General features: G+C 71.3%; 48 protein-coding genes and 6 pseudogenes (1 of these 54 cut by a window edge). 15 read left to right on the forward strand and 39 right to left on the reverse strand.

Annotation, left to right across the window (positions count from 1 at the left end; translation table 11 throughout):
* Positions 1-322, reverse strand: the 5' portion of a protein-coding gene (locus E6W39_RS17895) for a flavin monoamine oxidase family protein (protein WP_141634373.1). It extends 1,346 nt beyond the left edge of the window; the window shows 322 of its 1,668 coding nt (coding positions 1-322); its start codon is at positions 320-322; its stop codon lies off the left edge, out of view.
* A gap of 40 nt (positions 323-362) precedes the next feature.
* Positions 363-1,931 carry an APC family permease gene (locus tag E6W39_RS17900; protein ID WP_141634374.1) on the reverse strand — a complete coding sequence of 523 codons (1,569 nt, stop codon included), beginning with the start codon at positions 1,929-1,931 and terminating at the stop codon, positions 363-365.
* A 288-nt stretch (positions 1,932-2,219) separates the two neighbouring features.
* Here E6W39_RS17900 and E6W39_RS17905 point away from each other — a divergent pair, with 288 nt between their 5' ends.
* Positions 2,220-2,990 (forward strand): polyprenol monophosphomannose synthase, encoded by a 771-nt coding sequence (locus tag E6W39_RS17905; protein WP_228718202.1) that lies wholly within the window; start codon positions 2,220-2,222, stop codon positions 2,988-2,990.
* A 66-nt stretch (positions 2,991-3,056) separates the two neighbouring features.
* Here E6W39_RS17905 and E6W39_RS39430 read toward each other — a convergent pair whose 3' ends face one another.
* A complete protein-coding gene (locus E6W39_RS39430; protein WP_181799314.1) occupies positions 3,057-4,256 on the reverse strand; it encodes a D-alanyl-D-alanine carboxypeptidase in 1,200 nt (399 codons plus the stop codon).
* Positions 4,226-4,735 carry a hypothetical protein gene (locus E6W39_RS39435; protein WP_181799315.1) on the reverse strand — a complete coding sequence of 170 codons (510 nt, stop codon included), beginning with the start codon at positions 4,733-4,735 and terminating at the stop codon, positions 4,226-4,228. The genes E6W39_RS39430 and E6W39_RS39435 overlap by 31 nt, the downstream gene beginning before the upstream one ends.
* Positions 4,736-5,733: 998 nt before the next feature.
* On the opposite strand from E6W39_RS39435, the gene E6W39_RS17925 reads away from it, so the two are divergent.
* The 3 genes from E6W39_RS17925 to E6W39_RS17935 all read left to right on the forward strand — a co-directional run bounded on the left by E6W39_RS17925 (position 5,734) and on the right by E6W39_RS17935 (position 7,822).
* Entirely contained in the window at positions 5,734-6,474 is a 741-nt protein-coding gene (locus E6W39_RS17925; protein WP_141634375.1) for a GOLPH3/VPS74 family protein, read from the forward strand.
* Positions 6,475-6,756: 282 nt separating this feature from the next.
* Positions 6,757-7,635, forward strand: a complete 879-nt coding sequence (locus tag E6W39_RS17930) for a helix-turn-helix domain-containing protein (protein ID WP_141637806.1) — start codon at positions 6,757-6,759, stop codon at positions 7,633-7,635.
* Positions 7,610-7,822 (forward strand): DUF397 domain-containing protein, encoded by a 213-nt coding sequence (locus E6W39_RS17935; protein WP_141634376.1) that lies wholly within the window; start codon positions 7,610-7,612, stop codon positions 7,820-7,822. Before E6W39_RS17930 ends, E6W39_RS17935 begins: the two co-directional genes overlap by 26 nt.
* A 111-nt stretch (positions 7,823-7,933) precedes the next feature.
* Here E6W39_RS17935 and E6W39_RS17940 read toward each other — a convergent pair.
* From E6W39_RS17940 to E6W39_RS17960, 5 genes and pseudogenes are all read right to left on the reverse strand, one after another.
* Positions 7,934-9,042, reverse strand: a pseudogene (locus E6W39_RS17940) (ADP-ribosylglycohydrolase family protein).
* 185 nt (positions 9,043-9,227) lie between these two features.
* A complete protein-coding gene (aspS, locus tag E6W39_RS17945) occupies positions 9,228-10,553 on the reverse strand; it encodes an aspartate--tRNA(Asn) ligase (protein ID WP_141634377.1) in 1,326 nt (441 codons plus the stop codon).
* 286 nt (positions 10,554-10,839) lie between these two features.
* On the reverse strand, positions 10,840-11,166 hold the full coding sequence (gene trxA, locus E6W39_RS17950) for a thioredoxin (RefSeq protein WP_323809049.1): 327 nt from the start codon (positions 11,164-11,166) through the stop codon (positions 10,840-10,842).
* Entirely contained in the window at positions 11,159-11,572 is a 414-nt protein-coding gene (locus E6W39_RS17955; protein ID WP_141634378.1) for a MerR family transcriptional regulator, read from the reverse strand. The genes trxA and E6W39_RS17955 overlap by 8 nt, the downstream gene beginning before the upstream one ends.
* Positions 11,573-11,646: 74 nt before the next feature.
* Positions 11,647-14,223, reverse strand: coding sequence for a bifunctional FO biosynthesis protein CofGH (locus E6W39_RS17960; protein WP_141634379.1), 2,577 nt, complete (start codon positions 14,221-14,223; stop codon positions 11,647-11,649).
* A 186-nt stretch (positions 14,224-14,409) separates the two neighbouring features.
* Here E6W39_RS17960 and E6W39_RS17965 point away from each other — a divergent pair, with 186 nt between their 5' ends.
* From E6W39_RS17965 to E6W39_RS17975, 3 genes are read left to right on the forward strand one after another with little or no spacing between them, the layout of a single operon-like run.
* Positions 14,410-15,705, forward strand: a complete 1,296-nt coding sequence (locus E6W39_RS17965) for a LolA family protein (RefSeq protein ID WP_228718203.1) — start codon at positions 14,410-14,412, stop codon at positions 15,703-15,705.
* 17 nt (positions 15,706-15,722) lie between these two features.
* Complete coding sequence (locus E6W39_RS17970) at positions 15,723-16,727, forward strand: ABC transporter ATP-binding protein (protein WP_407658620.1); 1,005 nt, start codon at positions 15,723-15,725, stop codon at positions 16,725-16,727.
* Positions 16,714-17,607, forward strand: coding sequence for an ABC transporter permease (locus E6W39_RS17975; protein ID WP_141634381.1), 894 nt, complete (start codon positions 16,714-16,716; stop codon positions 17,605-17,607). The genes E6W39_RS17970 and E6W39_RS17975 overlap by 14 nt, the downstream gene beginning before the upstream one ends.
* Before the next feature lie 10 nt (positions 17,608-17,617).
* Here E6W39_RS17975 and E6W39_RS17980 read toward each other — a convergent pair whose 3' ends face one another.
* From E6W39_RS17980 to E6W39_RS18000, 5 genes and pseudogenes are all read right to left on the reverse strand, one after another.
* Positions 17,618-18,280 carry a hypothetical protein gene (locus E6W39_RS17980; RefSeq protein WP_141634382.1) on the reverse strand — a complete coding sequence of 221 codons (663 nt, stop codon included), beginning with the start codon at positions 18,278-18,280 and terminating at the stop codon, positions 17,618-17,620.
* Positions 18,217-18,654, reverse strand: coding sequence for a hypothetical protein (locus E6W39_RS17985; RefSeq protein WP_220140228.1), 438 nt, complete (start codon positions 18,652-18,654; stop codon positions 18,217-18,219). Before E6W39_RS17985 ends, E6W39_RS17980 begins: the two co-directional genes overlap by 64 nt.
* Before the next feature lie 22 nt (positions 18,655-18,676).
* Positions 18,677-19,630, reverse strand: a complete 954-nt coding sequence (gene rarD / locus E6W39_RS17990; RefSeq protein WP_141634384.1) for an EamA family transporter RarD — start codon at positions 19,628-19,630, stop codon at positions 18,677-18,679.
* Positions 19,631-19,747: 117 nt separating this feature from the next.
* Positions 19,748-20,656 carry an RNA polymerase sigma-70 factor gene (locus tag E6W39_RS17995; protein ID WP_141634385.1) on the reverse strand — a complete coding sequence of 303 codons (909 nt, stop codon included), beginning with the start codon at positions 20,654-20,656 and terminating at the stop codon, positions 19,748-19,750.
* 49 nt (positions 20,657-20,705) lie between these two features.
* Positions 20,706-21,373 (reverse strand): annotated as a pseudogene (locus tag E6W39_RS18000) (YdcF family protein).
* A gap of 83 nt (positions 21,374-21,456) precedes the next feature.
* Here E6W39_RS18000 and E6W39_RS18005 point away from each other — a divergent pair.
* From E6W39_RS18005 to E6W39_RS18015, 3 genes are all read left to right on the forward strand, one after another.
* Positions 21,457-22,284: a hypothetical protein gene (locus E6W39_RS18005; protein WP_181799316.1), complete on the forward strand. Its 828-nt coding sequence runs from the start codon at positions 21,457-21,459 to the stop codon at positions 22,282-22,284.
* 156 nt (positions 22,285-22,440) lie between these two features.
* Complete coding sequence (locus E6W39_RS18010; RefSeq protein WP_228718204.1) at positions 22,441-22,791, forward strand: hypothetical protein; 351 nt, start codon at positions 22,441-22,443, stop codon at positions 22,789-22,791.
* Positions 22,792-22,802: 11 nt separating this feature from the next.
* On the forward strand, positions 22,803-23,276 hold the full coding sequence (locus tag E6W39_RS18015) for a hypothetical protein (RefSeq protein WP_181799317.1): 474 nt from the start codon (positions 22,803-22,805) through the stop codon (positions 23,274-23,276).
* Between the two features lie 206 nt (positions 23,277-23,482).
* Here the strand turns inward: E6W39_RS18015 and E6W39_RS18020 are convergent, their stop codons facing one another.
* The 18 genes and pseudogenes from E6W39_RS18020 to E6W39_RS18105 form a co-directional block, all read right to left on the reverse strand.
* Positions 23,483-24,526 carry a 2-oxoacid:ferredoxin oxidoreductase subunit beta gene (locus E6W39_RS18020; protein ID WP_141634386.1) on the reverse strand — a complete coding sequence of 348 codons (1,044 nt, stop codon included), beginning with the start codon at positions 24,524-24,526 and terminating at the stop codon, positions 23,483-23,485.
* Complete coding sequence (locus E6W39_RS18025) at positions 24,523-26,370, reverse strand: 2-oxoacid:acceptor oxidoreductase subunit alpha (RefSeq protein WP_228718684.1); 1,848 nt, start codon at positions 26,368-26,370, stop codon at positions 24,523-24,525. Before E6W39_RS18025 ends, E6W39_RS18020 begins: the two co-directional genes overlap by 4 nt.
* Before the next feature lie 288 nt (positions 26,371-26,658).
* Positions 26,659-27,321 carry a response regulator transcription factor gene (locus E6W39_RS18030; RefSeq protein WP_141634388.1) on the reverse strand — a complete coding sequence of 221 codons (663 nt, stop codon included), beginning with the start codon at positions 27,319-27,321 and terminating at the stop codon, positions 26,659-26,661.
* A gap of 47 nt (positions 27,322-27,368) precedes the next feature.
* Complete coding sequence (locus tag E6W39_RS18035; RefSeq protein WP_141634389.1) at positions 27,369-28,382, reverse strand: polyprenyl synthetase family protein; 1,014 nt, start codon at positions 28,380-28,382, stop codon at positions 27,369-27,371.
* A gap of 224 nt (positions 28,383-28,606) precedes the next feature.
* Complete coding sequence (nuoN, locus tag E6W39_RS18040; RefSeq protein ID WP_141637811.1) at positions 28,607-30,229, reverse strand: NADH-quinone oxidoreductase subunit NuoN; 1,623 nt, start codon at positions 30,227-30,229, stop codon at positions 28,607-28,609.
* A gap of 5 nt (positions 30,230-30,234) precedes the next feature.
* Positions 30,235-31,866 carry an NADH-quinone oxidoreductase subunit M gene (locus E6W39_RS18045; protein ID WP_141634390.1) on the reverse strand — a complete coding sequence of 544 codons (1,632 nt, stop codon included), beginning with the start codon at positions 31,864-31,866 and terminating at the stop codon, positions 30,235-30,237.
* 135 nt (positions 31,867-32,001) lie between these two features.
* Complete coding sequence (nuoL, locus tag E6W39_RS18050; RefSeq protein ID WP_141634391.1) at positions 32,002-33,897, reverse strand: NADH-quinone oxidoreductase subunit L; 1,896 nt, start codon at positions 33,895-33,897, stop codon at positions 32,002-32,004.
* Positions 33,898-33,906: 9 nt separating this feature from the next.
* On the reverse strand, positions 33,907-34,206 hold the full coding sequence (nuoK, locus tag E6W39_RS18055; RefSeq protein WP_101381844.1) for an NADH-quinone oxidoreductase subunit NuoK: 300 nt from the start codon (positions 34,204-34,206) through the stop codon (positions 33,907-33,909).
* Positions 34,203-35,069, reverse strand: a complete 867-nt coding sequence (locus E6W39_RS18060; protein ID WP_141634392.1) for an NADH-quinone oxidoreductase subunit J — start codon at positions 35,067-35,069, stop codon at positions 34,203-34,205. The genes nuoK and E6W39_RS18060 overlap by 4 nt, the downstream gene beginning before the upstream one ends.
* Positions 35,066-35,656, reverse strand: coding sequence for an NADH-quinone oxidoreductase subunit NuoI (gene nuoI, locus E6W39_RS18065; protein WP_141634393.1), 591 nt, complete (start codon positions 35,654-35,656; stop codon positions 35,066-35,068). Before nuoI ends, E6W39_RS18060 begins: the two co-directional genes overlap by 4 nt.
* 6 nt (positions 35,657-35,662) lie before the next feature.
* Positions 35,663-37,027, reverse strand: coding sequence for an NADH-quinone oxidoreductase subunit NuoH (nuoH, locus tag E6W39_RS18070; RefSeq protein WP_141634394.1), 1,365 nt, complete (start codon positions 37,025-37,027; stop codon positions 35,663-35,665).
* Complete coding sequence (locus E6W39_RS18075) at positions 37,027-39,480, reverse strand: NADH-quinone oxidoreductase subunit G (protein ID WP_141634395.1); 2,454 nt, start codon at positions 39,478-39,480, stop codon at positions 37,027-37,029. Before E6W39_RS18075 ends, nuoH begins: the two co-directional genes overlap by 1 nt.
* Positions 39,477-40,840 (reverse strand): annotated as a pseudogene (gene nuoF, locus E6W39_RS18080) (NADH-quinone oxidoreductase subunit NuoF). Before nuoF ends, E6W39_RS18075 begins: the two are co-directional and overlap by 4 nt.
* Entirely contained in the window at positions 40,840-41,559 is a 720-nt protein-coding gene (nuoE, locus tag E6W39_RS18085; RefSeq protein ID WP_141637812.1) for an NADH-quinone oxidoreductase subunit NuoE, read from the reverse strand. The pseudogene nuoF and the gene nuoE overlap by 1 nt, the downstream one beginning before the upstream one ends.
* Positions 41,560-41,576: 17 nt before the next feature.
* A pseudogene (locus E6W39_RS18090) lies at positions 41,577-42,901 on the reverse strand (NADH-quinone oxidoreductase subunit D).
* Entirely contained in the window at positions 42,901-43,632 is a 732-nt protein-coding gene (locus E6W39_RS18095; RefSeq protein ID WP_141634397.1) for an NADH-quinone oxidoreductase subunit C, read from the reverse strand. Before E6W39_RS18095 ends, E6W39_RS18090 begins: the two are co-directional and overlap by 1 nt.
* Positions 43,629-44,183 carry a NuoB/complex I 20 kDa subunit family protein gene (locus E6W39_RS18100; protein WP_141634398.1) on the reverse strand — a complete coding sequence of 185 codons (555 nt, stop codon included), beginning with the start codon at positions 44,181-44,183 and terminating at the stop codon, positions 43,629-43,631. The genes E6W39_RS18095 and E6W39_RS18100 overlap by 4 nt, the downstream gene beginning before the upstream one ends.
* Positions 44,184-44,231: 48 nt before the next feature.
* A complete protein-coding gene (locus E6W39_RS18105) occupies positions 44,232-44,591 on the reverse strand; it encodes an NADH-quinone oxidoreductase subunit A (protein WP_101381835.1) in 360 nt (119 codons plus the stop codon).
* Between the two features lie 637 nt (positions 44,592-45,228).
* Here E6W39_RS18105 and E6W39_RS18110 point away from each other — a divergent pair.
* Positions 45,229-45,915 (forward strand): peptidylprolyl isomerase, encoded by a 687-nt coding sequence (locus E6W39_RS18110; protein ID WP_141634399.1) that lies wholly within the window; start codon positions 45,229-45,231, stop codon positions 45,913-45,915.
* 21 nt (positions 45,916-45,936) lie between these two features.
* Here E6W39_RS18110 and E6W39_RS18115 read toward each other — a convergent pair whose 3' ends face one another.
* Positions 45,937-46,923: a quinone oxidoreductase family protein gene (locus E6W39_RS18115; protein ID WP_228718205.1), complete on the reverse strand. Its 987-nt coding sequence runs from the start codon at positions 46,921-46,923 to the stop codon at positions 45,937-45,939.
* Here E6W39_RS18115 and E6W39_RS18120 point away from each other — a divergent pair.
* A complete protein-coding gene (locus E6W39_RS18120) occupies positions 46,881-47,402 on the forward strand; it encodes a hypothetical protein (protein WP_141634401.1) in 522 nt (173 codons plus the stop codon). The two genes, E6W39_RS18115 and E6W39_RS18120, sit on opposite strands and share 43 nt — an antisense overlap.
* Here E6W39_RS18120 and E6W39_RS18125 read toward each other — a convergent pair.
* Positions 47,399-48,043 (reverse strand): dihydrofolate reductase family protein, encoded by a 645-nt coding sequence (locus tag E6W39_RS18125; protein WP_141634402.1) that lies wholly within the window; start codon positions 48,041-48,043, stop codon positions 47,399-47,401. The two genes, E6W39_RS18120 and E6W39_RS18125, sit on opposite strands and share 4 nt — an antisense overlap.
* Positions 48,044-48,070: 27 nt before the next feature.
* Positions 48,071-49,054: an aldo/keto reductase gene (locus tag E6W39_RS18130; protein WP_323809051.1), complete on the reverse strand. Its 984-nt coding sequence runs from the start codon at positions 49,052-49,054 to the stop codon at positions 48,071-48,073.
* Between the two features lie 87 nt (positions 49,055-49,141).
* On the opposite strand from E6W39_RS18130, the gene E6W39_RS44185 reads away from it, so the two are divergent.
* Both E6W39_RS44185 and E6W39_RS18140 read left to right on the forward strand, forming a co-directional pair.
* Positions 49,142-49,897: an alpha/beta fold hydrolase gene (locus tag E6W39_RS44185; protein WP_407658396.1), complete on the forward strand. Its 756-nt coding sequence runs from the start codon at positions 49,142-49,144 to the stop codon at positions 49,895-49,897.
* Positions 49,898-49,975: 78 nt separating this feature from the next.
* Positions 49,976-50,440, forward strand: a pseudogene (locus tag E6W39_RS18140) (N-acetyltransferase family protein); the annotation flags it as partial.
* A gap of 86 nt (positions 50,441-50,526) precedes the next feature.
* Here E6W39_RS18140 and E6W39_RS18145 read toward each other — a convergent pair.
* Positions 50,527-51,399: an MBL fold metallo-hydrolase gene (locus tag E6W39_RS18145; protein WP_141634404.1), complete on the reverse strand. Its 873-nt coding sequence runs from the start codon at positions 51,397-51,399 to the stop codon at positions 50,527-50,529.
* 271 nt (positions 51,400-51,670) lie between these two features.
* On the opposite strand from E6W39_RS18145, the gene E6W39_RS18150 reads away from it, so the two are divergent.
* Positions 51,671-52,117 (forward strand): HAD family hydrolase, encoded by a 447-nt coding sequence (locus tag E6W39_RS18150; protein ID WP_141634405.1) that lies wholly within the window; start codon positions 51,671-51,673, stop codon positions 52,115-52,117.
* Positions 52,118-52,131: 14 nt separating this feature from the next.
* Here the strand turns inward: E6W39_RS18150 and E6W39_RS18155 are convergent.
* The 3 genes and pseudogenes from E6W39_RS18155 to E6W39_RS18165 form a co-directional block, all read right to left on the reverse strand.
* Positions 52,132-53,414 (reverse strand): annotated as a pseudogene (locus tag E6W39_RS18155) (geranylgeranyl reductase family protein).
* A gap of 71 nt (positions 53,415-53,485) precedes the next feature.
* Positions 53,486-55,114 carry an SCO2521 family protein gene (locus E6W39_RS39440; protein ID WP_181799318.1) on the reverse strand — a complete coding sequence of 543 codons (1,629 nt, stop codon included), beginning with the start codon at positions 55,112-55,114 and terminating at the stop codon, positions 53,486-53,488.
* Between the two features lie 50 nt (positions 55,115-55,164).
* Positions 55,165-56,118, reverse strand: coding sequence for an SCO2522 family protein (locus E6W39_RS18165; protein WP_141634406.1), 954 nt, complete (start codon positions 56,116-56,118; stop codon positions 55,165-55,167).
* Positions 56,119-56,123 lie beyond the last annotated feature (5 nt).

The following is a 56,123-nucleotide window of genomic DNA, read 5'->3' on the forward strand; positions in this document are numbered from 1 at the left end:
CACCGGCGTCGTGGAGTGTGAGGGCGGCGTTGAGGCCGGCTATGCCGGCGCCGACCACGGCGATCCGGGCGTCCTTGCGGACCGCCGGCAGGTCGGCCGCCCGGGCCCGGGGAGCGGCCGCCAGCCCGCTGCCCGCCGCGGCCACCGCCACCCCGGCCAGGGCGGCGGCGCGCAGCAGGTCCCGGCGGCCCGGGCCGCTCGGCTCGGCGGCGGCGTCCGAGCGCAGCTCGCGCAGTTCGCCGACCGGGAGCCGCAGCCGGTCGGCGGCGGCGTGCTCGCCGGCCAGCTTGCGCAGCGCGTGCAGGGGGTTGGTGCGGGGCATGAAGGGTCCTCTCGGCGGGGAGCGGGGGTCGTCTGAGGGGTCAGGAGCCGGTGGGCACCGGCTGGTCGGTGGCGCGCTCGGCGGAGTCCTCGAGGATGATCCGGCCCATCCGGGCGTAGCGCTCGGGGCTGCGGCGCTTCATGTAGACCGCCAGCCCGATGCCGCCGAGGAAGGTGCCGATCACCAGGTACGGGATCAGCTTGAAGAGCAGCGTGGACGCGGCCGGGCCGGCCGCGGTGCCCAGGTTCAGCACCAGCAGCGTCACCACGCCGGCCATCGCCACCCCGCCGACCAGCGGCGCGACCAGGGTGCGCAGCCAGTGCCGGGTCTCGGGGTGCCTGCCCTGCACGTGGAAGTAGCCGACCACCGCGAACGAGCAGAGCGTCTGCACGATCAGGATCGCCATGGTGCCGAGCAGCGCCAGCAGGCTGTAGAGGTGGACGTACGGGTCCTTGCCCGTCACCAGGAACGCGGTGACCAGGGCGAGCGCGATCACCGACTGGACGGCCGAGGCGACGAACGGCGAGCCGTGCCGGGGGTGGGTGCGGCCCAGCGCGCGGTGGATGAAGCCCTCGCGGCCGATCGCGTAGAGGTAGCGGGCGGCGCACTGGTGGAACGCCATCGCGCAGGCGAAGGAGCTGGTGACCACCAGCCACTGGAAGACGTTCACCGCCCAGGCGCCGAAGTGTGAACCCAGTGGATCGAAGAACAGGTTGTTGCCGTCCTTGCCGGGCACCAGGCCGGCCGCGATGTGGATCGCGTTGTCGACCCCGTTGGCGGAGATGATCATCCAGGAGACGAAGACGTAGAAGACGCCGACGCCGATCACCGCGATCAGGGTGGCCCGGGGCACCACCCGCTTGGGGTCGCGGGACTCCTCGCCGTACATCGCGGTGGATTCGAAGCCGACCCAGGACCAGAAGGCGAAGAACAGGCCGAGCCCGGCCGCCGCGGTGCCGCCCCCGTTCACCCCGTGGAAGGCGTTGACCGGGTTGACGGCGGCCAGCGGGATGCCGTCCGGGCCGCCGCCGCTGACCGCCACGGCCGCCGAGACCGCGGCCAGCACCGCGATCTCCAGCACCAGGGCGACGCCAAGCACCTTCGCGGTCAGGTGGATGTCGAAGAAGGCCATTCCCCCGATCGCCAGCAGCCCGAGGATCGCGTACCAGCCCCAGGCCAGGTGGAGACCGAGCTGGGAGGCGACCAGGCCCTGCAGCGAGTAGGAGAAGAAGCCGATGATCGAGGCCTCGAAGACGATGTAGGCGAGCACCGCGAGCAGCCCGGAGGCCATCCCGACCACCCGGCCCAGGCCGTGCGAGATGAAGCCGTAGAAGGCGCCGGCGGCGGTGATGTGCCGGGCCATCGCCACGTAGCCGACCGAGAACACGGTGAGCACCACGGTGGCGAAGATGTAGGCGGCGGGGGCGCCGACGCCGCTGCCGGAACCGACGATGATCGGCAGGTTGCCGGTCATCGAGGTGATCGGCGCGGCGGTGGCGACGGACATGAAGACCACGCCGACCAGGCCCACCGAGTTGGCCTTGAGCCGGTCCACTCCGCCCTCGACCGTGCCGCCCTCCGGCGTCCGCGCTCCGGTCCCAGCTGACATCCGCGCTCCTTCGGTGGGGCCCTGCCGGCCGACTCGTCACAGCCGATGGACCGTCAGGATCTTGTCCGGGTAACGCGGGTCACAACCAGCAAACAGTCAGGTGTTGCCCCCGTCACTTTGACGGAGTGTTGCCCGCGTCACACCCGCGTCACCGCTGGTAAGCAGCCCAGCCAGGGGCCGGTTTCGGGCTGGCTAACCAGCGCCCGTTTCGGGTCGCTACCATCGGCTCTTGGCAAGACACCCCGTGCTCCTCGGCTGGACGCGGGAGCAACCTTGAAAGGCTCTAGCGTGACTGCGCCCCTGGAGACCTCCTTCGCCGATCTCGGCAAGGTGCTGGTCATCATCCCCACCTACAACGAGATCGAGAACGTCGAGCGAATCGTCTCCCGGGTCCGCGCGGCCGTTCCCGAGGTGCACGTGCTGGTCGCCGACGACAACAGCCCGGACGGCACCGGTGAGGTCGCCGACAAGATGGCGGCGGTCGACGGCAACGTCCACGTGATGCACCGCAAGGGCAAGGAAGGCCTCGGCGCCGCCTACCTGGCGGGCTTCCGCTGGGGCATCGACAACGGCTACGACGTGCTGGTCGAGATGGACGCCGACGGCTCGCACCAGCCGGAGGAGCTCTACCGCCTGCTCGGCGGCCTGCGCGGCGCCGACCTGGTGCTGGGCTCGCGCTGGGTGCCCGGCGGCCGGGTGGTCAACTGGCCGAAGTCGCGCCTGCTGCTCTCCCGCGGCGGCTCGACCTACTCCCGCCTGATGCTGGGCGTGCCGATCCGGGACGTCACCGGCGGCTACCGGGCGTTCCGCAAGGAGACCCTGCTCGGCCTGGGCATGGACCAGGTCGCCTCGGCCGGCTACTGCTTCCAGGTCGACCTGGCGTTCCGCTCGGTGAGCAGCGGCTTCAAGGTCGCCGAGGTGCCGATCACCTTCGTCGAGCGCGAGCACGGCGCCTCCAAGATGAGCAAGAACATCGTGTTCGAGGCGCTCTGGCGGGTCACCGTCTGGGGCATGCAGTCCCGGTTCGCCAAGCTGACCGGCAAGAAGAAGCGCCGCTGACCCGGCGCGACAGCAGCGCGGCCCGCACACCCCGAGGTGTGCGGGCCGCGCTGCGTTCCGGGGGCGCTAGCCGAGCCGGGTGAGGCGGGACATGATCGACGGCGGGGCGAGGTCGCGCTGCAGGACGACCGGGACCTGCACCTGGCCCGGGCCGCTGCCGGCGGTCAGGACGCCGACCTGGGTGCCCGCGGCGGCGGTGTGGCCGAGGCTGCCGGAGGGCTGGTAGGCCACCGTGGTGGCGATGCCGGTGAAGCCCGGCACCACCAGGTCCTTGGCCGCCACCAGCGGCACCTGGCCGCCCAGGCCGTCCGAGACGGAGCCGACCTGCTCGCCCTGCTTGACCAGGGTCTTGCCGGTGACGGCGGACTGGCCCGCGGTGATGATCTTCGAACTGACGGTCTGGGCGGCCTTGATGATGTCGTCGGTGGCGGTCGTCGGCTGGCCCAGGGTCACCCCGAGGAGCAGCTGCTGGGTGCCGCCGACCTCCTTGGTCGCCGCCCACATCAGGCAGCTGAGGGACGGGTTGGAGGAGCCGGTCTTCACGCCGATCACCCCGGTCTTCGGGTCGATCAGCTCATTGGTGTTCTTTATGACGTTGTTCGCGATGATGGTCGACTTCTCGGAGACGATCTCCCGGAAGACCTCGTTCGCCATCACCTGCTCGCCGAGCTTCAGCTGGTCCTTGGCGGTGCTCTTGGTGCCGGTGAAGTTGTAGCCGGCGGGGTCCGCGTAGGTGGTGTCGGCCATGCCGAAGGCGGCGGCCTGCTGGTTCATCTGCTTGACGAAGTCCTGCTCGGAGCCGGCGGCGTCCCAACGGGCGAGCAGCCGGGCGATGTTGTTGGCGCTGGGCAGCATCAGCAGCTCCAACGCCTCGTACTCGCTGAGCTGCTGGCCCTCGACGACCTTGGCGCTGGACTGGTCGGGGTCGTTGGCCTCCTGGGCGGCGGCCTTGTCCACGGTGATCGTCGGACCGGACTCGCCGCGCTTCAGCGGGTGCTTCTGCAGCACCAGGTAGGCGGTCATCACCTTGGTCACGCTGGCGATCGGCACCGGGTGGTGGTCAGGACCCGAGCTGCCGAGCGGACCCAGGCCGATCACCTCGGCGGCCGCCTGGCCCTTGGTGGGCCAGGGCAGCGCGACCGGGGCGCCGGTGAAGGTGTAGGAAGTCGGGGCGCTCAGCTGGAGCTTGGGGGCGGGCAGCGGGCGCAGCAGCTGGGCGGCCACCAGGGCGCCGATCACCAGCACGGCGACCAGGCCCCAGAGCACGGCGCTGCGCAGGGCCCGGCGGACCGGGGGGATGCGCGGGGCGGCGGCGGGGGCGGGCTGGGGCTGGGGCTGGGCCGCCGGGGCGGGCTGGGGACGGGCTGCGGGGCGGGCTGGGGCTGGGCGGCGGGGGTCGCGGCAGCGGAGGGCGCCGGGGCCGGCTTGGGGGCGGGCTTGGCGGCCTTGGCGGCCGGAGACGGGGCTGGGGCCGGGGAGGACAGGACCGTGCGCTTGGTGTCCGGTGCGGCGGGCGCGGCCAGCATCATGGTGCGCTCGGCGTCGGGCTTGGCCTCGGGCTTGGCCTCGGGCTTGGCCTCGGGCTCGGGCTCGGGCTCGGGCTCGGGCTCGGGCTTGCGCTTGGTGTCGGGCTCGGCAGCAGGCTTGGCGGGCTTGGTGACGGGCGCGGCCAGCATCATGGTGCGCTCGGCGTCCGGCTTGGCGGCCGGCGGCTCCTCGTCAAGATCGGGAGCCGGACCGAACACTCCCTTGGGGGCGCCCGCGGTGGCGGGGGTGGCCAGCGGGGCCTGAGTTGACGTTGTATCACCCGACGGCGCGGCAATCTTCGGCGACTCGTCGTCGGCCTCGTCCTCGGACTCCTCGTCAGACTCCTGCGCGGATTCGCCCTCGGATTCGCCCTCGGACTTGCCCTCGGGCTCGTCCTCCGATTCGTCCCCTCGTCCGTTTCCTCCTCCGTGGACTCGTCCTTCGACGCGTCCACGGGCTCCTTCTCGGACTCCTCCTCAGCCGCCGGAGCGACCGGCTCCTCGGTCTCTTCCGACTCCTCGGCAGACTCGTCCGCCGCGTCGGACTCGGTCTCCGCCTCGGCCTCCGCCTTCGCCTCGTCGTCCGCCGCGTCAGCCTCGTCGTCCGTCTCGTCCGCGGCCGACTCGCCGTCCCGGATCGCGAGACGCGGATCAACCGCCTGCGCCTTCGACTCGGCCGGCTCCTCCGGTTCGGGCTCCGGCTCCGGTTCGGGCACCCGCAGGAAGGTGGTCGCGCTGTCCACATCACGGACGCGCAGATGAACGGTCGCGCCGCCGTCGGCCGCCGCGGCCGTCTCCGGCGGCACCGCCTCGGCGCCGCCTGCGGGCTGCTCCCGCTCCCCGTCCTTCACCTTCTCCGGGGCCTCGCCCACGTTTCCCGACCTCCTCGTTGGTCACATGCTTCGCATGCCGTGTCCACATGCCGCCGCGCGGTGCCACGGACTCGGCCGTCCGGTGCACCGCTACAGTCTCCGCCAGCCGTGAGCCGTCCGCTGCCCGCCACACCCCGTTCCACCGGCGGTTATTGCGCCCTTCTGACTCGGCATCGGCAAGGACATCCGCGCGCCGGGCGCCGGTTCCGCCTCATCGGGCAGTCCTGGCAGGGCCATTCAGGTATCGATGGCCAGTTCCCCGGGCAAGGTCACGATTCGGAGGCGTACTCGACAAGTCCGTGTGAGAGGCGTCACGCTGTCATTCATCCACGCGGGGAGGCTTGGATGGGCAAGAGTCGTAGAACAATTCCCGAGGAACTCCTGCTGCTCGCTCTGGACCCGACCACGGGTACCACGGCACAGCCGCAGACCCTCGACCTCGGACTCGCCGGGGCGCAGCTCGTCGAGCTGTCCCTGGCCGGACGGATCGTCCCGGACGGAGACCGGATCGCCGTGATCCTGGCCCGCCCGACCGGCGATCCGACCCTGGACCACGCGCTGGAGCTGCTGCGCCGCCGCGGCAGTCCGGTGCGTGCCGCGCACTGGATCGGCGGGCCCCGACTGGGGCTGCGGCAGACCTACCTGGCGCACCTGGAGCGGTGCGGCATGGTGGCCGCCGTGCCGGGGCAGGTGTGCGGCGTGCTGCCGACGACGCGCTACCAGGCGTCGGACGACTGCACCAACGCCGCCATCAAGCAGCGCCTCGACACCGCGATCCGCACCGGCGTGCCACCGGACCCCCGGACGGCAGCGCTGGCCGCACTGGCACACGCGGTGGGCCTGGGCAAGCACCTCTACCCGGGCAACGAGGGCAGGTCGTCGCGGTCACGGCTGCGCGACCTGATCCGCTACGACCCCCTCGGCGGCATGGTCGCGCACGCCGTGATGGACGTGCAGAACGGCCTGCCGGCCCAGCAGTCCCGCCCCAGCACCACGGGCAGGGCACCGGCGGCCCGCAACGGGTCCGTCGGGTCCCGTGGCGGATCGGTGGCGGCGGCGGGCAGGGTCGGCGCCCGCACGGCCTGACACCTACCGCATGACACCGGCCTCCGGGGCGGTCGCCCACGCAACTGCGGCGGGGCGGCCGCCCCGCCGTCGTTCCATCCCATTACCACTTCGACGCCCGACTCCGCCGGATTTTGGCAGAGTCCGGGGCTGCTGGGCGCATATCCCGGCGGCATTGCCATCGGGGATGCCATGCTGCTGAAAGCCGAGGGCGGGGCGGGCGACACACCGGCCGGCTCCGCCGCACCGGCCGTGCACCACCCCGCACCGCCATCCACCCCAGAGGTACTGCCGGAGGTCGATGTGTCCGCCAGCGTCAATCCCACAGTCCGCCGACGGAGGCTGGGCGCTGAGCTGCGCCGACTGCGCGAGCAGAAGGGCATGACGGCCGAGCAGGTCGCCGAGCGCCTGATCGTCTCGCAGTCGAAGATCAGCCGCCTGGAGAACGGCCGTCGCAGCATCAGCCCGCGCGACGTCCGCGACCTGTGCGACGTCTACGAGGTCACCGACGCCAAGCTGCGCAACAGCCTGATGGAGATGGCCAAGGAGTCCGAGCAGCGCGGCTGGTGGAACGACTTCGGCGACATCCCGTACAGCGTCTACATCGGCCTGGAGATGGAGGCGTACTCGATCCGCTCCTACGAGTCGTCCTTCGTGCCCGGGCTGCTGCAGACCCGCGAGTACGCGGAGGCCTCGGTGCTCGGCACCCAGCCGGACACCACCATGGAGGCGATGCGGCAGCGGGTGGAGGTCCGGCTCAAGCGGCAGGACCGGCTGTCCGGCGAGGACCAGCTGTCCAGCTTCTGGTCGGTCATAGACGAGGCGGTGCTGGCCCGGGAGGTCGGCGGGCCGGCGGTGATGGCCGGTCAGATGCGCAAGCTGCTGGATGTCAGCGAGCGCGCCAACGTCAACATCCAGGTGGTGCCCTTCCAGTACGGCGCCCACCCCGGAATGACCGGGACATTCTCCCTCCTGGAGTTCCCCGAGTCAGCCGATTCGACGGTCGTCTACTTCGAAGGTGTGACGAGCGACCTCTACCTGGAGAAGGACCAGGATGTCCGCCGCTATACCGGTCTCTACGACCACCTGCGCGCGGCCGCGTTCGGCGTCGCGGAATCCCGGTCGTTGATCAATACCTATGCGGAGGCATACGAGAATGCGATTCAAGGCCCAGAGCGCTGAACCGAGTTGGCGCAAGAGCAGCCACAGCGGTCCGAACGGGAACTGCGTGGAGGTCGCCGAACCGGCACCGGCCGTGGTGGCGGTCCGGGACTCCAAGGACGAGGCGGGCCCCCGGTTGCACTTCTCCCGGTCCGCCTGGCGGGCCTTCGCCGGCGCGGCGGCCGGCGGGCGGTTCGACGGCTGCTGACCCTGCGGCGTCGGCACGTTGAGCAAGACCTCGGCACCTTGAGCCGGACATCGGCACGTTGAGCAAGACCTCGGGCAAGTCCCGGATCCGGCCTGGCGGTTGCGCTGCCGCTCACCCCACGGGGTAGCGCTCCCGCCAGGCCGGCCCTGCGCCGGGCCCGTGCAACTCGGCCCCCTGGCTGAGCTCCAGCACCAGATCGTCGGCCAGTTGCAGGATGGTGCCCCGGCCCTCCAGTTCGGCCAGCCACTCCCCCGGCAGCGCGGTCTCCCCGTGCAGCGCGCCCAGCAGGCTCCCGCAGACCGTCCCGGTCGAGTCGCTGTCCCCCGAGTGGTTGACCGACAGCAGCAGCCCCGAGCGGACGTCCTCGGCCACCAGCGCGCAGTACACGCCGATCGCCAGCGCCTCCTCAGCCACCCAGCCCTCCCCCAGCTCGGCCACCCGGGCCGGCGACGGCTCACCGGCCCGCACCGCCGCCAGCGCCCGCGCAGCGCCCCCGCCGTCTCCTCGTGGCCCGGCCGCTCGGCCAGCAGCGCGAGCGCCAGCTCCACGCCCTCCTCCACGGTGCCGCCGCGCAGCACGGTGTGCACGATCACCGCCAGGGCGCCCGCCGACAGGTAGCCGGTGGGGTGGCCGTGGGTCAGCACCGAGCACTCGATGGCGAGTTGGCACACCAGCGCCGGGTCCCAGCCGATCAGCAGCCCGAACGGCGCGGCCCGCATCACCGTGCCGCAGCCCTTGGATTCGGGGTTCTTCGGCTGGTCCAGGGTGCCGAGCCGCTCGGCGTCCGGGCCGGTGAGCGCGGACAGGCAGGCCTGGCCGGGCGCCCGCCGGGCGTAGAGCCACTCCTCGCGGCCCAACCAGCCGAGGTCGGCGCGGCGCTCGTCCGGCCCCCAGTCGGCCTGGGTGGCGGCCCAGCGCAGATAGGCGTGCTGCACGTCGGTGGGCGGATGCCAGCCGCCGACGGCCTGCCGGACGTGGGCCCGGATGAGGCCGTCGACGGTGAACAGCGCCATCTGGGTGTCGTCGGTGACCGCCCCGCGCCGCCCGTAGGCGGGCGCGAACCCGGTGACACCGTCCGGGCCGTGGGCTGCGCGGATCGCCTCGATCGAGTCGAACTCGATGCCGGCGCCGAGCGCGTCGCCGAGCGCCCCGCCGAGCAGCACTCCGCGCACCCGGCTGCGGTAGTCCTGCTGCTGGGCGCGCGACCACAGAGGTATCACGGATGACGGCCTTTCACTGGGCGACGGGACGGCGCCCGGGGCCGACCGGGCGCCTCGCACTGTAGTTCGTCGAGGCGACCGATCGCGACGTGTCCGCTACAACAAGCTCGTCCGCCACAACAAGCCTGCCGCTACTACAAGCTCGCCCGCCACAGCAGCCGACAGTCCGTCACGGTGTCAGGGCGTCAGGGCGTCAGCCGGTTCGGCCCGCGGAACAGGAAGACCGCGTCCCGGATCGACCCCAGCCCGAGCAGCACCATCAGCATCCGGCTCAGGCCCATCCCGAACCCGCCGTGCGGCGGGCAGCCGTAGCGGAAGCAGTTGAGGTAGTCGGTGAGCGGCTCCAGCGACATGCCCTTCTCGGCGGCCTGGGCGGCGAGCACGTCGTAGCGGTGCTCGCGCTGCGCCCCGGTGGTGACCTCCAGGCCCTGCCAGAGCAGGTCGAAGCTGAGCGTCAGGTCCGGCCGGCCGGCCGGGCGGGCGTGGTAGAACGGCCGGATGCTCGCCGGATAGTGGGTGACGAAGACGAACTGGTGCCCGGTCCGCTCCCGCATCAGCGAGCCGAGCAGGCGCTCGCCCTCCGCGTCGAGGTCGGTCTTGCCGCCCTCCGGGTCCCAGCCCGCGCCGCGCAGCAACTCCTGTGCCTCGGCCATGGCCAGCCGCGGGAACGGGGTCTTCGGCACGGTCACCTCGACCCCGAACTCGGCCTGGATCTCCGCGCCGTGGCGCTCGGCCACCAGGGCGAGGGCGTGCGCGATCATGCCCTCCTCGAAGGCCTGCACCTCCTCCGCGTCGCGGGTCCAGCCGAGTTCCACGTCCACCCCGGTGAACTCGGTGGCGTGCCGGGAGGTGTACGAGGGCTCGGCGCGGAACACCGGGCCGACCTCGAAGACCCGGTCGATGCCGGAGGCGATCGCCATCTGCTTGTAGAACTGCGGGGATTGGGCGAGGTAGGCGCTGCGGCCGAAGTAGTCGACCCGGAAGACCTCGGCGCCGGACTCGGAGGCGGTGCCCATCAGCTTCGGGGTGTGCAGCTCGGTGCAGCCGTGCGCCTGGGCGTACTCGCGCAGGCCCTGCTCCAGGGTGGCGGCCACGGTGAAACCCAGTCGGGCGGCGGGCCGCCGTCGGATGTCCAGGAACCGCCAGTCCAGCCGGTGTTCGGGACCGGACTGCTCGTCGATCGGCAGCGGGGCGGTGGCCGGCGCCGGCACCTCGACCGCCTCCGGGACGATCTCCAGGCCGCCCAGCTTGACCACCGGGTTGTCGACCACCCGGCCGGTCACCCGGACCGCCGACTCGGTGGCCGCGCCGTCCAGCACGGCCTCCAACGCGCCGCCGTCCCGCCGGTGGGTCAGCTGCACGGTGCCGGTGTGGTCGCGGACCAGGACGAACTGCATCACGCTCTGCAGGCGTGAGGTCTGCACCCAGCCGCACACGGTGACGGTCTGCCCGATCCGCGAACGCAGTTGGGAGACCAGGGTGCGGGTGGTGCTCTCGGTGGGGTGGATCATCGTAGTCCTCCACGGACCTCGGCTGATCCCTTGGAAGCGCGGGCGAGAAGGGTGACTCGCGGTGCCACCGCGCTTTCGCCGCCGCCCGGGGGGCGACGGCCTCATTCGGTCCTGCCTGCCGACCCTCGGGAGTGTCTTCGCCACGGGATGCGAGGCCGCCTTCACAGCTGCCGGCGGCTCTCTCGGCTCGCATGGTCCCGCGACTACTCGTCTCCGTCGCCGCGTCGGGGCACCGAGCATAGGGACCGGCCCCCGGCTGCGGCAACGAGATTCGCGCGGCGCGCCGTCAGAGCACCTCGGACAGCTCACGCAGCAGGCGGGCCTTGGCGCGGGCGCCCACCATCGACTTCACCGGCTGCCCGCCCCGGAACACCATCAGGGTCGGCATCGACAGCACCCCGTAGGCCGCCTGGGTCTGCGGGTTGTGGTCCACGTCCAGTGCCACCACCTTGAGCCGGTGCGCCTCCTCGGATGCCACCGCGGCCAGCACCGGGGCGATCTGCCGGCACGGCGGGCACCAGTCGGCGGTGAAGTCCACCAGCACCGGGAGGTCGTTGGCCAGCACCTCGTCGGCGAAGGTCGCGTCGGTCACCTGGGTCAGTCCGTCAGCCATCGTCCCTGCTCCTCCACTCGTCGGTCAGTTCGCAGCGCGGCTCGGCGGCGGTCGCCGCCAGCTCGGCACGGGCCAGCTGGCCGGCGACCTGCTCGCGCACCTCGCCGAGCCGGGTTAGGCAGGCGTCCAGCTCGGCCAGCTTGCGCCGGTACACCTCCAGCGAGGCCGGGCAGGAGTCGCCCTCCGGGTGCCCGGCCTGCAGGCACTCCACGAACGGGCGGGTGTCCTCCAGCTCGAAGCCGAAGTCCTGCAGCAGCCGGATCTGCCGGACCAGCTGCAACTCCGCCTCGCCGTAGCTGCGGTAGCCGTTGCCGCTGCGGCGCGCGGTGAGCAGGCCGCGCGACTCGTAGTACCGCAGCGTCCGGGTGGTCGTTCCCGCCCGTGCCGCCAGCTCACCGATCCGCATCGCGCCCGCCTCCCCGCTCTTCCTCCTCGACGGTAGACCTTGACGCCGACGTCAACGCCAGCGTCTCGCCGCTCTCAGTCCAGCACCGGCAGCAGCTGCGGCAGATGGCCGTCCGAGGCGAGCGCGGCGGCCCGGCGCTCGGCCGGCACCTCGCCGTAGTCGGTGGTGCGCTGGCGGGCCGGACGGCCGGCGGCGGCGGCGATCGCCTCCAGCTCGCGGATCGACTTGTAGCTGCCGTAGGCGGAGCCGGCCATCCGGGAGATGGTCTCCTCCATCAGGGTGCCGCCCAGGTCGTTGGCGCCGCTGCGGAGCATCTCGGCGGCACCCTCCGCGCCCAGCTTCACCCAGCTGGTCTGGACGTTGCGGATGTGCGGGTGCAGCAGCAGCCGGGCCATCGCGACCACCGCCCGGTTGTCCCGGTGGGTCGGCCCGGGGCGGGCGATCCCGGCCAGGTAGACCGGCGCGTTGGTGTGGATGAACGGCAGCGTGACGAACTCGGTGAACCCGCCGGTCTGCTGCTGGATCCGGGCCAGCAGCCGCAGGTGGCCCAGCCAGTGCGCGGGCGTGTCCACATGCCCGTACATCATGGTGGACGACGAGCGCAGGCCCAACTCGTGCGCGGTGGTGACGACTTCCACCCACGTGGCGGCGGGCAGCTTGCCCTTGGTCAGTACCCAGCGCACCTCGTCGTCCAGGATCTCCGCCGCCGTGCCCGGGATGCTGTCCAGCCCGTGCTCCTTGGCCCGGCTCAGCCAGTCGCGGATCGAAAGCCCGGTCCGCGCCGAGCCGTTGACCACCTCCATCGGCGAGAAGGCGTGCACATGGATGCCCGGCACCCGCTCCTTCACCGCGCGGGCGATGTCGAAGTAGGCGGTGCCCGGCAGGTCGGGGTGGATGCCGCCCTGCATGCAGACCTCGGTGGCGCCCACCTCCCAGGCCTGCGCGGCCCGTTCGGCCACCTGCTCCAGCGACAGGGTGTAGGCGTCGGCGTCGGTGCGGCGCTGGGCGAAGGCGCAGAACCGGCAACCGGTGTAGCAGACGTTGGTGAAGTTGATGTTCCGGGTGACGCAGTACGTCACCTCGTCGCCGACCGCGTCGCGCCGCACCGCGTCGGCGATGGCGCAGAGCGCGTCCAGCGCCGGGCCGTCGGCCTGGAACAGGGCCAGCGCCTGATCGTCCGTCAGCATCGTGGGGTCGTCGGCGGCCACCGCGAGGGCGGCCCGGACGTCCCCGTCCAGCCTGGCGACCGGGATCTTCGCGACCTGCTCGCGCAGCGCCTCCCAGTCGCCGTAGACCTCCTCGAAGTCGGCCCGGCGGTCGTGGCTGCGGCCCTCGGTGTCGATGGTGCGGTGCAGGTCGGTGCGGCCGGAGGCGGTCGGCAGGTCCTCCGGCTCCTGCCAGGGGCGGCCGACCACCGGCGCGTCGGGGCGGGCCAGGCCGGTGGCCGGATCGGCCAGCGCGTCGACGTGCGGCCGCAGCCGCGGGTCCAGCCAGGGCTCGCCGCGCAGCACGTACTCCGGGTAGACGGTGAGCCGCTCCTGCATCGCGAAACCGGCGGCCGAGGTGCGGGCGGCCAGCTCCTCGATCGCGGGCCACGGCGCCTCCGGGCTGACGTGGTCCGGCGTCACCGGCGAGACCCCGCCCCAGTCGTCGATGCCGGCGTCGATCATCTGCTGGTACTGCCCGGCCACCAGGTTCGGCGGCGCCTGGATCCGGGCGGACGGGCCCATGACCACCCGGGTCACCGCGATCGCGGCGGCCAGCTCGGTCAGCTCGGCGTCGGGCCGGGCCTGCATCACGGTGTCCGGCTTGGCGCGGAAGTTCTGGATGATCACCTCCTGGATCCCGTGGTACTGCCGGGCCACCGAGCGGATCGCCAGGATCGACTCGGCCCGCTCCTCGAAGGTCTCGCCGATGCCGATCAGCAGCCCGGTGGTGAACGGGACGGCGCTGCGCCCGGCGTCCTCCAGGGCGCGCAGGCGGACCGCGGGCTCCTTGTCCGGCGAGCCGTAGTGGGGGTTGCCCGGCTCGGACCAGAGGCGCTCGGAGGTGGTCTCCAGCATCATCCCCATCGACGGGGCGACCGGCTTCAGCCGCTGGAAGTCGGTCCAGCTCAGCACGCCCGGGTTGAGGTGCGGCAGCAGGCCGGTCTCCTCCAGCACTCGTATCGCCATCGCCCGGACGTAGGCGATGGTGTCGTCGTAGCCGTGCGCGTCCAGCCACTCGCGGGCCTCGGGCCAGCGGTCCTCGGGGCGGTCGCCGAGCGTGAAGAGGGCCTCCTTGCAGCCCAGCGCGGCACCCTGGCGGGCGATCTCCAGCACCTCGTCCGGGGAGAGGTAGAGGCCGTGGCCGACCCGCCGCAGCTTGCCCGGGACGGTGGCGAAGGTGCAGTAGTGGCAGCGGTCCCGGCAGAGCCGGGTGAGCGGGATGAAGACGTTCTTGGAGTAGGTGATCACGCCAGGGCGGTCGGCCTCGGCCAGCCCGGCATCCCGGATCCGGCCCGCGACCGCGCACAGCGCCGCCAGGTCGGCGTCCCGGGCCTGGAGCAGCACGGCCGCCTCGGCGACGTCCAGCGCCACCCCGTCTCTGGCCCGACGCAGCGCCCGGCGCATCGCGGTCTCGGTCGGTTGCTTGTGGTCTCCCGCATCCATGGGCCGACCATACGTCAGAAGGACTACCCCGAGGTCGACAACCCTGAGGGATTCTCAGGGTTGACTAAATCCTGGGGTGTACTTTTCTTTGGCCCTGCTGGGCGATGCCCCGAACGCTGCGGCGGTCTCTAATGGATGACATCAAGCCACGTGGCACTGGCGGATACCTATGGAGGGGCTGAACCGATGACGCAGCACGCAGGATTCGAGGGACCGCCCGGCGCGGACGAGCCGGTCGGCGTCCCGTACCGGGCCCGCCGGCGCACCGCGCTGCGGATCATGGTGCCGGTGGCCGTCGCGGCCGTCGCCGCCACCGGCATCGCCGTGGTGCCGGCGCTGGCCAGCGACAGCGCCCCGGCGCTGCCGCAGGTGACGGCCGAGCAGCTGGTCACCAAGGTGCTCGATGGGGGCACCTCCCGGCCGGAGGCTGGGGGACAGACCCAGGCGCTCAGCGGCACCGTCCAGGTCAACACCGACCTGGGCGTCCCCGCCGAGCTGCTGGCGGTCGCGCAGCACGGCGGCGGCGCGGCGGGGGTGGCCGGCACGGCCGGTGCGGCCGGCGGCAGCGGGCAGGCCAAGACGCAGGGCGGCGCCGACCCGACCAGCCAGCTGTCCGCGCTGCTCGGCGGCAGCCACACGCTGCGGGTCGCGGCCGACGGCCCGGACAAGCAGCGGGTCGCCCTGGTGGAGGACCTGGCCGAGTACGACCTGATCCACAACGGCGACCAGGCCTGGGCCTGGGACAGCGGCAGCCAGCAGGCCCTGCACTACACCGGGCTGCGCCAGGGCCGGCCGGACGCTCCGGGGCAGCTGCCGGGTGACGTTCCCAGCACCCCGCAGCAGGCCGCCCAGCGGTTCCTCGCCGACAACGCGGCCAACTCCGACATCACGGTGGCCGGCACCGCCGGCGTGGCCGGGCGCAGCGCCTACCAGCTGAGCGTCAAGCCCAAGCAGTCCGGCTCGACGATCGGCGAGGTGAGGATCGCGATCGACTCGGCCACCGGCACCCCGCTGGCCGTGACCGCCACCGCCGCCGCGGGCGGCACCGTCTTCGACAGCCGGTTCTCGGACGTCTCGTTCGCCCACCCGGCCGCCTCCACCTGGCAGTTCACCCCGCCGAAGGGCGCCAAGGTGACCGAGCAGCCGGCCGGTGCGAAGCAGCGGGACGAGCGGAACAAGCCGGCCTCGAACGGCAAGGGCGACACCAAGGTGATCGGCCAGGACTGGACCACCGTGGTCTCGTTCCAGCTGCCGACCGGTACGGCGCAGGCGGCCGGCGGCACGGACCAGGGCCAGGGCAAGGGCAAGAGCCACAAGGGCTTCGGCGACCCGGCCGAGCTGGTCAAGTCGCTGGGCAAGCCGGTGGCCGGCGGCACGCTGATCAGCACCAAGGTGCTGAACGTGCTGGTCACCGATGACAACCGGGTCTACGCCGGTGCCGTCACGCTGCCGGTTCTGCAGGCTGCGGCCGGGGTGAAGTAGTGGCACAGTCTCCGAATCTGGAGACCGCGGTGCGGGGCCGGGGCGAGCACGCTCCGGCCCCGGTCGGCGGTGCACCGGTGATCCGCACCCAGGGGCTGACCAAGCGGTTCGGCCAGCAGCTCGCCGTGGACGGGCTGGACCTCACCGTGCCGCGCGGCAGCGTCTTCGGGTTCCTCGGGCCCAACGGCTCCGGCAAGACCACCACCATCCGGATGCTGATGGGCCTGATCGCGCCGAGCGCGGGGGTCGCCACGGTGCTCGGCGAGTCGATGCCGCAGTCGGCGGGCCGGGTGCTGCCCCGGGTCGGCGCGCTGATCGAGGGCCCGGCGCTCTACGGGTTCCTCACCGGGCGGGACAACCTGGTCCGGTTCGACGCCGCCGACCCCACCTCCGATCCGCGCACCCGGTCCGCCCGGGCCGCCGAGGCGCTGGAGCGGGTGGGCCTGTCGGCCGCCGCCGGCAAGAAGGCCCGGGCGTACTCGCTGGGCATGAAGCAGCGGCTCGGCCTGGCCTCGGCGCTGCTGCGGCCGCGCGAGCTTCTGGTGCTGGACGAGCCGACCAACGGCCTTGACCCGCAAGGCATGCGGGAGATCCGGGCGCTGATCCGCGAGGTCGCCGCCGAGGGCACCACCGTCTTCCTCTCCTCCCATCTGCTGGACGAGATCGAGCAGGTCTGCACCCATGCCGCCGTGATGTCCAAGGGCCGGCTGGTGGTGCAGGGCACGGTGGCCGAGCTGGCCGCCCGGGCGCAGGGACGGCTGGTGGTGCGGACCGCCGACACCGAGCAGGCGGCCGAGGTGCTGAAGGAGCACGGGGTGACGGCCGTTCAGGTGCTGGACGGGCAGGTCGAGGGCGACCCGAGCGGCGTCGCCTCGGTCGGCGCTCTGGATGAGTCGCTCCCCGAGCTTTGCGCGGCGCTGATCGCGGCCGGGGTGCGGGTGCGCGGCTTCGGGCTGGAGCGGGGCACCCTGGAGGACGCCTTCGTGGCGCTGACCGGAGAGGGATTCGATGTCGCTGGTTGAGGCTGGAGCTGCCGAGGCAGCTCCCCGGGTGGCCGCCGCTGCGGCCCGGGCGACGGTGTCCGGGTTCCTGGCCCTGTTCCGCAGCGAACTGCACCTGACCTTCCGCCGGGTGCGCACCATGGCGCTGCTCGGGGCGCTGGCCGCGGTGCCGGTGCTGATCGGCGTCGTCGTCAAGATCGAGACCGGCGGCATGCACGGCCGCGACGGCGGCCCGCCCTTCCTCGCCCAGGTCACCCAGAACGGGGTCTTCCTGACCTTCACCTCGCTGGCCGTCGCGCTGCCGATCTTCCTACCGATGACGGTGGGCGTGGTGGCCGGTGACGCGGTGGCCGGCGAGGCCACCTCCGGCACACTGCGCTACCTACTGGTGGCACCGGCCGGGCGGACCAGGCTGCTGGCCGCCAAGTTCACCGCCGCGCTGGCCTTCTGCGTGGCGGCCACCCTGGCGGTGGCGCTGACCGGGCTGATCACCGGCTCGATCCTGTTCCCGGTCGGCAAGGTGGCGCTGCTCTCCGGGGACACCATCTCGCTCGGCGAGTCGCTGCTGCGGCTGGTGCTGATCGCCGCCGTGGTGGCCGTCTCGCTCTCCGGGCTGGTGGCGATCGGGCTGTTCATCTCCACCCTGACCGGCAGCGGGATCGCCGCGATGGCCAGCACGGTGGGGCTGGTCGTGATCGTCCAAGTACTGGACACCTTCCAGCAGTTGGCCGCGATCCAGCCGTGGTTGTTCACGCACTACTGGCTGAGCTTCGCCGACCTGCTGCGGCAACCGATCTACTGGGACGGGGTGTTGCACAACCTCGGGCTGCAGGCGCTCTACGTGGCCGTCTTCGGAGCGGCAGCCTGGGCGCGGTTCGGCTCGCGGGACATCACGGCCTGAGGCGGGTTCCTCAGTCCTCGCTGCCGATGGGGCGCAGCCGCAGCCGCCACGGGGCGGTCGGCTCCCGCAGGTCGCAGACCAGCAGGCCGGGGCGGGGGACGACGAGGGTGGCCATCGCCTCGCCGGTCTCGTAGATCGAGCCGGGGAACCACTCCAGTCCCTTGGGCTGCTCGCAGGCGCACTCGTCGCCCGCCCAGCAGCCGCAGACGAACCGCAGGCCCCAGCCGCCGGAGTTGGCGTGCACGACCACCTCGACCGGGGTCTCGGGGCGGACGGCGAGGACCACGTCGCCCGTTCCCTCCCGCTCGTCCACCAGCTCCTCCAGGTCGGCCGGTCCGACCAGTTGGACCGACCACTCGGCCCGTCCGCCCAGCCCCTCGACCTTGAGGTGGGTGACGTCAGCGGTGAGCACGGTGCGCCGGCGGGCCGGACCGCCCTCGAAGCCCCAGGTGTCGAGGATGCTGTCGTGGGTGCGGATCCGGCTGCGGGTCCGGGTCATCGGAGTGATCGACAGCCGCTCGTCGGAACTGCGGGCGGTGGCTATCGCCATCGCCACCGCACCCGGCTCCGGCCACTCGATCGGGAACTCGTCGACCGTCTTGCCCTCGGTCACACCCGAGTAGTGGAACCGCTCGCCGCGGCGGGCCTGCGGCACCCCGGGGGCGGCGTCCACCGGCCCGGCGGGGGTGGGGCGAGGCGGGGCAGGCCGTCGTCGTCCGTCGGGGGCTGCGGGGACTGCGGGGTGTGCGGGAGGGCGTCCTCCGGCACCAGGACGGACTGGGCGGCGCGGCGCTGGTGCTCCAGGCCGGCCAGCTGCTGGTGCACCACGGCGAGCATGGTGTCGCGGCTGATCGGGGCGGCCTCGGTGGCCTTCGGCAGCGGCGCCGTCTTGGTCATGGTGACCGCGGGCGTCCTGCGCCCCGGGGCGGCCGGCGCCGGATGCCCGCGCAGCTCGGCGACCGCTGCCTCCAGTCGCCGCACCTGACGGCGCGCCAGCACTGCCGTGACCAGTCCGACCAGCCCCACCAGCAAAGCGACGAACGCCATCATGGCTCCCCCATTCGGAACGCTACCGTCCGGAGGGTACGCCCTCCCCGACCGACCGTTCACCCGCCCCCGCCCGCTGCGCGGCCACTGTCGGACGTGTCCGGCGCAGAGCGTCCCCGGAGAGCAGCATCAGGGCCACCCAGACCAGCGCGAAGCCCGTCCACTGAGCGGGCTGCATGGTCTCGTGGTCGTAGGCGATCCCGATCACGAACTGGAAGACGGGCGCCAGGTACTGCATCAGCCCGATGGTGGAGAGCGGCAGCCGGATCGCCGCGGCCCCGAAGCAGAGCAGCGGCACGGCAGTGATCGGCCCGGTGAGCATCAGCAGCGCGCTGTGGCCGGGGCCGTGGCCGAGCGTCGAGTGGCCGGTCAGCACCAGGTAGACCAGATAGCCGAGCGCGAACGGGAAGAGGAAGCCCGCCTCCAGCGCGAAGCTCTCCAAGGCGCCGAGCGCCACCTTCTTCTTCAGCAGCCCGTAGCTGCCGAAGCTCAGTGCCAGGACGAGCGCGATCCACGGCAGCCGTCCGTACCCCAGGGTGAGCACCACCACCGCCAGCACGCCGACCCCCACCGCGATCCACTGCGTCCGGCGCAGCCTCTCGCCGAGGAGCAGGACGCCGGCGGCTATCGTCACAAGGGGGTTGATGAAGTAGCCGAGGCTGGTCTCCACCACGTGCCCGGCGTTGACCGCCCAGATGTAGACGCCCCAGTTGACCGCGATCACCACGGCCGCCAGCGCGCTCAGCGCCAGCCGCCGGGGCTGCCTGAGCAGCGGGCGCAGCCACCCCCGGTGCCGGCGCACCGCCAGGATCGCCACCGCCGCGACCAGCGACCAGACCATCCGGTCAGCCAGGATCTCGGTGGCCGAACTGGGTTCCAGCAGCGGCCAGTAGAGCGGGAAGAGTCCCCACATGCCGTAGGCGGCGAAGCCGTACCAGAGTCCTCTGCCGGCCTCGCTCCGGCTGTTCTGCGGCATACCTCGGAACCTCCTCCAGCTGGCACACGATCGAGCCGACCGTAGCTGGCCGAGCAGGCCGATGTCATCTCCGTAACTCTATTTAGCTCCTGACTCTCACCAAGTGAGACGCCCGGCTCAGTCCATCGCGCCCGCCGACGGGTCGAACGGTTCCGACCGGTCCAGTCCGGCCAGCTTCTCCGGGTTCAGCTGCGCCCGCAGCCCGCAGACCACGCCGTCGCGGATGTCGAGGTTGACCGAGCCCCGCGCCACCCCGTCCGCGTCCCGCAGGAGCAGCCCCTCCTCGCCGTTGATCCACTCGAAGGTCCAGAGCACGCCCTCCATCTCGGGCTTGCGCAGCACCCCGAGCAGCCAGCGCGCCACATGATCCGGCCCGTACAGCGGCCGCCGCGCCGCCCGGACCACCCCGCCGCCGTCCGACCACGACGTCACCTCGGGCGCCAGCAGCTCCATCACCCGGGACGCCTCCCCCGTCAGGCACGCCGCCAGGAACCGCTCGGTCACCTCCCGGCGCTGCGCGGTGTCCGTCTCGAACCGCGGCCGCCGCGCCTCCACATGCGCCTTCGCCCGGTGCGCCGTCTGCCGGATCGCCGCCTCGCTCTTGCCCAGCGCCTCGGCGATCTCGCTGTTGGAGTAGCCGAACACCTCCCGCAGCACGAACACCGCGCGTTCCAGCGGACTGAGCGTCTCCAGCACCACCAGCATCGCGAGCGAGACCGACTCGGCCAACTCGGCGTGCTCGGCCACATCCGGAGTCGTCAGCAACGGCTCGGGCAGCCAGGGGCCGACGTACGCCTCGCGCCGCGCCCGCGCCGAAGTGAGCTTGTTCAGGGCGAGATTGGTGACCGCACGCACCAGGTACGCCCGCGGGTTCTGCACGGCGGCCTGGTCGACATCGGCCCACTTGAGCCAGGCGTCCTGCAGGATGTCCTCGGCATCGGCCACGCTGCCGAGCATCCGGTAGGCGGTGCCGAACAGCAGTCGGCGGTGCTGGAGGAACGGGTCGTCGAGCTCGGCATCGATCACCGCTTCAGGCTGCCAGTGCTCACGGGGCCGGGCAATCCGGGGAGCGGGCTCAGTCCTTGACGAGCCGTGAGTCGAACCCGGCGCTGCGGAGACGCTCGTAGGCGGCACGGACGTCGTCGGGAACGGGCTGCGCGATGGCGAACCCGCGCTTCGGGTACTCGACCACGCGCTGCAGCTCGCCCACCAGCATGTCGAGGACGTCCTTCTCGTCGCCGATCGCCCGCACGTACTCGCCCAACTCCCCTGGCGCCGAAGCACACACCACCTCGACGCCGGGCCACTGCCTGCGGCAGGTGGCAAAGGCGCGCCGCTCCACGGGCGGCGCGGTGATCAGCAGCACCGACCGCACCACGATGCCGGCCGAGGCCAGCACCGCCCGCGAAAGGCCGATGTTCTCACCGGTGTTGGTGGCATCCGGCTCCACCAGGATCGCGGACTCCGGCACCCCGAGCTCCAGGGCACGCTCGCGAAAGCGCACCGCCTCGCCGCGGGGCAAGCGCTCGGGGTTGACGCGGCTGCGGCCACCGCTGAACACCAGGACCGGAAACAGCCCCGGTGGTACAGCTCGGCGGCGCAGGCGGCCACCCCGAGGTCGTGGCCGCCGAGCCCGATCGCCGCGTCGCAGGGGCGGAGGGGGTGGTGCAGGTGGTGGTAGTCCCAGAGCGTCTGGGCGTCGTGGCGCTGGTCGTCGGTGATCACGACCTGATTGTCCGCCACTGTCCCATCCCTACCGACGGTTTCAGGCGCCCGTGGCCTGCCATTGCGATCCCGACGCTCGTGAGCATCGCTACCGTTGCCCTATGACGGATCTGCGCCGGGTTTCGGTGGACAAGGTTCTGGAGCGCGTCGAAACGGCATTGGGGACACGACTGGACCGAGAGGCGCTGGTGCGCAAGCGCCGCTCGGTGGGGGCTCGTACGGAACGCGGCTCATGGGTGCGCATCGAGCGACGGGGGCTCGACCGGATCGGGGTCCAGGGCGGTGACGGCACGCCCTCTGCTGAGGCCCTGCAAGGCATCGCGAAACCCGCGTGGCTAGCAGGCATCGCATGGCGGGATGAGACCGAGCCGGTGATGTGGCGCGCCGACGAAACGGCACTGCTGCTGTCCGCCCCGGTCGGATCCGCAGTTCTGGCCGAGACTCCGGACCTCATGCCCGCATGGTGGGCGGAGCTGAACGCTTCGCTCGACGCCCTCGCGGGGCAGCAGACGAATCGGATTGCCACGCCGGACACGGAGACGATCACCCAGGCGCTGGTGACTCAGACGATCCGTCAGGTGTTCCCGGATGTGGACACCGCAGTGAGCGAGTGGTGTCCGGCACACGCGGATCTGAACTGGGCGAACCTGACGGCTCCGGAGTTCTGCGTCTTCGACTGGGAGGACTGGGGCATGGCACCACGCGGCCTGGACTCGGCAACGTTGTGGGCAGCGTCGCTTGCCGTGCCGGCTCTGGCCGATCGCGTCCGCATCGAGCGGAGCGACGACTTCGCGAGCCGGGACGGCAAGTTGATGACGTTGTTTGTCGCAGCGAAGATCCTCGGACCGTACTCGCACCCAGAGGACCCGCGTCGGGAGGGTGCTCGCGCCGCGGCGGAGCAGGTGGCGAAGGAGCTTCAGGCAGCCTGACGCAGGAGCTGCCGGTATTCCCGCACCACGTCGGTGTCGATCTCGTGCGCGATGGCACCGAGCAACTCCCGTAGGTGCTCGGTGTCGTCGGTACTGACAGCCACCGCCTCCACCTTGGGAAGACTGAAGGCGACCCGGAACGCTGCCTGCACCGGCGTGGCGGTTGTGGCCTGTACGAATATCCTCGGGTCCACCGCGTTCCGAGTCACCTGCGGGGCGAAGCTGGGGTTGCCCGAATGGGTTGCCGCCGCCGACGGCGCGGCGCTGGCCACGGGCCACGCCAAGCAGCGCGCTCTTGTGATGCTGGACATCGCCGCCGGCCATCTCGCTGCCGGAAGGTTGGAAGCAGCGTTCGCCCTCACGTCCCGGGCGATGGACGCCGGGCTCCAGTACCGTTCTGGCCGGATCGTCGAACGGACCCGCGCGCTGCGGCGCTCACTCGTCACTTCCTCACCGCCGAAGGTCGTCAGGGACTTTGACGAGCGCCTGCGCGGGGTCTACCTCTAGGGAGAGACCAGATGCGCATAGGGATCACCGGACACCGGGGACTGTCAGCGTACGTCGAGCGCCAGGTCCGGCAGTTGCTTCACGAGGCTCTCCGCAATGAGGATCCGGCCGAGCTGACCGGCGTGTCGTGCATCGCCGACGGTCCGGACGCTTGGTTCGCCGAGGCTGTCCTTCGGTGCGGCGGACGGCTTGAGGTGGTGATCCCAGCCGAGGAGTACCGCGAGGGGTTGCCCGAGTGGCACCACCCGACCTACGACGAGTTGCTGCGGCGCGCGGCCGAGGTCCACCGCACCGGCATGGTGGCGTCCGACGAGGCCGCGCACATGACCGGCAGCGAGATCTTGGTGGGGCTCTCGGATCGACTGCTCGCCGTGTGGGACGGCCTACCGCCCCGGGGTTACGGGGGAACCGCAGACGTCGTGGCCTACGCAGAACGCGTCGGAGTGCCCGTGCAGGTGCTCTGGCCGTGTGGGGCAACCAGGTGATGACTTGCAGGGACGCGTGACTGAGCAGATGGTCAGCAAGAGCTTCACCAGTTGGGCGCACACCAAGGCCAAGGCACGTGCGATTCGCGAGGCTGCGGGGACTCAGCGGTCGGCGACTGAGGAGGCTTCGGCTCTTGAGCGCCTGCGAGTCGCGGCTGCACGTAGCAATGGCCCCCGGGCAGCGCCCGGGGGCCATTCATGAACCGTCAGGCGACCGTCCAGGTGTCGCTGCCCGTCAGCAGGGCGCCCAGGTCGCCCGGGCCCTTCTGCTCGGCGGCTGCCTCCAACTGGTCGGCCATCAGGGTGTCGTAGACCGGGCGGTCCACATTTCTGAAGATGCCGATGGGGGTTTGGTGGAGGGTGTCGTTGTCGGCGAGGCGGGAGAGGGCGAAGGCGGAGACCGGGCTGGGGGCGTGGGCGTCGTGGATCACGACGTCGGCGCGGTTGGCGTCGGTGAGGTCGCGGACTTCGAGTTCGCCGGTGGTGGGGTTGCGGAAAACGCCCTGGGTGCCGAAGACGACCGGCTCGCCGTGGGTGAGGCGGATCAGGGTGCGTTCGGCGCTGCTCGCGTCCTTGAGGACGTCGAAGGCGCCGTCGTTGAAGATGTTGCAGTTCTGGTAGATCTCGACGATGGCGGTGCCCTCGTGCTGGGCCGCTGCGCGCAGGACCGAGGTGAGGTGCGGGCGGTCGGAGTCGATGGTGCGGGCGACGAAGGTGGCTTCGGCACCCAGGGCCAGCGAGACCGGATTGAACGGCGCGTCCAGGGAGCCCATCGGGGTGGACTTGGTGATCTTGCCCAGCTCGGAGGTGGGCGAGTACTGGCCCTTGGTCAGGCCGTAGATCCGGTTGTTGAAGAGCAGGATCTTGAGGTTGACGTTGCGGCGCAGCGCGTGGATCAGATGGTTGCCGCCGATGGAGAGCGCGTCCCCGTCACCCGTGACCACCCACACCGAGAGGTCCCGGCGCGACGTCGCAAGGCCGGTGGCGATCGCCGGGGCGCGCCCGTGGATCGAGTGCACCCCGTAGGTGTTCATGTAGTACGGGAACCGGGAGGAGCACCCGATGCCCGAGATGAACACCGTGTTCTCGCGCCGGATCCCCAGCTCCGGCATGAAGGACTGGACCGCGTTGAGGATCACGTAGTCCCCGCAGCCGGGGCACCAGCGCACCTCCTGGTCGGTCTTGAAGTCCTTGGCCGTCTGCGGTGCGTCCGCCTTGGGGACCAGGTGGAGGGCAGGGAAGTCGCTCATCGGGTCTCTCCGTCCAGGGTGCCGATCGCCGCCCACAGCACGTCCGCCAACTGCGCCGCCTTGAACGGCAGTCCGCGCACCTGGTTGTAGGACTGGGCGTCCACCAGGTACTTGGCGCGCAGCAGCAGGGCGAGTTGGCCGAGGTTCATCTCGGGGACGATGACCTTGTCGTACCCGCGGAGCACCGAACCCAGGTTGGCCGGGAAGGGGTTGAGGTTGCGCAGGTGCACCTGGGCGATCTCGCCGCCGTCGGCGCGGACCCGGCGCACCGCCGCGGTGATGGGGCCGTAGGTGGAGCCCCAGCCGATCACCAGGACCCGGGCGGTCCCGGAGGGGTCGTCAACCTCCACCGGCGGCACGGCGATTCCGTCGATCTTCGCCTGCCGGGTGCGGACCATCAGGTCGTGGTTGGCCGGGTCGTAGGAGATGTTGCCGGTGCCGTCCTGCTTCTCGATCCCGCCGATCCGGTGCTCGAGGCCCGCCGTGCCGGGCACCGCCCACGGCCGGGCCAGCGTCTCGGGGTCGCGCTTGTACGGATGGAACGCCCCGCCCTCCGCATTGGGCTCGCTCGCGAAGTCGGGTGAGATAAGCGGCAGTTCGTCGACCGCCGGGATCCGCCACGGCTCCGAGCCGTTGGCCAGGTAGCCGTCGGACAGCAGCATCACCGGCGTGCGGTAGGTGACCGCGATCCGTGCCGCCTCCAGGGCGGCACCGAAGCACTCCGCGGGCGTGGCCGGCGCCACGATCGGCACCGGCGCCTCGCCGTTGCGCCCGAACATGGCCTGCAGCAGGTCGGCCTGCTCGGTCTTGGTCGGCAGCCCGGTGGACGGACCACCGCGTTGGATGTCGACGACCAGCAGCGGGAGTTCGAGCGAGACCGCCAGCCCGATGGTCTCCGACTTCAGCGCCACACCCGGCCCGGACGTCGTGGTGACCCCCAGCGAGCCCCCGAACGCGGCGCCCAGCGCGGCGCCGATGCCCGCGATCTCGTCCTCCGCCTGGAAGGTCCGCACGCCGAAGTTCTTGTGCTTGCTGAGCTCGTGCAGGATGTCGGAGGCCGGGGTGATGGGGTACGAGCCGAGGAACAGCGGCAGCCCGGAGCGCTGCGAGGCCGCGATCAGGCCGTAGGAGAGCGCCAAGTTGCCGGAGATGTTGCGGTAGGTGCCGGCGGGGAGCTTGGCCGGCGGCACCTCGTAGGAGACCGCGAAGTCCTCGGTGGTCTCACCGAAGTTCCAACCCGCCCGGAACGCCTTGATGTTGGCCTCGGCGATGGCCGGCTTCTTGGCGAACTTGCTGCGCAGGAACCTCTCGGTGCCCTCGGTGGGCCGGTGGTACATCCAGGACAGCAGCCCGAGGGCGAACATGTTCTTGGCCCGCCCCGCGTCCTTGCGCTGCAGCCCGCTGTCCTTCAGCGCCTCCAGCGTGAGCGTGGTCAGCGGGACCTTGTGCAGGTGGTAGCCGGAGAGCGAGCCGTCGCCCAGCGGGTCGGCCGCGTAACCGACCTTGGCCAGCGCGCGCTTGGTGAACTCGTCGGTGTCGACGATGATCTCGGCGCCGCGCGGCAGATCCGCCAGATTCGCCTTCAGCGCGGCCGGGTTCATCGCGACCAGCACATTGGGCGCGTCACCCGGGGTGAGGATGTCATGATCGGCGAAGTGCAGTTGGAAGCTGGACACCCCGGGCAGGGTGCCCTGCGGAGCGCGGATCTCGGCCGGGAAGTTCGGCAGGGTGGACAGGTCGTTGCCGAACGCGGCCGTCTCCGAGGTGAACCTGTCCCCGGTCAGCTGCATCCCGTCACCCGAGTCCCCCGCGAACCGGATGATCACCCTGTCCACCCGGCGGATCGGCTTGCCCCGCCGGGACGGCCCGTCCGGTGCCGAGCGCTCCGCAGCCCGGTCGGCGCCACCAGGGTCGCCGCCTGCCGCCTCTACCTGATCGACCTCGCTGGTCACTGCCGCGGACCTCCCTCAGGGGCACCAGCTGCGGGCGCAAGCCGTGTGCCCCGTCCGCCTGGTGCACTGATCGCATCCTATGCGGGTCGAGATTTCCTCGGCGGTAAGTAGAGCAATCAGATGCGTGCGGCTATTTCCTCGCCGGTGGACAGTACGAACTCGATCGATCAGAAGTTCACATCAGGAGTTCACGTAGGTGAGCACCGCGAGCACCCGGCGGTGGTCCTCCGGGCTCTGGCTCAGGCCGAGCTTGGCGAAGATGTTGGAGACGTGCTTCTCCACCGCGCCGTCGGAGACCACCAGCTGCTTGGCGATCGCGGCGTTGGTGCGGCCCTCGGCCATCAGCGCGAGCACCTCGCGCTCGCGCGGGGTCATCCCGGCCAGCACGTCACCCCGGCGGCTGCGGCTGAACAGCTGCTGCACCACGTCCGGGTCCAGCGCGGTGCCGCCCTCGGCCACCCGGCGCACCGCGTCCACGAACTCGCGGACCTCGGCCACCCGGTCCTTCAGCAGATAGCCGACGCCCCGGGTGGAGGAGGCCAGCAACTCGGCGGCGTACTGCTGCTCGACGTGCTGGGAGAGCACCAGCACCCCGAGCGCGGGGAAGCGCTTGCGCAGCTCCACGCAGGCGCGCACGCCCTCGTCGGTGTGGGTGGGCGGCATCCGGACGTCGGCGACCACCACGTCCGGCAGGCCGTCGCCGGCGGCCAGCTCGGCCACCACCGCCAGCAGCGCCTCACCGTCGCCGACTCCGGCCACCACCTCCAGGCCGCGGTCGGTGAGCAGCCGGGTCAGGCCCTCCCGGAGCAGGACCGAGTCCTCGGCGATGACGACGCGCAGCATCTGGTTCCCCCAAGCGAGTGGCACTGCCCCGAGTGGGTGGCAGTGGGTCACATCGTACGGATCGCCACCGCGTCGCAGAGCCCCTGCAGCGCCGCCTTGGCGGGGCAGTCCGGCAGCGGGTCGAGCAGCGCGCGGGCCTCCTCGGCGTACCGCAGGGTCTCCCGTCGGGCGTGCTCCAGCGCCGGGTGGCGGCGCAGCAGGCGCAGCGCCTCGGCGTGCCGCTGATCGTCGGTCAGGTCGAGCTGGAGCAGCTCGCGCAGCCGGGCGTCCTCGGGGTCGCTCTGGTCCAGCGGCATGGAGTCCAGCAGCAGCACCGGCAGGGTCGGCACGCCCTCGCGCAGGTCGGTGCCGGGGGTCTTGCCGGACTCGTGGCCGTCGCTGGCGATGTCCAGCACGTCGTCGGCGAGCTGGAAGGCCAGGCCCATCTTCTCGCCGTACTCGGTGAGCAGCTCCACCATCCACGGCTCGGCCCCGGCCATCATCGCGCCGAACCGGCCGGAGACGGCCATCAGCGCGCCGGTCTTGCCGGCGATCACGTCGAGGTAGTGCCCCAGCGGGTCGCTGCCGGGCTGCGGGCCCGCGGTCTCCAGGATCTGACCGGTGACCAGCCGCTCGAAGGCGTCGGCCTGGATCCGGACGGCCTCGGGGCCGAGGTCGGCCAGCACCTGGGAGGCCCGGGAGAACAGGAAGTCGCCGGTGAGGATGGCCACCGAGTTGTCCCAGCGGGCGTTGGCGCTGGGCGCGCCGCGGCGCACCGGGGCCTCGTCCATCACGTCGTCGTGGTACAGGGTGGCGAGGTGGGTCAGCTCCACCACCACGGCGGCCGGCACCACGCCCGGCGCGCTCGGGTTGCCGAACTGGGCGGCGAGCATGACCAGCAGCGGGCGGAACCTCTTGCCGCCGGCCTCGATCAGATGGCTCGCGGTGACGGTGATGAACGAGATGTCGCTCTTGACGGCCTCGGCGAGGGCGGCCTCCACCGCCTCCATCCCGGCCCGGACGTCACGGGTCAGATCGCGGTCCTCCACGCCGAGCCCGAAGAGTCCTCCTACGACGGTCACGAAGACCACTCCTGTCGCCGGTCGATCATGCGGTCCGGTCCCTGTTGCGGCCGCTGCCATCACCAGCAGCGTATCGGGTCACGAATGGATCACTGTACGGGCGTGCGGGTAAGGAGGGGAACGCGCCGCCGGGCCCGGGGCCGAATGCCCCGGACCCGGCTGTTCACGGCTCGTTCAGCGGACGAACACACGGTCCGTCGGCCCGCCGCGACGCCGCCGCCCGTTCAGCGGACGAACGTCGACGCCTTGGACGCCAGATCCAGGAAGTACTGCGGCGCGAGGCCGAGCACCAGGGTGGCGGCCACCGCGACCGAGATCACCGTTGCCGTCGCGGTGCTCGGGATCACCACGGCGGGCCCGTTCGGCTGCGGGTCGGAGAAGAACATCAGCACGATCACCCGGATGTAGAAGAACGCGGCCACCGCCGAGCTCAGCACACCCACGATCACCAGCGGGGTGGCCCCGCCCGCCGCCGCGGCCTGGAACACCGCGAACTTCCCGGTGAAGCCCGCCGTCAGCGGGATCCCGGCGAAGGAGAGCAGGAAGAGCGCGAAGACCGCGGCCAGCAGCGGCGAGCGCCGCCCCAGCCCGGCCCAGCTGGACAGGTGGGTCGCCTCGCCCCGCGAGTCGCGCACCAGGGTGACCGCCGCGAACGCGCCGAGGGTGACCAGGGAGTAGGCCAGCAGGTAGAAGAGGACCGCGCCGACGCCCTGCCGGTTGGTGGCGATCACGCCGGTCAGCAGGAACCCGGCGTGGGCGATCGAGGAGTAGGCGAGCAGCCGCTTCACGTCCTGCTGGGTGACCGCCAGGACGGCGCCGGCCACCATGGTCAGGATCGCGACGCCCCACATCACCGGGCGCCAGTCCCACCGCAGTCCGGGGAAGGCCACGTAGAAGATCCGCAGCAGCGCGCCGAACGCGGCGACCTTGGTGGCCGCGGCCATGAAGCCGGTGACCGGGGTCGGGGCGCCCTGGTAGACGTCCGGCGTCCAGGCGTGGAACGGCACCGCGCCGACCTTGAACAGCAGGCCGACCGCCAGCATCGCCAGCCCGATCAGCAGGAGCGCGTCGCTCTGGGTGGTGATCGCCAGCGCCGGGGTGACCGGTGCGGTCCCGGAGATCGCGTCGGCGATCTCCGGCAGCCGGAAGCTGCCCGAGTAGCCGTACAGCAACGCGCTGCCGAACAGGAAGAACGCCGAGGAGAAGGAGCCCAGCAGGAAGTACTTGACCGCCGCCTCCTGGGAGAGCAGCCGGCGGCGCCGGGCCAGCGCGCAGAGCAGGTAGAGCGGGAGGGAGAAGACCTCCAGCGCCACGAACATGGTCAGCAGGTCGTTGGCGGCCGGGAAGAGCAGCATGCCGCCGACCGCGAACAGGGTGAGCGGGTAGACCTCGGTGGCGGCGAAGCCCGCCTTGGTGGCCAGTTGCTCCTGCTCGCCGCCGGGGGTGGCGGCGGCCTGGGCGGTGAACGGGTCCTGCGGCACGCCCTCGATCTTCGGGTCGAGGCCGCGCTCGGCGTAGGTGAGCACGGCGAGCACCGCCGCCAGGATGATCACGCCCTGCAGGAACAGCGCGGGCCCGTCCAGCGCCACCGAACCCATCGCCAGCAGCCCGCTCTTGGTGGTGCCGTAGCCCTGGATCGCCAGCACCAGCACGGCGACGAAGGCGCCCGCCAGGCCGAGCAGCGCCACGCCCACCTGCGCCTGGTAGCGCAGCCGCCGGGGAAGGAACGCCTCCAGCAGGATGCCCACCACGGCGGTGCCGAAGACGACCAGCATCGGGGAGAGCTGGCCGTACTCGATCTGCGGCGCCGGAATGCTGGGGGTGTTGCCGCTTGCGGCCAGAGTCATGAGGCTCACTTGGTCACACCTCCAGGGGTGGCGGCCATCGGGTGGGCCGGAGCCGGGTCGGTCCGGTGGACCTGGGTGAGGGTGTCGGCGACCGCCGGGTTCACCAGGTCGGTGAGCGGCTTGGGGTAGACCCCGAGCGCGATGGTCAGCGCGATCAGCGGTGCGGCGACCAGGAGTTCACGCGCCTTCAGGTCCGGCATGCCGCTGACGCCCGCCTTGACCGGGCCGGTCATGGTGCGCTGGTAGAGCACCAGCACGTAGAGCGCGGCGAGCACGATGCCCAGGGTGGCGATGATGCCGAGCGCCGGGTAGCGGGTGAAGGTGCCGACCAGCACCAGGAACTCGCTGACGAACGGGGCGAGTCCGGGCAGCGAGAGGGTGGCCAGGCCGCCGATCAGGAAGGTGCCGGCCAGCACCGGGGCCACCTTCTGCACCCCGCCGTAGTCGGCGATCAGCCGGGAGCCGCGCCGCGAGATCAGGAAGCCCGCGATCAGCATCAGCAGCGCCGTGGAGATCCCGTGGTTGACCATGTAGAGGGTGGCGCCGCTCTGGCCCTGAGTGGTCATCGCGAAGATGCCCATGATGATGAAGCCGAAGTGGGAGATCGAGGCGTAGGCGACCAGCCGCTTGATGTCCTTCTGGCCCACCGCGAGCAGTGCGCCGTAGATGATGCCGATCACCGCCAGCACCAGGATCGCGGGGGCGAAGAACTTCGAGGCGTTCGGGAACAGGCCCAGGCAGAACCGCAGCATCGCGAAGGTGCCGACCTTGTCGACCACCGCGGTGATCAGCACGGCGGTTCCGGCGGTGGACTCGCCCATCGCGTTCGGCAGCCAGGTGTGCAGCGGCCAGAGCGGGGCCTTCACCGCGAACGCGAAGAAGAAGCCGAGGAAGAGCGCCTTCTCCGCGCTGGAGTCGATCACCAGCTTGCCGTCGGCGATCGACTTGGTGAGCGCCTGAAGGTCGAAGGTGCCCTGGTTCTGGTTGCGGGCGATGACGTAGAGGCCGATCACCGCGGCCAGCATCACCAGGCCGCCGAGCAGGTTGTAGAGCAGGAACTTGACGGCTGCGTAGGAGCGCTGCCGGGCCTGCTCGGGCCCGCCGGCCCGGTCGCCGAAGCCGCCGATCAGGAAGTACATCGGAATCAGCATGGCTTCGAAGAAGACGTAGAACAGGAAGATGTCAGTGGCCAGGAAGGAGACCAGCACCATCGCCTCGACGGCCAGGATCAGCGCGAAGAAGCCCTGGGTGCGCCTGCGCCCCTCAAAAGTGTTGCCGTCGAACGTTCCGTCGGGTGACGGAGCCGGGTCCGCGTCGTGCCAGGAGGCCAGCATCACCAGCGGCACCAGCACCGCGGTGAGCAGCACCAGCGCCGCGCCGATCCCGTCCACGCCGAACGAGAAGTCGATCCCGAAGGTCCGGATCCAGCTGTAGGACTCGGTGAGTTGGTAGCGCGGGCCGCCCGGGTGGAACCTGGCGGCGATGACGGCGGCCAGCACCAGGGTGGCGGCCGAGAAACCGAGTGCCGTCATCCTGCTGGTCCGCCGCCGGGCCTCGCTGGTCCCGGCCGGCAGCGCGGCGGTGACGATCGCCCCGGCGGCCGGGACGGCGCAGGTGGCGGTGAGCAGAACACTCATGCGGCCACCTCGCTTCGCTCGGCGGGCGCAGAGCGCAACACGCACCTTTTGATGATGACCTCTCCCCCAGCCTCCGGCCGGGGGGACCCCCAACGCTCGCTCATGCCAGAGCCTCCTGACGCGCAGTCAATTTCTTCATACCGACCTCATCAGGAGAGTCGTGGCGACCAGCACCAGCGTGCCGCCGAACATGGAGAGGGCGTAGGAGCGGACGTAGCCGTTCTGCACCCGGCGCACCCGGCTGGACAGGCCCCCGATGGTGGCGGACACCCCGTTGACCGCTCCGTCCACGCCCTTGGCGTCGAAGTAGACCAGCGCGGCGGTGAGCGCCGAGCCGGGCCGGACCAGCAGGGCGTGGTTGATCTCGTCCTGCAGCAGGTCGCGGCGGGCGGCCCGGGTGAGCACCGAGCCGACCGGCGGGGTGACCGGCACCGCGCTGCGCCCGTACACCAGGTAGGAGGCGCCGACGCCGGCCACCATGCAGGCGGCGGTGATCAGGGTGACCGTGATCGACGACAGCGGGGAGTTGCCCTCGCTGTGCCCGGTGACCGGGGTCAGCCAGTTGACGAAGGCGTCGTTGATGCTGAACAGCCCGCCGGCCAGCACCGAGCCGACGGCCAGCACGATCATCGGCAGCGTCATGATCTTCGGCGACTCGTGCGGGTGCGGCAACTCGCCGTTCTCGTCGGGCTGCCAGCGCTGCTTGCCGAAGAAGGTCATCAGCATCACGCGGGTCATGTAGAACGCGGTGACCGCGGCGCCGACCAGGGTGACCGTGCCGAGGATCCAGCCCTCGGTGCCGCCCTGGGAGAAGGCCGCCTCGATGATCTTGTCCTTGGAGAAGAAGCCGGAGAGTCCGGGGAAGCCGATGATCGCCAGGTAGCCGAGGCCGAAGGTGACGAAGGTGATCGGCAGGTACTTGCGCAGCCCGCCGTAGTGACGCATGTTCACCTCGTCGTTCATGCCGTGCATCACCGAACCGGCGCCGAGGAACAGCCCGGCCTTGAAGAAGCCGTGGGTGACCAGGTGCATGATGGCGAAGACGTAGCCGATCGGGCCGAGCCCGGCGGCCAGCACCATGTAGCCGATCTGCGACATGGTCGAGCCGGCCAGCGCCTTCTTGATGTCGTCCTTGGCGCACCCGACGATCGCACCGTAGAGCAGCGTGACCGCGCCGACGCAGACCACCGCGAGGCGGGCGTCCGGCGCCCGGTTGAAGATGGCGCTGGAGCGGGTGATCAGGTAGACGCCGGCGGTCACCATGGTGGCCGCGTGGATCAGCGCGGAGACCGGGGTCGGGCCCTCCATGGCGTCCCCGAGCCAGCTCTGCAGTGGCACCTGGGCCGACTTGCCGCAGGCCGCCAGCAGGAGCAGCAGGCCGATCGCGGTGAGCCCGCCCCGGCTCTCCTGCGGGGCGGCGGCGAAGACCTGGCTGAAGGAGAAGCTGCCGAACTGAGTGAACATCAGCATGATCGCGATGGAGAGTCCGACATCGCCGACCCGGTTGACGATGAACGCCTTCTTGGCCGCGGTGGCCGCGCTCACCTTGTGCTGCCAGAAGCCGATCAGCAGGTACGAGGCGAGCCCGACGCCCTCCCAACCGACGTACAGCAGCAGGTAGTTGTCGGCCAGCACGAGCAGCAGCATGGCCGCCAGGAAGAGGTTGAGGTACCCGAAGAAGCGCCGCCGCCGCTCGTCATGGGCCATGTAGCCCACCGAGTAGAGGTGGATCAGGGTGCCGACCCCGGTGATCAGCAGCACGAAGGTGATGGACAGCTGGTCCAGTTGGAAGGCGGCGTCGGCCTGGAAGCTGCCCACCGAGATCCAGCTGAACACCTTGACGTCGACGGCCCGTTGACTGACGGGCCGGCCGAGCATGTCGAAGAAGAGGACCAGCCCGAAGACGAAGGAGACGGCGGAGGCCAGCAGGCCGAGCCAGTGGCCGGACCGGTCGAGCCGGCGGCCGCCGAGCAGCAGCAGGGCAGCACCGGCCAGCGGCGCTGCGATCAGCAGCGGGATGAGTGAGTTCACCTGGGGCCCCTACAGCTTCATCAGGTTGCTGTCGTCGACCGAAGCCGAGTGCCTGGTACGGAAGATGCTGACGATGATGGCCAGGCCCACGACGACCTCGGCCGCGGCCACCACCATGGTGAAGAAGGCCATGATCTGGCCGTCCAGGTTGCCGTGCAGCCGGGAGAAGGTGACCAGGGCCAGGTTGGACGCGTTGAGCATCAGCTCGACGCACATGAACAGCACGATGGCATTGCGCCGGATCAGCACCCCCGCGGCCCCGATGGTGAACAACAGGGCGGCGAGGTACAGGTAGTTGACGGGATTCACTCCGCCTCCTCGGACGTCGGCTCGTTGTTCGGCACGGTTTCCAGCGCGGCCCGCTGCGACGGCGGCGCGCTCGGGCTCGGCCGCTCGGAGGAGGGCCGGCCCAGCCAGTCGGCGCTGCTGTTCTCCAGCTCGGCCATCCGGCGCAGCATGTCCTGGCTGACGTCGCGGATCTGGCCGCGCTCGCGCAGGGTGCTCATCACCGAGTCCTCGGCGATCGAGCCGTCGGGCAGCAGGCCGGCGATGTCCACCGCGTTGTGCCGGGCGTAGACGCCGGGCGCCGGCAGCGGGGTGACCTGCTTGTTCTCCCTGACCCGCTCGGCGGCCAGCTCGCGCTGGGTCTTCGGCGGCTTCACGTGCTCGCGGTGGGTCAGCACCATGGCGCCGATCGCCGCGGTGATCAGCAGCGCGCCGGTGACCTCGAAGGCCCAGACGTACTTGGTGAAGATCAGCCGGGCCAGGCCCTGCACATTGCCCTCGGCGTTGGCCTCGGCCAGGCCGGTGAAGTGGCTGAGCCTGGCATTGGCGATGCCGGCGATCAGCAGCACCCCGAAGCCGAGCCCGCAGAGCACGGCGGCGATCCGCTGGCCCTTGAGGGTCTCCTTCAGGCTGTCGGCGCTGGAGACGCCGACCAGCATCACCACGAAGAGGAAGAGCATCATGATCGCGCCGGTGTAGACGACGATCTGCACCACACCCAGGAAGACCGCGCCCTGGGCCAGGTAGCAGACGGCCAGCGCCAGCATGGTGGCGGCCAGGCAGAGGGCGCTGTGCACGGCCTTGCGCATGGTCACCATGCCCAGCGCGCCGCCGACGGCGATCACCGCCAGCACCCAGAACTGGACCGCCTCGCCGGTTGAGGTCATGAGGTCACCCCGCGCTCGTGCGTCTGCTGGTCCCGCTCCTGACGGGTCGTTCCGGGCGCGGCCTCGTGGACCTCGCCCCGGTAGTAGGCACCCTCGTCGGTGCCGGGGTACATGGCGTGCGGCGGCGCCACCATGCCCTCGGTGAGGCCGGCCAGCAGCTGCTCCTTGGTGAAGATCAGGTCCTTGCGCGAGGAGTCGGCCAGCTCGTACTCGTTGGTCATGGTGAGCGCCCGGGTCGGGCAAGCCTCGATGCACAGGCCGCAGAGGATGCAGCGGGCGTAGTTGATCTGGTAGACCGCGCCGTACCGCTCACCCGGGGAGTACCGCTCCTCCTCGGTGTTGTCGGCGCCCTCCACGTAGATCGCGTCGGCGGGGCAGGCCCAGGCGCACAGCTCGCAGCCGATGCACTTCTCCAGGCCGTCCGGGTGCCGGTTGAGCTGGTGGCGGCCGTGGAATCGGGGGGCGGTGGGCTTCTTCTGCTCGGGGTACTGCTCGGTCAGCCGCTTCTTGAACATGGCCGTGAAGGTCACGCCGAAGCCTGCGGCCGGTCCCAGCAGCGACGGCTTGTCCTTGTCGGGTTCGGGCATCTCGGTTCAGCTCCCTTCGGACTGGTTGGCGCCGTTGAGCGCGTCCTGCAGTGGTTCGGCCGGCGGCTGCACCTGCGGCACCCGGCTGCGCCGGCGCGGCACGGGCGGCAACTGCTGGCCCGGCAGCGGCGGCACCGGGTAGCCGCCCGCCATCGGGTCGAATTCGGCGGGCGGCTCGAACTTCTGGACCTGCTCCTTGCGGCGCAGGACGTCCCAGACCAGCGAGAGCAGCAGCACCGCGCAGACCGGCGCGCCCACGTAGAGCACCACCGAGCCGAACTGCTGGCCCTGGTTGCGCAGCGCCCGGACGGCGGCCACCATCACCAGCCAGACCAGCGAGACCGGGATCAGCACCTTCCAGCCGAGCTTCATGAACTGGTCGTAGCGGAACCGGGGAAGCGTGCCGCGCAGCCAGATGAAGAAGAACAGCAGCAACTGGATCTTCAGCACGATCCACAGCATCGGCCACCAGCCGTGGTTGGCGCCGGTCCAGAACGCGGTGATCGGCCAGGGGGCCCGCCAGCCGCCCAGGAAGAGGGTGGAGGCGACCGCCGAGACGGTGACCATGTTGACGTACTCGGCGAGCATGAACATCGCGAACTTCAGTGAGCTGTACTCGGTGTTGAAGCCGCCGACCAGCTCGCCCTCGGCCTCCGGAAGGTCGAACGGCGCCCGGTTGGTCTCCCCGACCATCGAGATGATGTAGACGATGAAGGAGACCGGGAGCAGCACCGCGAACCAGGTCGGCTGCTGTGAACTGACGATCTGCGAGGTGGACATCGAGCCGGAGTAGATGAACACCGCGGCGAACGAGAGGCCCATGGCGATCTCGTAGGAGATCATCTGCGCCGACGAGCGCAGGCCGCCGAGCAGCGGGTAGGTGGAGCCGGAGGACCAGCCGGCCAGCACGATGCCGTAGATCCCGATCGAGGCGGTGGCCAGGATGTAGAGCAGCGCCACCGGCAGGTCGGTGAGCTGCATCGGGGTCCGGTGGCCGAAGATCGAGATCTCGTTGTCGGCCGGGCCGAACGGGATCACCGCGAAGGCCATGAAGGCCGGGATCGCGCAGACGATCGGCGCCAGGATGTAGACGGCCTTGTCGGCCTTGGAGACCACCAGGTCTTCCTTGAGCGCCAGCTTCACACCGTCGGCCAGCGACTGCAGCAGCCCCCACGGGCCGTGCCGGTTGGGGCCGATCCGCAGCTGCATCCAGGCGACGACCTTGCGCTCCCAGACGATCGCGATCAGCACCGTGACCAGCAGGAAGGCGAAGCAGAACACCGCCTTCAGCAGGACCAGCCACCACGGGTCGCGGCCGAAGTAGCTCAGCGTCTCGTAGCTGCCCGCGGCGGTCATTGTCCAGGTGGGCATTACTCCCCCTCCCCTGCCGGGGCGATGGTCACCAGGTGGCCGACGGTGGTGCCGAGCGCGCGGTAGGCGCCGGGGTCGGTGGAGTTCAGCGGCAGCCACACCGTGCGGTCCGGCTGCTCGGGATCGATGTCCAGCGGCAGCAGCAGCGAGCCGCTCGGTCCGGTGATCCGCAGTCGCCCCCCACTCGCCCCGATCTCCGCGGCGGTGCTGGGCGACAGCCGGGCGGCCGCGCGGTGCCGGGTGCCGGCCAGGTGCTCGTCGCCCTGCTGCAGGCTGCCGTTGTCCAGCAGCAGCCGCCAACCCGCCAGCACCGCCTGCCCGGTGGCCGGGCGGGGCAGCGGCATCGGGTGGCCGACCGGGGCCGCCGGACGGTCGCCGGTCCACGGGGTGAGCTCGTCCAGCTCGCGGCGGGCCGCCCGGATGTCCGGGAGCCCGAGCCGGTGCCCGATGGCATCCGCCAGCATGTTCAGCACCCGGACGTCCGAGCCCAGTTGACGGACCATCAACTGGTCGGGCTTGAGCGCCGGCTCGAAGAGCCGCACCCGGCCCTCCCAGTCCAGGAAGGTGCCGGCCTTCTCGGCGACGGCCGCCACCGGCAGCACCACGTCCGCCTGTTCGGTGACGGCCGAGGGGCGCAGCTCCAGCGACACCACGAAGCCGACCTGGGCCAGCGCCTCGTCGGCCAGCTGCGGGTCCGCCAGGTCGTCGGGGTCGAGTCCGCCGACCACCAGGGCGTCCAGGTCGCCGGCCACGGCGGCGGCCAGGATCTGCCCGGTGTCGCGGCCGAGGCGGGCCGGCAGCTCGGGCACGCCCCAGACGGCGGCCACCTCGGCGCGGGCCGCCGGCACGGTGACCGGGCGCCCGCCGGGCAGCAGGCCGGGCAGTGCGCCGGCCTCCAGCGCACCGCGCTCCCCGGCCCGGCGCGGGATCCAGGCGAGCCGGGCGCCGCTGGCGTGGGCGAGGCGCAGGGCGGCGGTGAAGGCGCCGGGGATCTGGGCCAGCCGCTCGCCGACCAGGATGACCGCGCCGGGCCGGCGCAGCAGTTCGGCGACCTGCCCGGCCTCGTTCTCCAGGCCGCTCTGCTCGGCCAGCGCGCCCAGCCACTCGGGCTCGGTGCCGGGGGCTGCCGCGAGCAGCGCGCCGCCCAGCTTGGCCAGGCCGCGGGAGCGGTGGTCGGCGATCGCGAAGACCTTGAGACGGCCCGCGCGGGCCGCCTTGCGCAGCCGCAGGAAGACGATCGGCGACTCCTCCTCGGGCTCGAAGCCCGCCAGCAGCACCGCCGGGGCCTGCTCCAGCGCCCGGTAGCTGACGCCGGTGCCGGCTTCCAGGTCCACGCCGGTCCCCGCGACCGCGGCGGCCAGGAAGTCGGCCTCCTCGGCGCTGTGCGGGCGGGCCCGGAAGTCCACGTCGTTGGTGCCGAGCACCACCCGGGCGAACTTGGCGTAGCCGTAGGCGTCCTCGACGGTGACCCGGCCGCCGGTGAGGACACCGGCCCGGGCGCCGCGCAGCCCCTCGGCGGCGGCGGCCAGCGCCTGCGGCCAGGAGGTCGCCACCAGTTCGCCGGTGGCCACGTCGCGGACCAGCGGGCTGGTCAGCCGGTCGCGCTGCTGGGCGTAGCGGAATGCGAACCGGCCCTTGTCGCAGTTCCACTCCTCGTTGACCTCGGGCTCCTCGCCGGCGAGGCGCCGCAGCACCTTGCCGCGCCGGTGGTCGGTGCGCATCGAGCAGCCGGAGGCGCAGTGCTCGCAGACGCTGGGCGAGGAGACCAGGTCGAAGGGGCGGGAGCGGAACCGGTAGGCGGCCGAGGTGAGCGCGCCGACCGGGCAGATCTGGATGGTGTTGCCGGAGAAGTACGACTCGAAGCCGTCGCCCTCGCCGATGCCGACCTGCTCCAGGGCGCCGCGCTCGAGCAGTTCGATGAACGGGTCGCCGGCGATCTGCTGGGAGAACCGGGTGCAGCGGGCGCAGAGCACGCAGCGCTCCCGGTCCAGCAGCACCTGGCTGCTGATCGGGATCGGCTTCTCATAGGTGCGCTTCATCCCGTCGAACCGGGAGTCGGCCTGGCCGTTGGACATCGCCTGGTTCTGCAGCGGGCATTCGCCTCCCTTGTCGCAGACCGGGCAGTCCAGCGGGTGGTTGATCAGCAGCAGCTCCATGACGCCGCGCTGGGCCTTCTCGGCGACCGGGGAGCTGACCTGGGTGTGGACCACCATGCCCTCGGCCACCGGGATGGTGCAGGAGGCGACCGGCTTGCGCTGGCCCTCGATCTCCACGATGCACTGGCGGCAGGCGCCGACCGGTTCGAGCAGCGGGTGGTCGCAGAACCGCGGCACCTGGGTGCCGATCTGCTCGGCGGCCCGGATCACCAAGGTGCCCTTGGGGACCTGGACCTGGACGCCGTCGATGGTGAGCGTGACGAGCTCGACGGCGGTCTTCTCGGGCGTGACGGTCACGCGTGCACCTCCCTCTCGGTGGCGGGCTTGGGGGCGGTGGCGCGGGGGCCGTCGGCCCAGACCGTGCTGGCGGCCGGGTCGAACGGGCAGCGGCGCTCGGTGAGGTGCTGCTCGTACTCGGCGCGGAAGTGCTGCAGCGAGGAGACGATCGGGCTGGCCGCGCCGTCGCCGAGGGCGCAGAAGGACTTGCCGTTGATGTTGTCGGCGATGTCCAGCAGCTTCTCCAGGTCGCCGGCCTGGCCCTGGCCGGCCTCGATCCGGTCCAGCAACTGGACCAGCCAGTAGGTGCCTTCGCGGCAGGGGGTGCACTTGCCGCAGGACTCGTGTGCGTAGAACTCGGTCCACCGGGTGACCGCGCGGACCACGCAGGTGGTCTCGTCGAAGATCTGCAGCGCCTTGGTTCCGAGCATCGAGCCGGCCGCGCCGACGCCCTCGTAGTCGAGCGGCACGTCGAGGTGCTGATCGGTGAACATCGGGGTCGAACTGCCGCCCGGGTCCAGAACTTGAGCCGGTGCCCGGCCCGGATCCCGCCGCTGATGTCGAGCAGCTGGCGCAGCGTCACACCGAGCGGGGCCTCGTACTGGCCGGAGTTGGTGACGTGCCCGGAGAGCGAGTAGAGCGTGAAGCCCGGGGACTTCTCGGTGCCCAGCGAGGTGAACCACTCCTTGCCGCGCGCCAGGATCGACGGCACCGAGGCGATCGACTCGACGTTGTTCACCACGGTCGGGCAGGCGTAGAGGCCCGCGATGGCCGGGAACGGCGGGCGCAGCCGGGGCTGGCCGCGGCGGCCCTCCAGCGAGTCGAGCAGCGCGGTCTCCTCGCCGCAGATGTAGGCGCCGGCCCCGGCGTGCACGGTGATGTCCAGGTCGATGCCGCTGCCCAGGATGTTCTTGCCGAGGTAGCCGGCCTGGTAGGCCTCGGCGACGGCGGCGTGCAGCCGGCGCAGCACCGGGACCACCTCGCCGCGCAGGTAGATGAAGGCGTGGTCGCAGCGGATCGCGTAGGAGGCGATCACCATGCCCTCGATCAGCGCGTGCGGGTTGGCGAAGAGCAGCGGGATGTCCTTGCAGGTCCCGGGCTCGGACTCGTCGGCGTTGACCACCAGGTAGTGCGGCTTGCCGTCGTTCTGCGGGATGAACTGCCACTTCATCCCGGTGGGGAAGCCGGCGCCGCCGCGGCCGCGCAGCCCGGCCTCCTTGACCAGGGCGATCACGGCGTCGGGCTCCATCGCCAGGGCGGCGCGCAGGCCCTGGTAGCCCTCGTGGCGGTGGTAGGTCTCCAGGGTCCACGGCCGGCGGTCGTCCCAGGAGGCGGAGAGCACGGGCGTGAGCAGCTTCTCGGCCGGCTCGGTGGCGGTCATCACGCTTCCGTCCCTTCGTTGCGCGGCGAGACCACTCGGGCGCCGGGGGTACCGGGCAGTTGCTCGCCCTTGGCGAGGCGCAGGCCGGCCAGGCTGGGGGCGCCGCCGGCGCCGGACTCGTCGTTGGCGCCGGACCGCTCGTCGGGGAAGCCGGCCAGCATCCGGGCGGTCTCCTTGAAGCCGCAGAGCCGGGCGCCGCGGGTGGGCCGCACCTCCTCGCCGGCCCGCAGGTCGTCGACCAGCTGCTTGGCGCTGTCCGGGGTCTGGTTGTCGAAGAACTCCCAGTTGACCATCACCACGGGTGCGTAGTCGCAGGCCGCGTTGCACTCGATGTGCTCCAGCGAGATCGCACCGTCCTCGGTGGTCTCGTTGTTGCCGATCCCCAGGTGCTCCTTGAGCTCCGCGAAGATCTGGTCGCCGCCGAGCACCGCGCACAGCGTGTTGGTGCACACCCCCACGTGGTACTCGCCGGCGGGCCGGCGCCGGTACATCGTGTAGAAGGTGGCGACCGCGGTGACCTCGGCCGTGGTGAGCTCCAACTGCTCGGCGCAGAACCGGATTCCGGTGGCGCTGACGAAGCCCTCCTCGGCCTGGACCAGGTGCAGCAGCGGCAGCAGTGCGGACCGCGGCTGCGGATAGCGGGCGATCAGCGCCTCGGCGTCGGCCGCCAGCCGCTGGTGCACCTCGGGCGGATACGGCTTGGCCGGCAGCGCCGGCAGGCCGAGTTCCACATTGCTCACCGGTCCACGCCTCCCATCACCGGGTCGATCCCGGCCACCGCCACGATCACGTCGGCGACCTGGCCGCCCTCGCACATCGCCGCCATCGACTGCAGGTTGGTGAACGACGGGTCGCGGAAGTGCACCCGGTAGGGCCTGGTGCCGCCGTCGCTCACCACATGGACGCCGAGTTCGCCCTTGGGCGACTCGACGGCCGCGTAGGCCTGGCCCACCGGGACCCGGAACCCCTCGGTGACCAGCTTGAAGTGGTGGATCAGGGCCTCCATCGAGGTGCCCATGATCTTCCGGATGTGGTCCAGCGAGTTGCCCATGCCGTCCGGCCCGACCGCGAGTTGGGCCGGCCAGGCGATCTTCTTGTCGGCCACCATCACCGGGCCGGGCGCCAGCCGGTCCAGGCACTGCTCGACGATCCGCAGCGACTGCCGCATCTCCTCCAGGCGGATCAGGAACCGCCCGTAGGAGTCGGCGGTGTCGGCCACCGCGACGTCGAACTCGTAGTCCTGGTAGCCGCAGTACGGATCCGACTTGCGCAGGTCGTGCGGCAGGCCGGTGGCCCGCAGGATCGGGCCGGTGGCGCCGAGGGCCAGGCAGCCGGGCAGGTCGAGGAAGCCGACGTCGACCAGGCGGGCCTTGAACACCGGGTTGCCGGTGGCGAGTTTGTCGTACTCGTGCATCCGGGAGCGCAGCGTCTTGACCGCCTCGCGGATCTGGTCGACCGCGCCGGGCGGCAGGTCCTGGGCCAGGCCGCCGGGGCGCACGTAGGCGTGGTTCATCCGCAGGCCGGTGACCAACTCGAAGACGTCCAGGATGAGTTCGCGGTCCCGGAAGCCGTAGATCATCAGCGTGGTGGAGCCGATCTCCATGCCGCCGGTGGCCAGGCACACCAGGTGCGAGGAGATCCGGTTGAGCTCCATCATCAACACCCGGATGACGGTGGCCCGTTCGGGGATGTCATCGGTGATGCCGAGCAGCTTCTCCACCGCCAGGCAGTAGGCGGCCTCGTTGAAGATCGGGGTCAGGTAGTCCATCCGGGTCACGAAGGTGGTGCCCTGCACCCAGGAGCGGAACTCCATGTTCTTCTCGATCCCGGTGTGCAGGTAGCCGATTCCGCACCGGGCCTCCTTGACCGTCTCCCCGTCAATCTCCAGGATCAGCCGGAGCACCCCGTGGGTGGACGGGTGCTGCGGACCCATGTTGACGATGATGCGTTCGTCGTCCGCCCGGGCGACGGCGTCGACCACCTCGCCCCAGTCGCCGCCGGTGACGGTGAAGACCCGCCCTCGGTGGTCTCGCGCGAACCTGCTTCGTAGCCAGTGCTCATCAGGAGTACGACCTCCGCTGGTCGGGCGCCGGGATCTGGGCGCCCTTGTACTCGACGGGGATGCCGCCGAGCGGGTAGTCCTTGCGCTGCGGGTGCCCCAGCCAGTCGTCCGGCATCATGATCCGGGTGAGCGCCGGGTGGCCGTCGAAGACGATGCCGAAGAAGTCGTAGGCCTCGCGCTCGTGCCAGTCGTTGGTCGGGTAGACGCTCACCACGGACGGGATCCGCGGGTCGGCGTCGGGTGCGGTGACCTCGATCCGGATCAGGCGGGTGTGGGTGATCGAGCGCAGCTGGTAGACGGCGTGCAACTCGCGGCCGTCGTCGGACGGGTAGTGCACCCCGCTCACCCCGAGGCAGAGCTCGAAGCGCAGCGCCGGATCGTCGCGCAGCGTCCGCATGGTCTGCGGCAGGTACTCGCGGGCGATCTGGAAGGTGAGCTCGCCGCGGTCCACCACGGTCTTCTCGATCACCCGACTGACCGTCAGTCCCTGTTCCTCCAGGGCGCCTTCGAGCTCGTCGGCGACCTCGTCGAACCACCCGCCGTACGGCCGCTCGGCCGGCGCGGGCAGCACGATGGCGGCGCTGAGACCGCCGAAGCCGGAGGTGTCGCCGGAGTCACGGGCGCCGAACATGCCCTTGCGCCGGCCGATCACCTCGACGGGGATCTCCTTGCGGGTCTCGGGGACCCGGTCTTCCGGGACGCGCTCTTCGGGGACCTTCTCGTCGCTCATCGCAGCAGCCCCCGCATCTCGCTGGTCGGGACGGCCTGCAGCGCCTGCTCCTCGGCGAGCTCCTGCGCCTTGCGCTTGTTCACGCCCAGCGGCTCGTGCTGGATCTTCTCGTGCAGCTTGATGATCGCGTCCATCAGCATCTCCGGGCGCGGCGGGCACCCCGGCAGGTAGATGTCCACGGGGACGATGTGGTCGACGCCCTGGACGATCGCGTAGTTGTTGAACATGCCACCCGAGGACGCGCAGACGCCCATCGAGATGACCCACTTGGGATTGGCCATCTGGTCGTAGACCTGGCGCAGCACCGGCGCCATCTTCTGACTCACCCGCCCGGCGACGATCATCAGATCGGCCTGCCGGGGCGAACCGCGGAAGACCTCCATGCCGAACCGGGCCAGGTCGTAGCGGCCGGCGCCGGTGGTCATCATCTCGATGGCACAGCAGGCCAGCCCGAAGGTGGCCGGGAAGAGCGAGGCCTTCCTCACCCACCCCGCGGCACTCTCCACCGTGGTGAGCAGAAAGCCGCTCGGCAGCTTCTCCTCGATTCCCATCTACCCATCCCTCTCAGTGGTTTGGCAGGTCGGACCCGCTGCGGGACGTCAGTCCCACTCCAGGCCGCCGCGCCGCCAGACGTAGGCGTAGGCGACGAAGACGGTGGCGATGAAGAGGAGCATCTCGACCAACCCGAAGATCCCCAGGGCGTCGAAGCTGACCGCCCACGGGTAGAGGAAGACGATCTCGATGTCGAAGACGATGAAGAGCATCGCCGTCAGGTAGTACTTGATCGGGAACCGGCCACCGCCCGCGGGCTGCGGGGTCGGCTCGATTCCGCATTCGTAGGCCTCCAACTTGGCCCGGTTGTAGCGCTTCGGGCCGGTGAGCGAGGCCATCACGACGGAGCCGACCGCGAACGCCGCCGCGATGGCACCGAGTACGAGGATCGGCGCGTAGGCATTCATCTGCCGTCGCTCCCTCCGTCCAGTCGTCCTTGACTGCAGATCGGAACCGCCGGGTCACGCTTGGGTGATCCGGTGATCCAGTTCCCGAGATCCACCTCATGTGAGGCAGTTCACAAACCCTGGATCGAGCGCATCCTATGCCCGTTCGCTTGTGATCTGCGACACGCGGTTCGCGACGATCTTTGTGATCTGCACCACCTCGCAGACCGGTAGCCATGGCGACAAGTCGCGAGATATGAACGCAACGAGCGCAGATGATCGCAAACGGTCACATTTCTTAGCCAACTGGCTGGTCAGAGCCGTGTTCCTATATCAACTATGCGGCGATCATGGCAAATTTCGATGGTTAACCTTCGCATGCTAATAGACCCACCCTCCCGAGTGAGCGCGGCGACGGGCGCGCGCTTGACCGTCGGTTCACAAGCGCACGAGGCGGCCCCGGCGAACGCGGCCCGGCGGGCGCGTTCCGTCAGGTCTCCCAGCCCTCGGCTTGTGAAGCCCTTCGCATGGCGACGTGCCACCGCTCCCGATGATCAGTGGCCCTGCCGAAACCGGCAGGAATGAACAACGCGACTGCTGGGCAGGGAGGTTGTGCACATGCCACCGCCCAAGCCGACTCCACCGAAAGGCCTGCCAGATGCCCCGGACCCGCCTCACCGTCGCGGCGGCTGCCGCCACCCTGGTGCTCGCCGCGACCAGTGCCGCCTCCGCCGCGACCGTCACCCCGGACGCCAAGCCGGCCCCCGCGCCGATGGCCGCGGCTGCCGACTGCGGATTCACCAAGGCGGTGCCGGCGGACAACTTCAAGGGCATCCCGGTGTTCGACCAGGCCAAGGCCGCCAAGCCGTACCACGCCACGGTGCACACCAGCCAGGGCAACGTGACCTTCCAGGCCCTGACCGCCGCCGCGCCGTGCACCACCTTCTCGTTCCGGTTCCTCAGCGAGCACCAGTACTACAACGGCTCGCACTGCCACCGGCTCACCACCAAGGGCATCTACGTGCTGCAGTGCGGCGACCCCACCGGCACCGGCTCCGGCGGCCCCGGCTACTCCTTCAACGACGAGAACCTGGCCGGCGCCACCTACCCCGCCGGCACCGTCGCCATGGCCAACGCGGGCCCCAACACCAACGGCAGCCAGTTCTTCTTCGTCTGGCAGGACACCAAGCTCCCGCCGGCCTACACCCCCTTCGGCAAGGTCACCGCCGGCCTCGACGTGCTGCAGAAGATCGCGGCCGCCGGCGAGGACGACCAGAACGGCCCCGGCGACGGCTTCCCGGCCCTCCCGGTAGACATCCACGCGGTGAAGATCGCCAACCGCTAGCGGCCGCCGGCGCTCAGGCGCTCAACTCCGCACCCGCAGCACGCTCTTGCCGTGCGCCTGGCCGCTGCGCAACCGCTCGACGGCGGTGTCCAGCTCCGCGAGGCCGTACTCCGCGGTGATGTCCACGCGGATCCGGCCGTCCGCGAGCAGGGCCAGCGCCCGGCGGGCGGAGTCGGCCAGCCGGGCCGGGTGGGTGCGGCTGCGCAGGTTGCTGTTGTAGGTGAGGAGGGAGTGGTCGGACATCAGCAGCTCGGTGGCGTCAACCCGCTCGGCCGGGGCGCCGCCGAGCTCGCCGTAGGCCACCAGGCGCCCGTGCGGGGCGAGCCGGCGCAGGCCGTCCCGCCGGGTGGCGCCGCCGACCGGGTCGAGGATCACGTCGAACTGCTCGTCGGTTGCGGGGAGTTCCTCGCGCAGCAGCACCCGGTGGCAGCCGAAGGCGGCGGCGTACTCGGCCTTCGCCGCGCTCCCCACCACGCCGACGATCCGCCCCGCGCCGGCCAGCCGGGCGAACTGCGCGGCCAGCGTGCCCACTGCGCCGGCCCCCGAATGGATCAGCACCGACTCCCCCGGGCGAACCGCGCCCACGGTGTTGACCAGGTCGTACGCGGTCGGGGTGCCCCAACCGAAGCCCGCCGCGGTGCGCAGCGGGAGCTCCCCCACGGCCAGGGTGAGCGCCGCCGGGGCGACCACCGTCTCGGCGAAGGCGCCGCCCGCGGTCAGCGCGAGCACCGGTTCGCCCACCCGCGCCGCGGCGACGTCCGGCCCGACGGCCGTGATCCACCCCGAGGCCTCGAAGCCCGGCACGCGCGGGCCCGGCAGCGGGATGCTGCCGTCCCGCGCCATGGCGGTGCTGGTGGAGCAGACCCCGACGGCCGCGCAGAAGCGCCACTGACTCCCCCACGCGGGGACTCGGACGACCCGCGCGGACGAGGTGCAACGGCCACCGCGCGACCAGGATCGCTGACATGACGACTGATCAGCTGCGCGCCACCGTCCCGCCCGCGGCACCGCGCTGGGCGGTGCGGGCCGCCCATGCGACCGCGCTGCTCACCGTGCCCTCGGGGGTGTGGCGGCTGCTCCTGGCCATCGGCCACCCGGCCGGGTACACCGCCGCCGGGTACCACGCGCTGATCCCTGACGGCTGGGCGGCGAGCTACGTGATCGTCCTGAGCGTGGGCAGCGAGCTGCTCGCCCTGCTCACCCTCGGCCTGGTCCGCCCGTGGGGCGAGGTGCTGCCCCGCTGGCTCCCGCGGTTCGGCGGTCGCGCCGTCCACCCGCGCACCGCCACCGTCACCGCCGCCCTCGGCGCCCTGGCCCTCACCGCCGTCTGGACCCCGTTCGCCTTCTGGTGGCTCGTCCCGCACCACGACATGACCCCGCTCGGCCACACCCTGGTCGGCTTCGTCTACCTCCCGCTGGCCTTCTGGGGCCCCCTGGTCGGCCTGCTCACCCTCGCCTACCACCGCCGCCGGGCAGCCGTGGCCTAGCGGCGGGTGAACGTCAGGTGGGTGACGCCGCTCGGGGTGGTCACGGACTCGCTGGTGAACCGCTCCTCCAGCGCCTCCTGCCCGTCCCAGAGGCGTTCGCCGCGGCCCAGCACGATCGGGACGACGACCACGTGCAGGTGGTCGACCAGGTCGGCGGCCAGGAAGTCGCGCACCGTGCTCGGCCCGCCGCCGATCCGCACGTCCAGATCGCCGGCGGCCTCGCGGGCCTGGCGCAGCGCCTCCGGCGGGGTGGCGTCGATGAAGTGGAAGGTGGTGCCGCCGGCCATCTCGAGCGACGGGCGCGGGTGGTGGGTGAGGACGAACACCGGGGTGTGGAACGGCGGCTCCTCGCCCCACCAGCCCCGCCACTCGTGATCCTCCCAAGGCCCCCGCTGGGGGCCGAACTTGTTGCGCCCCATGATCTCCGCACCGATGCCCGGCCCCCAGGCGGCGGCCATCGCCTCGTCAACCCCGGTGCTGCCACCGGACTTGCCCTGCATCCCGTGGAACGTCCTGGTCCCGAAGAACCACTCATGGAGCCGCGTCCCGGCATGCCCGAACGGCGCCTCCAAGCTCTGGCCCTCGCCGGTGGCGAAGCCGTCGAGTGAGACGGAGAAGTTGTGGACCCGCACCAGCGACATGGCCCCACCGTACTGCCGCCTGGCGCGTTACTCCCCCACCTGCTGCGGGAACATCGCCGTGTCGACCAGTTCCGGGTCCAGGCCGGCGCGGGATCCGGTGTCGAGGGCGTCGATGGCGGCCATCTCGTCGGTCGTGAGCGAGAAGTCGAAGATGGCGGCGTTCTCCGCGATCCGGCTCTCGCGCACGGACTTGGGGATCGGGGAGAGGCCGTGCTGGAGGTGCCAGCGCAGGATCACCTGGGCCGGGGTGCGGGAGTGGCGGGCGGCCAGGTCGAGGATGGCGGGGGTGCGCAGCGGGCTGTCGATGTGGTCGGGGTCGGACGGCCAGTAGACCTTGACGCCGCCGAGCGGGGACCAGGACTGCGTGATGATGCCGTGGGCGGCGTTGGCGGCGCGCAACTCCCGCTGGTTGAAGTGCGGGTGCAGCTCGACCTGGTTGACGGCGGGCACCAGCCCGGTGCGGTCGATGAGCTCGCGCAGGTGGGCCGGGTTGTGGTTGCACACCCCGATCGCGCGGGCCCGGCCCTCGGCGAGCAGTTTGCCGACGGAGCGCCAGGCGGCGACTGTGGCGTCGAAGTCGCCGGGGACCGGCCAGTGCAGCAGGTAGAGGTCCACGTGGTCCAGGCCGAGCTTGCGCAGGCTGAGGTCGAAGGCGCGCAGCGCGGCGTCCTGGCCGTAGTCGCCGATCCACAGCTTGGTGGTCACGAACACCTCGTCGCGGTCGACGCCGGAGCGGCGGATGCCCTCGCCGACCTGGCGTTCGTTGCCGTAGGCGGCGGCGGTGTCGACCAGCCGGTAGCCGGCCGCGACCGCCGAGGAGACCGCGCGCACGGTCTCCTCGGGCGAGCTCTGGTAGACGCCCAGGCCCAGGGCGGGCATCCGGACGCCGTTGTGGAGGGTGAGGTACGGACTCGTCGCAGCCATGCCTGGATGCTGCCCCGGCGGACCGGTCGGCGCGGCGGGCGCACGCAGGGCGATCGACGGGTCGTCACATGGCCGCGCCGACTGCATCGAGTGCGTCTTATCCAAATGGATTGACCAAATGGATAAGAGCTGGCTAGTGTTCAACTCGCCAACCACACCAAGGGGGAGCGCACCATGAACGGCACCGCCATCCGCGCCGAGCTGACCATCGACGGCCGCCGGCTGTCCTACCTCGACTTCGGCGGCACCGGCCGCCCGCTGGTCGCCCTGCACGGCCACCTGTCGGAGGGCGCGGTCTTCACCCATCTCGCCCAGGCCGTCGGCCCCGAGTGGCGGGTCATCGCCCCCGACCAGCGCGGCCAGGGCGAATCCGACCGCGCCGACGACTACTCCCGCGACGGCTACCTCGGCGACCTGCTGGCCCTGCTCGACCACCTGGGCCTGGACCGCGTCGTGCTGCTCGGCCACTCCCTCGGGGCATCAACACCTACCAGTTCGCCGCCCGCCACCCCGAGCGGGTCGCCGCGATCGTCGACATCGAGGGCCCGGCCGCGCTCGGACTGGACGGCAGGAACCCTCCCCCAGCCTTCGGCCGGGGGTGCCCCCATGGCTTCCTGCTCAGCCTGCCCTACGACGCGCCGACCCGCGACGAGCTGGTGGCCGGCCTCGGCCCGGCCGCGCCGTACTTCGCCGACCGGCTGCGGCAGAACGCCGACGGCAGCTGGCGACTGCCCTTCCACCCGCAGGAGATGTACCAGTCGGAGGAGCTGGTGCACGGCGACCACTGGGCGGACTGGACGGCGAGCAGCTGCCCGGCGCTGCTGGTCCACGCCACCGAGGGCGTCGGCGCGCTGCCGGCCGGGCTGGTCGGCGAGATGGTCGGGCGCCGCCCCGGCACCACGGCGGTCCAGCTGGACTCCGACCACATGATCCCCACCACCGCGCCGGACGCCCTCGCGGCCGCCGTGCGCGAGTTCCTCGCCGCGCTCACCCAGTAGGTTCGGTGCCATGACCGTTCCCGTGCTGCTGCTCCGCCCCGCCACCCGCGCCGACCTGCCGGCCGTGCCGGCCCTGCTCGCCGACGAGGAGCGGGTGGTGGATCCGGCGACGATCCGGGTCGGGGCGGAGTACGAACGCGCCTTCGCGGCGATCGAGGCCGACCCGCGCAACGAGCTGCTGGTGCTGGTCAAGGCAAGTGACGGGCCCGACGGCGGCACGGTGCTGGGCTGCCTGCAGGCCACCTACATCCCCGGACTCGGAAAGGGCGGCGCGGAACGGGCGTTGATCGAGGCGGTGCGGATCCGCGCGGACCGGCGCGGGGGCGGGCTCGGCCGGACGCTGATGGAGCAGGCCCTCGCCCGGGCCCGGGCCCGCGCCCGCGGCTGCGCGCTGGTCCAACTGACCAGCGACAAGCGGCGCGAGGACGCGCACCGGTTCTACGAGCGGCTGGGCTTCGCCCGCAGCCATGGGGGCACCCCCGGCCGAAGGCTGGGGGAGGGTTCAAGCTCGCGCTCTGACGTCCGTTCACCACTGATGGGCCGTTCACACTGGTGGGCCGTTCACCACTGGTGGGCCGTGAAGTCGACCGGCTGCGGCCGCAGTCGGGCCACGTGGGCGGTCAACGCACGCAGCTGCTCGGCCATCTCCTCGGGCGGCAGCTGCCGGCGGTCGCCGTGCCCCGGGAGCACCCACTCGAAGTGCAGCAGCGGCGCGGTGCGGGCCAGCGAGGCGGCCAGGGCCTCGATGGAGTACCAGGTGACGTGCTCGGCGACGGACAGGGCGCCCTTGGTGCGCGACCAGTAGAGGCTGTCGCCGCTGAAGCAGTACCGCTGGTCGGCGACGAACAGGACGCTGCCCTCGGTGTGCCCGGGCAGCGGGTGGGCGATCACGCCGTCGGCGATCTCGGTGGGGTCGGTGCCGCGCAGCACCCGGTCGGCGTCGGGCGCGGCGGCCAGGTCGCCCTCGTGGATCCACAGCCGGGCGCCGAACCGGTCGGCGTACCGGCGGCCGTGCGCGACATGGTCCCGGTGGGTCAGCAGTACGTCGGTCACCGGCCCCGACTTCTCGTAGCGGGCCGCGAGTTGCTCGGACCAGCGGGGCGTGTCGACCATCATCAGGGTGCCGCCAGGGCGCCGCAGCAGATAGGAGTTGGCGGCGGCGGTGTGCGGCGAGTTGTGGCCGCAGAGCAGCACGTTCTCGTCGAGCGCCAGCGGGAACGGGTCCGCCGCCTGGTCGAGCGGGCGGTGCGGGTGCCGGATCGAGCGGGTGTGGCAGGCGAACGCGGCGGCGTTCACCTGGGCCGCCTCGGCGGCGTCGAGCGGCTGGCGCAGCATCTCGGACCGTCCGTCGACCTCCCCGATCAGGCCGGGCGCGAGCTGCCGCGCCACATCGCAGTTGGTGCAACGGTCGTCCACGTACCAGTCGTCGTCCATGGTGGCGCCCCCAGGAATGGTGTGATCGGTCGGCCGAGCGGCCGCCCCTCCAGGGTTGCTCGCTTCGGGGGCAAAGCGGAAGGGGGCACCGGTCTTGTTGTTCACCGCCGGTGTTGCTCTGCTGGGCTTTTGCCGGGACTTCTGCCGGAGCTTCTGTCACCGGATCGGGTGATGGATGACGCGGCGCGGTAAGGGCCCGGCGTTCTCCCGCTCATCTCCAGCAGGCCGCACCCGGCGGCCGCCCGGTGCCGCGACCGAAGGAGATCCGCCCATGACCGTCGTCCCGCTCGACCCCGCTTCCCCCGCTTCGCACGCGGTGGGCCTCGACTTCGACCAGACGCTGGTCGCCCACGACGACGGCTGGCAGGACGGCCGCATCTACGGCGACCCGATCCCCGGCGCCATCGAGGCGCTGCACACGCTCGCCGCCGTCCGCTCGGTGTTCGTCGTCACGGCCCGGCACCCCCGCTTCCACCCGGCGGTCGCGGCCTGGCTGACCCGCCACTCCGGGCTGGACGCGATCGTGGACGACTCCCCCGACCGCGCCTACTGGCTGGAGCGCGACCGGCTGCTGGTGACCAACAAGAAGCTCGGCGCGGCCTGTTACGTCGACGACCGCGCCATCCGCTTCATGGGCGACTGGACCGCCACCCTCGCCCAGGCCAAGCACGCGATCGGCTTGGGAGAGGGGACGGCGCCGTTCACCAGGGTGTGTTGACGCCCCAGCAGGCGTCAGGCGTTCGGGGCCACCCGGGAGAGGCCGTTGATGATGCGGTCCATCGCGTCGCCGCCCTGCGGGTCGGTGAGGTTGGCGAGCAGCTTCAGGGTGAAGCGCATCAGCATCGGGTGGGTGAGGCCGCGCTGGGTGGCGAGCTTCATCACCTTGGGGTTGCTGATCAGCTTCACGAAGGCGCGGCCCAGCGAGTAGTAACCGCCGTAGACGTCCTTCAGCACCACCGGGTAGCCCTGCAACGCCCGCTCCCGGCCGCCCGCGGTGACCCGGGCCTGGGCCTGGATGATGGTGCGGGCGGCGATCTGGCCGGACTCCATGGCGTAGGCGATGCCCTCGCCGTTGAAGGGGTTGACCATGCCGCCCGCGTCGCCGACCAGCAGCAGGCCGCGGGTGTAGTGCGGCTGGCGGTTGAAGGCCATCGGGAGGGCGGCACCGCGGATCGGGTCGGTCATGTTCTCGGGGTGTAGCCCCACTCCTCGGGCATGTTGGCGACCCAGCGCTTCAGCACCTCGCGCCAGTCCAGCTCACCGAAGGCCGGGGAGGAGTCCAGGATGCCGAGGCCGACGTTGGAGGTGCCGTCGCCCATGCCGAAGATCCAGCCGTAGCCGGGCAGCAGCTTGCGCTCGCCGCCGCGCTCGTCCCACAGCTCCAGCCAGGACTCCAGGTAGTCGTCCTCGGAGCGCGGCGACTTGAAGTAGGTGCGGTAGGCCACGCCCATCGGACGGTCCTCGCGCCGGTGCAGGCCCATGGCGATGGAGAGCCGGGTGGAGTTGCCGTCGGCGGCGACCACCAGCGGCGCCCGGAAGGTCACTTCGCGCTTCTCGGGACCGAGCTTGGCCGTCACACCGATGATCCGACCGGTGCGGTCCTCGATCACCGGGCCGGAGACGTTGCAGCGCTCGTACAGCTTGGCGCCGGCCTTCTCGGCCTGACGGACCAGCAGTTCGTCGAAGTCGGCGCGCTTGCGCACCAGGCCGTAGTCCGGGAACGAGGAGAGCTCCGGCCAGTCCAGCTCCAGCTTGACGCCGCCGGCGATGATCCGCAGGCCGCGGTTGTGCAGCCAGCCGTTCTCGGTGGAGACGTCGATGCCCATGTCCACCAGCTGCTTGGTGGCCCGCGGGGTCAGGCCGTCGCCGCAGACCTTCTCGCGCGGGAACTCCGTCTTCTCCAGCAGCAGCACGTCCAGCCCGCTCTGGGCCAGGTAGTACGCGGTGGCGGATCCGGCCGGGCCGGCGCCGACCACGATGACGTCAGCACTGCTCTCGACGGCGTTCTCGGTCACCTGCGCACACTCCTGAGCACTACAGCGCTGCTTTCAGCGCTACTCGGCAGCGCTGGACGGTCCTCGGCAGTCTACGGGGTGGGCTCCGCGCCGGACGGGGTGTCCCCTCCGTCGGGCGGGGCGTCCCCGTTCACCGGCTGCTCGCCGTCCAGCGGACCGGCTATCACCCACAGGTCCTCGAAGCGCTGCCGCCGCCGGGCCACCTTGTCCTCGCTGAGCACCAGCAGGGTGCTGGCCACCATCAGATCGGGCCCGGCGGAATCGTCGGACCCGCTCTGGTCGGTCTGCACCTCGTAGCTGATGGCGTGGTCGAAGACGATGAAGTCGGACATCGGCCGCCGCACCCAGGCCGGCAGATCCCGCACGGCGACCATCCGGACGTTCAGCCCCAGGTCCCGATGGGTGCAGCCGACCCGGCGGATCCGCTCGGCCGCACGCTGGTCGGAGCTCTGCAGCACGAAGATCCGCCGCACCGGCACGCCGCGCCGCACCGCCGCACGCTGGGCGTCCAGGTAGCGGCGACCCAGCTCGGTGCTCCAGAAGCCGATGTCGACGGCGGTGCTGATGGCGTCGATGGCGGTGGCGGCGCTGTGGGTGAGGGTGAGCAGCCAGTCCTGGTCCTCGCCGTCGTAGGCGGCCTGACCGGCCTTCAGCTCCTTCAGCAGGTCGGAGAGCCGGCGCAGCTCGCGACGCGTGAAGGCGCCGACGATGGCCGGCTGATGGTCGCCCAACTCGGTGATGTTGTTGACCAGTTGGGTCATCACACCGTTGGCGAGCGGGGTCTTCTGCAGCCGGTCGAAGAGCTCGGTGGCGTGGCTGACCTGCGAGGCCAGGTGGTCACGGACTCGCTGAACGGCCGCCGCCCACTGACGGGTCAGACCAGGACTGGTCTCCAAACTCTCCCAGGCCTGGGCCAGCACGCCGGTCAGCCGGGCGCCGGGCATCCACAGGTGAAGTAAGTGGTTCACTGCCGGACGCAGTACCCGAGTCGGCTCGGCGCCCGAGGCCGAGCCGAGGCCGCTGCGTTCGATCAGCTGGAGCAGGGTGGTCAGCAGCCAGTCATGCAGGGCCAGATCTTCGCAGAAGGCGGCCACCGCGACCGGGTCCACCCGTTCCAGGGTGAGCCGCAGGGTGCGCAGGGTGTCGTTCTCGATGGTGAAGTGCGCCGCAGGCGGGCCCAGGGCGGCGGTCCACAGCAGCCGGGTACGACTGGACTCCAACGGGGCCCTACCGTCCAACCGGCCCCGGGTCTGAACGTCGGCCAGGAGCCGGTCGGCTATGGCGCTCAGATCCAGCCACCCTGGTGACGGCGCACCGAGGAATCCGTCCATCAGGTCCTCGTCGGCGACCGGTCCGGTGGGCTCGATGGTGCCGGGACGGGCCAGATAGTGACCCCAGGGTCGCCGCTGGCCCGTTCCCCGCTCGCCGATCCGCACCCGTGCCGAGGACTGGAGCAGCCGCCCCTCGGTGAGTACAGCCTGCGCCAACACCGTGCCGACCCCGCGGACGGTGCGGCGGGAGCCGGTGGGCAGCTTGCAGTCCACACCGGTCAGCAGGCCGGCCGAGCGGACCTGCTGATTGGGGCGCGTGGAGCTGACAACCCGTTCGCCGTGGCGCAGTTGAAGTAGGTCACGTGCGGCAGGCCGGGACAGTTCGACGGAGTGCTGGAGCAGGCTGGTGCGGACCTCCCCCAACAGCAACTTCCCACTTCCAGTCCTGCCCTCGTCCGGAGGCTGCCGCCAGCCACCACTCATGACGGACCGTGGAAGACGTACCCGACCCGCTCGCGCACATCCCCCGGCAGGCTGACTCCCTCCTGCCGGGCTCGCTCGACGAGCTGGCGCAGGACCGTCTCCTCTGGCAACCACTGGCCTAGAACGACCTTCACCGCATGCTCAATGGGCAGGAAGCGGGAGGCCAGCACCGAAACCGTCCGGTATGCGGCGAACGGAGCGGCACCGTCGGTGAGTTGGAGCAGGGGTGGCAGGGCCTCCCAGGAGTCGGGGAGGGCCCCGGTGGCCCGCTCCGGGCGCAGCACCTCCTGTCCCTCCTCGTTGCGAAGCAGGCCCAGTCGCAGCAACTGCCACACGGCGGCCAGGAATGCGCAGGACCAAGTGCGCATGCCCTGCTGCTCGTCCCAGAGTTCGACGTCCAGGAATACCGAGTGGCGCCGGGCCTCGATCTCCCACGGCGGCTGCCAGCCGGGGACACGCACACTCACCATGTTGTCACCAGCCGGAGAGCGTTCGCCGTTGCTCAGCCAGCCGGTTGCGGTGACGGGCGGGCGCGAACCGTTACTGCCGGGCGGCGGGGAGGGCACCAAGCGGGCCTCGACCAGTTTGGCCGGCTGCACGGCGCCAGCCTCGGAACAGGCGGACTCGCGGGCCAGGTAGTCGATCACCAGCCCGGCGGCGGCGGCCTCCTGGAGGATCTGCGGCACCACCTCGGCGGGCGAGGAGAACCGGGTGAAGTAGTCGTCGATCAGGAAGCATGTGCTGATCCGCGGATGGCGTCCGAGCTGGGCGGCGCAAGCCTGGCGGGCTGCCTGGGCCCAAGCGCCGACCAGGCTGAACTGCTCACGCAGCCGCTCTGGGCCAGCTTTGAAGTCGTCCATGTAGAGGTGGCCCAGTTCCAGCGAGAGGTGGGCCAGTGGCAGCGCCACTGTGCGCGGGTCGGCGCAGGCCTCCCGGAATGTCGTGTCCATCGTCC

This window comes from Kitasatospora acidiphila (assembly GCF_006636205.1).
In the GTDB taxonomy this organism is placed as follows: Bacteria; Actinomycetota; Actinomycetes; order Streptomycetales; family Streptomycetaceae; genus Kitasatospora; species Kitasatospora acidiphila.

What these genes read in the sequence shown, in the direction of transcription:
- E6W39_RS17900 (WP_141634374.1), bottom strand. Translation starts at nt 1,931, where the DNA reads ATGTCAGCTGGGACCGGAGCGCGGACGCCGGAGGGCGGCACGGTCGAG.
- E6W39_RS17925 (WP_141634375.1), top strand. Translation starts at nt 5,734, where the DNA reads ATGGGCAAGAGTCGTAGAACAATTCCCGAGGAACTCCTGCTGCTCGCT.
- E6W39_RS17935 (WP_141634376.1), top strand. Translation starts at nt 7,610, where the DNA reads ATGCGATTCAAGGCCCAGAGCGCTGAACCGAGTTGGCGCAAGAGCAGC.
- aspS (WP_141634377.1), bottom strand. Translation starts at nt 10,553, where the DNA reads ATGATCCACCCCACCGAGAGCACCACCCGCACCCTGGTCTCCCAACTG.
- trxA (WP_323809049.1), bottom strand. Translation starts at nt 11,166, where the DNA reads ATGGCTGACGGACTGACCCAGGTGACCGACGCGACCTTCGCCGACGAG.
- E6W39_RS17955 (WP_141634378.1), bottom strand. Translation starts at nt 11,572, where the DNA reads ATGCGGATCGGTGAGCTGGCGGCACGGGCGGGAACGACCACCCGGACG.
- E6W39_RS17960 (WP_141634379.1), bottom strand. Translation starts at nt 14,223, where the DNA reads ATGGATGCGGGAGACCACAAGCAACCGACCGAGACCGCGATGCGCCGG.
- E6W39_RS17965 (WP_228718203.1), top strand. Translation starts at nt 14,410, where the DNA reads ATGACGCAGCACGCAGGATTCGAGGGACCGCCCGGCGCGGACGAGCCG.
- E6W39_RS17975 (WP_141634381.1), top strand. Translation starts at nt 16,714, where the DNA reads ATGTCGCTGGTTGAGGCTGGAGCTGCCGAGGCAGCTCCCCGGGTGGCC.
- E6W39_RS17985 (WP_220140228.1), bottom strand. Translation starts at nt 18,654, where the DNA reads ATGGCGTTCGTCGCTTTGCTGGTGGGGCTGGTCGGACTGGTCACGGCA.
- rarD (WP_141634384.1), bottom strand. Translation starts at nt 19,630, where the DNA reads ATGCCGCAGAACAGCCGGAGCGAGGCCGGCAGAGGACTCTGGTACGGC.
- E6W39_RS18005 (WP_181799316.1), top strand. Translation starts at nt 21,457, where the DNA reads ATGACGGATCTGCGCCGGGTTTCGGTGGACAAGGTTCTGGAGCGCGTC.
- E6W39_RS18015 (WP_181799317.1), top strand. Translation starts at nt 22,803, where the DNA reads ATGCGCATAGGGATCACCGGACACCGGGGACTGTCAGCGTACGTCGAG.
- E6W39_RS18020 (WP_141634386.1), bottom strand. Translation starts at nt 24,526, where the DNA reads ATGAGCGACTTCCCTGCCCTCCACCTGGTCCCCAAGGCGGACGCACCG.
- E6W39_RS18030 (WP_141634388.1), bottom strand. Translation starts at nt 27,321, where the DNA reads ATGCTGCGCGTCGTCATCGCCGAGGACTCGGTCCTGCTCCGGGAGGGC.
- nuoN (WP_141637811.1), bottom strand. Translation starts at nt 30,229, where the DNA reads ATGACTCTGGCCGCAAGCGGCAACACCCCCAGCATTCCGGCGCCGCAG.
- E6W39_RS18045 (WP_141634390.1), bottom strand. Translation starts at nt 31,866, where the DNA reads ATGAGTGTTCTGCTCACCGCCACCTGCGCCGTCCCGGCCGCCGGGGCG.
- E6W39_RS18060 (WP_141634392.1), bottom strand. Translation starts at nt 35,069, where the DNA reads ATGACCTCAACCGGCGAGGCGGTCCAGTTCTGGGTGCTGGCGGTGATC.
- nuoI (WP_141634393.1), bottom strand. Translation starts at nt 35,656, where the DNA reads ATGCCCGAACCCGACAAGGACAAGCCGTCGCTGCTGGGACCGGCCGCA.
- nuoH (WP_141634394.1), bottom strand. Translation starts at nt 37,027, where the DNA reads ATGCCCACCTGGACAATGACCGCCGCGGGCAGCTACGAGACGCTGAGC.
- E6W39_RS18095 (WP_141634397.1), bottom strand. Translation starts at nt 43,632, where the DNA reads ATGAGCGACGAGAAGGTCCCCGAAGAGCGCGTCCCGGAAGACCGGGTC.
- E6W39_RS18100 (WP_141634398.1), bottom strand. Translation starts at nt 44,183, where the DNA reads ATGGGAATCGAGGAGAAGCTGCCGAGCGGCTTTCTGCTCACCACGGTG.
- E6W39_RS18105 (WP_101381835.1), bottom strand. Translation starts at nt 44,591, where the DNA reads ATGAATGCCTACGCGCCGATCCTCGTACTCGGTGCCATCGCGGCGGCG.
- E6W39_RS18110 (WP_141634399.1), top strand. Translation starts at nt 45,229, where the DNA reads ATGCCCCGGACCCGCCTCACCGTCGCGGCGGCTGCCGCCACCCTGGTG.
- E6W39_RS18120 (WP_141634401.1), top strand. Translation starts at nt 46,881, where the DNA reads ATGACGACTGATCAGCTGCGCGCCACCGTCCCGCCCGCGGCACCGCGC.
- E6W39_RS18125 (WP_141634402.1), bottom strand. Translation starts at nt 48,043, where the DNA reads ATGTCGCTGGTGCGGGTCCACAACTTCTCCGTCTCACTCGACGGCTTC.
- E6W39_RS18130 (WP_323809051.1), bottom strand. Translation starts at nt 49,054, where the DNA reads ATGCAGTCGGCGCGGCCATGTGACGACCCGTCGATCGCCCTGCGTGCG.
- E6W39_RS44185 (WP_407658396.1), top strand. Translation starts at nt 49,142, where the DNA reads ATGAACGGCACCGCCATCCGCGCCGAGCTGACCATCGACGGCCGCCGG.
- E6W39_RS18145 (WP_141634404.1), bottom strand. Translation starts at nt 51,399, where the DNA reads ATGGACGACGACTGGTACGTGGACGACCGTTGCACCAACTGCGATGTG.
- E6W39_RS18150 (WP_141634405.1), top strand. Translation starts at nt 51,671, where the DNA reads ATGACCGTCGTCCCGCTCGACCCCGCTTCCCCCGCTTCGCACGCGGTG.
- E6W39_RS18165 (WP_141634406.1), bottom strand. Translation starts at nt 56,118, where the DNA reads ATGGACACGACATTCCGGGAGGCCTGCGCCGACCCGCGCACAGTGGCG.